The organism is Pseudomonas sp. NPDC089530, assembly GCF_050280705.1.
Lineage (GTDB): Bacteria > Pseudomonadota > Gammaproteobacteria > Pseudomonadales > Pseudomonadaceae > Aquipseudomonas.
In genome coordinates this window covers 1-49,349 of record NZ_JBNNVU010000040.1, presented here as the reverse complement: position 1 = coordinate 49,349, position 49,349 = coordinate 1, and the positions used below count along the sequence as shown (strand labels likewise).

At 64.8% G+C, this 49,349-nt stretch carries 47 protein-coding genes and 1 pseudogene; 22 read left to right on the top strand and 26 right to left on the bottom strand.

What is annotated here, in order from left to right; all coding sequences use genetic code 11:
• The 4 genes from tssD to ACQKQA_RS16765 all read right to left on the bottom strand — a co-directional run.
• Positions 1–149: type VI secretion system tube protein TssD (gene tssD / locus ACQKQA_RS16780; protein WP_427559664.1), on the bottom strand; the 149-nt coding region annotated here is incomplete at its 3' end.
• Positions 150–464: 315 nt separating this feature from the next.
• Positions 465–1,682: a CynX/NimT family MFS transporter gene (locus ACQKQA_RS16775; RefSeq protein WP_427559652.1), complete on the bottom strand. Its 1,218-nt coding sequence runs from the start codon at positions 1,680–1,682 to the stop codon at positions 465–467.
• Positions 1,669–2,130, bottom strand: coding sequence for a nucleoside deaminase (locus ACQKQA_RS16770; RefSeq protein ID WP_427559649.1), 462 nt, complete (start codon positions 2,128–2,130; stop codon positions 1,669–1,671). Before ACQKQA_RS16770 ends, ACQKQA_RS16775 begins: the two co-directional genes overlap by 14 nt.
• A gap of 20 nt (positions 2,131–2,150) precedes the next feature.
• On the bottom strand, positions 2,151–2,810 hold the full coding sequence (locus tag ACQKQA_RS16765; RefSeq protein ID WP_427559646.1) for an ankyrin repeat domain-containing protein: 660 nt from the start codon (positions 2,808–2,810) through the stop codon (positions 2,151–2,153).
• Positions 2,811–2,920: 110 nt separating this feature from the next.
• On the opposite strand from ACQKQA_RS16765, the gene ACQKQA_RS16760 reads away from it, so the two are divergent.
• The 12 genes from ACQKQA_RS16760 to ACQKQA_RS16705 all read left to right on the top strand — a co-directional run bounded on the left by ACQKQA_RS16760 (position 2,921) and on the right by ACQKQA_RS16705 (position 13,132).
• Complete coding sequence (locus ACQKQA_RS16760; protein ID WP_427559643.1) at positions 2,921–3,778, top strand: LysR family transcriptional regulator; 858 nt, start codon at positions 2,921–2,923, stop codon at positions 3,776–3,778.
• Positions 3,779–3,979: 201 nt separating this feature from the next.
• Entirely contained in the window at positions 3,980–4,303 is a 324-nt protein-coding gene (locus tag ACQKQA_RS16755) for a hypothetical protein (RefSeq protein ID WP_427559640.1), read from the top strand.
• A gap of 420 nt (positions 4,304–4,723) precedes the next feature.
• Entirely contained in the window at positions 4,724–5,536 is an 813-nt protein-coding gene (locus ACQKQA_RS16750; RefSeq protein WP_427559637.1) for an energy transducer TonB, read from the top strand.
• 54 nt (positions 5,537–5,590) lie between these two features.
• On the top strand, positions 5,591–6,313 hold the full coding sequence (locus ACQKQA_RS16745) for a MotA/TolQ/ExbB proton channel family protein (protein WP_427559634.1): 723 nt from the start codon (positions 5,591–5,593) through the stop codon (positions 6,311–6,313).
• Between the two features lies 1 nt (position 6,314).
• Positions 6,315–6,716, top strand: a complete 402-nt coding sequence (locus tag ACQKQA_RS16740) for an ExbD/TolR family protein (protein WP_427559631.1) — start codon at positions 6,315–6,317, stop codon at positions 6,714–6,716.
• 350 nt (positions 6,717–7,066) lie between these two features.
• Positions 7,067–7,648, top strand: a complete 582-nt coding sequence (locus ACQKQA_RS16735) for an alpha/beta hydrolase (RefSeq protein WP_427559628.1) — start codon at positions 7,067–7,069, stop codon at positions 7,646–7,648.
• A 56-nt stretch (positions 7,649–7,704) separates the two neighbouring features.
• Positions 7,705–8,637: a sigma 54-interacting transcriptional regulator gene (locus ACQKQA_RS16730; protein ID WP_427559625.1), complete on the top strand. Its 933-nt coding sequence runs from the start codon at positions 7,705–7,707 to the stop codon at positions 8,635–8,637.
• Positions 8,638–8,821: 184 nt separating this feature from the next.
• A complete protein-coding gene (locus ACQKQA_RS16725; protein ID WP_427559622.1) occupies positions 8,822–9,604 on the top strand; it encodes a MetQ/NlpA family ABC transporter substrate-binding protein in 783 nt (260 codons plus the stop codon).
• A 562-nt stretch (positions 9,605–10,166) separates the two neighbouring features.
• Positions 10,167–10,832 (top strand): amino acid ABC transporter permease, encoded by a 666-nt coding sequence (locus ACQKQA_RS16720; protein ID WP_427559619.1) that lies wholly within the window; start codon positions 10,167–10,169, stop codon positions 10,830–10,832.
• A complete protein-coding gene (locus tag ACQKQA_RS16715; RefSeq protein WP_427559616.1) occupies positions 10,813–11,472 on the top strand; it encodes an amino acid ABC transporter permease in 660 nt (219 codons plus the stop codon). Before ACQKQA_RS16720 ends, ACQKQA_RS16715 begins: the two co-directional genes overlap by 20 nt.
• Entirely contained in the window at positions 11,469–12,251 is a 783-nt protein-coding gene (locus ACQKQA_RS16710) for an amino acid ABC transporter ATP-binding protein (RefSeq protein ID WP_427559613.1), read from the top strand. Before ACQKQA_RS16715 ends, ACQKQA_RS16710 begins: the two co-directional genes overlap by 4 nt.
• The gene (locus tag ACQKQA_RS16705) at positions 12,248–13,132 is read left to right on the top strand and encodes a transporter substrate-binding domain-containing protein (RefSeq protein WP_427559610.1); all 885 of its coding nucleotides are present in this window, start codon (positions 12,248–12,250) and stop codon (positions 13,130–13,132) included. Before ACQKQA_RS16710 ends, ACQKQA_RS16705 begins: the two co-directional genes overlap by 4 nt.
• A gap of 215 nt (positions 13,133–13,347) precedes the next feature.
• On the opposite strand, the gene ACQKQA_RS16700 is transcribed toward ACQKQA_RS16705, so the two are convergent.
• Complete coding sequence (locus tag ACQKQA_RS16700) at positions 13,348–14,517, bottom strand: AAA family ATPase (protein ID WP_427559607.1); 1,170 nt, start codon at positions 14,515–14,517, stop codon at positions 13,348–13,350.
• A gap of 215 nt (positions 14,518–14,732) precedes the next feature.
• Here ACQKQA_RS16700 and ACQKQA_RS16695 point away from each other — a divergent pair, with 215 nt between their 5' ends.
• From ACQKQA_RS16695 to ACQKQA_RS16680, 4 genes are all read left to right on the top strand, one after another.
• A complete protein-coding gene (locus ACQKQA_RS16695; RefSeq protein WP_427559604.1) occupies positions 14,733–15,827 on the top strand; it encodes an efflux RND transporter periplasmic adaptor subunit in 1,095 nt (364 codons plus the stop codon).
• On the top strand, positions 15,824–16,894 hold the full coding sequence (locus tag ACQKQA_RS16690) for an efflux RND transporter periplasmic adaptor subunit (protein ID WP_427559601.1): 1,071 nt from the start codon (positions 15,824–15,826) through the stop codon (positions 16,892–16,894). The genes ACQKQA_RS16695 and ACQKQA_RS16690 overlap by 4 nt, the downstream gene beginning before the upstream one ends.
• On the top strand, positions 16,891–19,956 hold the full coding sequence (locus ACQKQA_RS16685) for an efflux RND transporter permease subunit (RefSeq protein ID WP_427559598.1): 3,066 nt from the start codon (positions 16,891–16,893) through the stop codon (positions 19,954–19,956). Before ACQKQA_RS16690 ends, ACQKQA_RS16685 begins: the two co-directional genes overlap by 4 nt.
• 121 nt (positions 19,957–20,077) lie before the next feature.
• Positions 20,078–22,249, top strand: a complete 2,172-nt coding sequence (locus ACQKQA_RS16680) for a glycoside hydrolase (RefSeq protein WP_427559595.1) — start codon at positions 20,078–20,080, stop codon at positions 22,247–22,249.
• Positions 22,250–22,253: 4 nt separating this feature from the next.
• Here ACQKQA_RS16680 and ACQKQA_RS16675 read toward each other — a convergent pair whose 3' ends face one another.
• The 11 genes from ACQKQA_RS16675 to ACQKQA_RS16625 form a co-directional block, all read right to left on the bottom strand.
• A complete protein-coding gene (locus ACQKQA_RS16675; RefSeq protein ID WP_427559593.1) occupies positions 22,254–22,880 on the bottom strand; it encodes a class I SAM-dependent methyltransferase in 627 nt (208 codons plus the stop codon).
• 215 nt (positions 22,881–23,095) lie between these two features.
• Positions 23,096–23,740 carry a methionine ABC transporter permease gene (locus tag ACQKQA_RS16670; protein ID WP_427559590.1) on the bottom strand — a complete coding sequence of 215 codons (645 nt, stop codon included), beginning with the start codon at positions 23,738–23,740 and terminating at the stop codon, positions 23,096–23,098.
• A complete protein-coding gene (locus tag ACQKQA_RS16665) occupies positions 23,730–24,866 on the bottom strand; it encodes a methionine ABC transporter ATP-binding protein (RefSeq protein WP_427559587.1) in 1,137 nt (378 codons plus the stop codon). The genes ACQKQA_RS16670 and ACQKQA_RS16665 overlap by 11 nt, the downstream gene beginning before the upstream one ends.
• Before the next feature lies 1 nt (position 24,867).
• On the bottom strand, positions 24,868–25,677 hold the full coding sequence (locus tag ACQKQA_RS16660; RefSeq protein WP_427559584.1) for a MetQ/NlpA family ABC transporter substrate-binding protein: 810 nt from the start codon (positions 25,675–25,677) through the stop codon (positions 24,868–24,870).
• 134 nt (positions 25,678–25,811) lie between these two features.
• Positions 25,812–27,179, bottom strand: coding sequence for an LLM class flavin-dependent oxidoreductase (locus tag ACQKQA_RS16655; protein WP_427559581.1), 1,368 nt, complete (start codon positions 27,177–27,179; stop codon positions 25,812–25,814).
• Entirely contained in the window at positions 27,179–28,384 is a 1,206-nt protein-coding gene (locus tag ACQKQA_RS16650) for an SfnB family sulfur acquisition oxidoreductase (protein WP_427559578.1), read from the bottom strand. The genes ACQKQA_RS16655 and ACQKQA_RS16650 overlap by 1 nt, the downstream gene beginning before the upstream one ends.
• A 39-nt stretch (positions 28,385–28,423) precedes the next feature.
• Entirely contained in the window at positions 28,424–29,665 is a 1,242-nt protein-coding gene (locus tag ACQKQA_RS16645) for an SfnB family sulfur acquisition oxidoreductase (RefSeq protein ID WP_427559576.1), read from the bottom strand.
• A gap of 449 nt (positions 29,666–30,114) precedes the next feature.
• Positions 30,115–30,876 carry an L-cystine ABC transporter ATP-binding protein TcyN gene (gene tcyN / locus ACQKQA_RS16640; RefSeq protein ID WP_427559573.1) on the bottom strand — a complete coding sequence of 254 codons (762 nt, stop codon included), beginning with the start codon at positions 30,874–30,876 and terminating at the stop codon, positions 30,115–30,117.
• A gap of 4 nt (positions 30,877–30,880) precedes the next feature.
• Positions 30,881–31,546: a cystine ABC transporter permease gene (gene tcyL, locus ACQKQA_RS16635; RefSeq protein WP_427559661.1), complete on the bottom strand. Its 666-nt coding sequence runs from the start codon at positions 31,544–31,546 to the stop codon at positions 30,881–30,883.
• 50 nt (positions 31,547–31,596) lie between these two features.
• Positions 31,597–32,394 (bottom strand): cystine ABC transporter substrate-binding protein, encoded by a 798-nt coding sequence (tcyJ, locus tag ACQKQA_RS16630; RefSeq protein ID WP_427559570.1) that lies wholly within the window; start codon positions 32,392–32,394, stop codon positions 31,597–31,599.
• 310 nt (positions 32,395–32,704) lie between these two features.
• The gene (locus tag ACQKQA_RS16625; RefSeq protein ID WP_427559567.1) at positions 32,705–33,700 is read right to left on the bottom strand and encodes a D-cysteine desulfhydrase; all 996 of its coding nucleotides are present in this window, start codon (positions 33,698–33,700) and stop codon (positions 32,705–32,707) included.
• A gap of 195 nt (positions 33,701–33,895) precedes the next feature.
• Here ACQKQA_RS16625 and epsC point away from each other — a divergent pair, with 195 nt between their 5' ends.
• Positions 33,896–34,822, top strand: a complete 927-nt coding sequence (gene epsC / locus ACQKQA_RS16620) for a serine O-acetyltransferase EpsC (protein WP_427559565.1) — start codon at positions 33,896–33,898, stop codon at positions 34,820–34,822.
• Between the two features lie 378 nt (positions 34,823–35,200).
• Positions 35,201–37,165 carry a choline transporter BetT gene (betT, locus tag ACQKQA_RS16615; protein ID WP_427559658.1) on the top strand — a complete coding sequence of 655 codons (1,965 nt, stop codon included), beginning with the start codon at positions 35,201–35,203 and terminating at the stop codon, positions 37,163–37,165.
• Positions 37,166–37,273: 108 nt separating this feature from the next.
• On the opposite strand, the gene ACQKQA_RS16610 is transcribed toward betT, so the two are convergent.
• Together ACQKQA_RS16610 and ACQKQA_RS16605 are read right to left on the bottom strand one after the other, a co-directional pair.
• The gene (locus ACQKQA_RS16610) at positions 37,274–37,531 is read right to left on the bottom strand and encodes a hypothetical protein (protein WP_427559563.1); all 258 of its coding nucleotides are present in this window, start codon (positions 37,529–37,531) and stop codon (positions 37,274–37,276) included.
• Positions 37,532–37,690: 159 nt separating this feature from the next.
• Entirely contained in the window at positions 37,691–38,431 is a 741-nt protein-coding gene (locus tag ACQKQA_RS16605) for an SDR family oxidoreductase (protein WP_427559560.1), read from the bottom strand.
• 140 nt (positions 38,432–38,571) lie between these two features.
• Between ACQKQA_RS16605 and ACQKQA_RS16600 the strand changes: the two genes are divergently transcribed.
• The 4 genes from ACQKQA_RS16600 to ACQKQA_RS16585 all read left to right on the top strand — a co-directional run bounded on the left by ACQKQA_RS16600 (position 38,572) and on the right by ACQKQA_RS16585 (position 41,132).
• Positions 38,572–39,462 carry a LysR family transcriptional regulator gene (locus ACQKQA_RS16600; protein WP_427559557.1) on the top strand — a complete coding sequence of 297 codons (891 nt, stop codon included), beginning with the start codon at positions 38,572–38,574 and terminating at the stop codon, positions 39,460–39,462.
• Positions 39,463–39,577: 115 nt separating this feature from the next.
• Positions 39,578–39,760, top strand: a complete 183-nt coding sequence (locus ACQKQA_RS16595) for a type II toxin-antitoxin system HicA family toxin (RefSeq protein ID WP_427559554.1) — start codon at positions 39,578–39,580, stop codon at positions 39,758–39,760.
• 29 nt (positions 39,761–39,789) lie between these two features.
• A complete protein-coding gene (locus ACQKQA_RS16590) occupies positions 39,790–40,191 on the top strand; it encodes a type II toxin-antitoxin system HicB family antitoxin (protein ID WP_427559655.1) in 402 nt (133 codons plus the stop codon).
• A gap of 578 nt (positions 40,192–40,769) precedes the next feature.
• A complete protein-coding gene (locus ACQKQA_RS16585) occupies positions 40,770–41,132 on the top strand; it encodes a hypothetical protein (RefSeq protein ID WP_427559550.1) in 363 nt (120 codons plus the stop codon).
• Here ACQKQA_RS16585 and ACQKQA_RS16580 read toward each other — a convergent pair.
• From ACQKQA_RS16580 to ACQKQA_RS16545, 8 genes and pseudogenes are all read right to left on the bottom strand, one after another.
• Positions 41,104–41,346 (bottom strand): annotated as a pseudogene (locus tag ACQKQA_RS16580) (VapC toxin family PIN domain ribonuclease); the annotation flags it as partial. The gene ACQKQA_RS16585 and the pseudogene ACQKQA_RS16580 sit on opposite strands and share 29 nt — an antisense overlap.
• A 42-nt stretch (positions 41,347–41,388) precedes the next feature.
• Complete coding sequence (gene tauD, locus ACQKQA_RS16575; protein ID WP_427559548.1) at positions 41,389–42,228, bottom strand: taurine dioxygenase; 840 nt, start codon at positions 42,226–42,228, stop codon at positions 41,389–41,391.
• Positions 42,229–42,441: 213 nt separating this feature from the next.
• Positions 42,442–43,281, bottom strand: a complete 840-nt coding sequence (gene tauC, locus ACQKQA_RS16570; RefSeq protein WP_427559545.1) for a taurine ABC transporter permease TauC — start codon at positions 43,279–43,281, stop codon at positions 42,442–42,444.
• Positions 43,278–44,072 (bottom strand): taurine ABC transporter ATP-binding subunit, encoded by a 795-nt coding sequence (gene tauB, locus ACQKQA_RS16565; RefSeq protein WP_427559542.1) that lies wholly within the window; start codon positions 44,070–44,072, stop codon positions 43,278–43,280. The genes tauC and tauB overlap by 4 nt, the downstream gene beginning before the upstream one ends.
• 98 nt (positions 44,073–44,170) lie before the next feature.
• A complete protein-coding gene (gene tauA / locus ACQKQA_RS16560) occupies positions 44,171–45,148 on the bottom strand; it encodes a taurine ABC transporter substrate-binding protein (RefSeq protein WP_427559539.1) in 978 nt (325 codons plus the stop codon).
• Between the two features lie 224 nt (positions 45,149–45,372).
• Positions 45,373–46,956 (bottom strand): glutamate--cysteine ligase, encoded by a 1,584-nt coding sequence (gene gshA, locus ACQKQA_RS16555; protein WP_427559536.1) that lies wholly within the window; start codon positions 46,954–46,956, stop codon positions 45,373–45,375.
• A 292-nt stretch (positions 46,957–47,248) separates the two neighbouring features.
• Positions 47,249–47,632, bottom strand: a complete 384-nt coding sequence (locus ACQKQA_RS16550) for a PaaI family thioesterase (RefSeq protein WP_427559534.1) — start codon at positions 47,630–47,632, stop codon at positions 47,249–47,251.
• The coding region (locus ACQKQA_RS16545; RefSeq protein WP_427559532.1) for a helix-hairpin-helix domain-containing protein at positions 47,632–49,349 on the bottom strand (1,718 nt) is incomplete at its 5' end. The genes ACQKQA_RS16550 and ACQKQA_RS16545, both read right to left, overlap by 1 nt.

The window sequence follows — 49,349 nt, the reverse complement described above, 5'->3', positions numbered from 1 at the left end:
ATGATCACGTCGTGGCTGAAAGCCTGAACCATGGCCTGGTCTTCGTGGCCTTCCTGGTAGGTGTTGCCAACGGAGTCGGCGGTGAAGGCGCCGGCAGTGATCAGACCTTGTTTCTCGCCAGTGATGGAAATGTACGCTGGTGTTGCCATGGATGCTCTCCTTGCTGGAAAAAATAGAGATGCCCGGTGGGACGAATCGCCCGGTTGGGTGCGCTGAGAGATATCAAGGAGCGTGCCAGGAGTCGGCAGGGCCTTGTGAATCAAGGGGGGGCAGGGGGTTTTCGGTAGCGCTGAAGGTGTTTCTCGGGCGTAAACCGCAAAAAGTGCGCAACTTCTTGCGCAGTGCTGTGCAAGAAGTTGCGCACTCAGCTGTGTGGCGCGGTTTATAAAGGCCTTGCGGATCTGTTCACAGAGTTATCCACAGGCAGGTGCGCAAGAAGTTGCGCATAGTGGCCATGGGCCTTTTCAGGCGGAGGCCGAGGCGGGCTCCAGGGGCTGCGCTGTCGCCGGTTGCGGCTCGCGGTAGCTGGACGGGCTGAAGACCCGGGTCAGCACCAGCATCGCCAGCACGGTCACGATCAGCACCCACCAGGCGCCGAGGAAGTTGCCGGTGAGCTGGCGCAGCCAGCCGGTCAGCCACGGCGACACGGCGTTGATCAGAAACCCCAGCCCTTGCACGAAGGCCGCCAACTGCCCGGCCTCCCGTGGGTCGCGGCGATGGTCGAGAGTGAGGATCAGGCTCAGGGCGAAGCACGCGCCGAGGCCGAAGCCGATCAGCGCCACCCACAGCTGCGGGGCCTGCAGCGGCGCCAGCACCAGGCCGGTGAACCCCAGGGCCTGGGCGCACAGGCTGATGGCGAGCAGGGGCCGGCGGTCACTCTGGCGCTGCGCCAGGGCCGGCATCAGCAGCGCGGCGAGCACCTGGAAAATGGTCATGAAGGCCAACAACGAACCGCTCTGGGTGGCATTCCAGCCCAGTTGCAGGTAATAGGCCGGCAGCCAGGCGACCATGCTCATGTAACCGCAGTTGACCAGGCCGAAATACAGCGCCAGCAGCCAGGCCCGCCGATTGCGCCACAGGCTGATGGAAGGCGCGTTGAGACGCTGGCCCGGCCCGGCGAAAGGCAGCAGCCACCACAGCAGCAGGGCCGCCAGCGCTGGCAGCAGCCACACGCCGAGCCCGGCCTGCCAGTGGGCGAAGTGTGTAGCCACCCGTGGGCTGAGCAGCGCCGCCAGACCACCGCCGCCCATCAGCGATGCCGAGTAGATACCCATGGCCAGGGCCACCCGCTGCTGGAACTGGCGCTTGATCAGTGCCGGCACCAGGGCCTGGATCAAGGCCACGCCGGCGCCGCCCAGCAGCGCCGTGGCGAGCAGGGCGCTGGCCTGGTCGCAGAGCAAGCGCGCCAGGCAGGCGCAGAGGATCATCAACAGGCCCAGGGCCACGCCCCGGCGTTCTCCCAGCCGGGCTTCCAGGCGCACCCCGAGCAGGGCCACCAGGCCCATGCAGATCACCGGCAGGCTGGTGAGCCAGGCGCTGCTCTGGAAACTCAGGCCGGTGGCGGCGCGAATGTCCATCAGCAGCGGGCTGATGGAGCTGAGGATCGGCCGCAGATTGAGCCCCAGGGCGATCAGCAGGGCCCAGCCGCCAAGACGCCGCATACGGGACTCAGCGAGCGCCATGACGGGCCTGCCAGTCGCGGTAGATCGGGGTCATCGCCGCTTGCGGCAGGTGCTGCACGGGCAAGCGCTGGTCCGCCAGGGGCTGGGCCAACTGTTCGTAGATCGCCGCCGTGGACAGGCCGAAAGGCGCGGCGCTGGCGTTGTCCGCGGCGAACACCGCGCGCGACACCCCGCACAGGTACATGGCGCTCAGGCACATCGGGCAGGGCTGGCCGCTGGCGTAGATCACGCTGCCGTCCAGGCGCGGGCCCAGGTGCTGGCTGGCGACCCGGATGGCCAGCAGTTCGGCGTGGGCGGTGGGGTCCTGGGTCAGGTGGATCTGGTTGACCGTTTCGGCCAGCACCTGGCCGTCATGCACCAGCACCGCGCCAAACGGCCGGCCGCCGGCCGCGACGTTCTGCCGGGCCAGCTCGACGGCGCGTTGCAGGTACTCCTGATCGTCTTTCATGGGGGCTCCGTAGGGATGAATCAGGACGCGCCGGCGTCCCGCAGCAGTTTGGCGATGGCGGTCTGGCCGCGGTTTTGCGCCTGCTGCAACGGGCTCAGGCCCTCGTTGTCCGGCAGGTTCAGGTCGGCGCCGGCGGCGATCAGCTGGGCCACGATCTGCTGGTGCGCCGGGCCGCCATCGGCCAGCACTATGGCTTCCATCAGGCAGGTCCAGCCCAGGCGGTTGACATGATCGAGGTCGACGCCGGCCGCGATCAGCAGGCGCACGGTGTCCACATGCCCGCGTTCGCAGGCCGGGATCAGCGCGGTGCCGCCGTAGCGGTTGGTGCTTTTCAGGTCGGCGCCGTGGGCCAGGGTCAGTTGCAGGATCGCATTACGCCCGCTGGCGCCGGCCAGCAGGTAGGGGCTGTCGTGGATCAGGTTCTTCTGGTTGACGTCGGCGCCGGCCTCGATCAGCGCGCGGGCGATGTCCACCTGGTTGGCGGCGGTGGCCAGCAGCAACGGGCTGCTGCCGTCCAGGCCGCGCACATTGACGTCCACGCCCTGTTCGAGCAACGCCTGAACCTTGGGCAATTGCCCGTCGCGGACGGCGTCGAGCAGTTCGTTGTCGTTGGCCATCACCACTCCCGCCACCAATAGACCGATCGCCAGGGCGGCGCGTTTGCAAGACAGGTAACGCATGGCTGCAGGCTCCCTGTGCAGTAAATGAACGGCGAGTATGGTCAGGCCCTGGGGTATTCTGAAATTAAATATAACCATGCCAATCAGTGGCATTTGCAATGGTGACGCTCATGTTCGATCCCCTGCTGCTGCGCAGTTTTGTCGCCGTCGTCGATTGCGCCAGCTTCACCCGCGCCGCCGAGCGGGTACACCTCACCCAGTCCACCGTCAGCCAGCAGGTGCGTAGGCTGGAAGAGAGCCTGGACTGCAAGTTGCTCGACCGCGACCAGCGCCGGGTGGTGGCCACCGCCGAGGGCGAGCGCTTGCTGGGGTATGCCCGGCGCATCCTGGCCCTGAACGAAGAGGCCAGCGATGTGTTGCGCGATCAGCAGAGCGAAGGCGTGCTGCGCCTCGGGGTGCCGGAAGACTTCGCCGCCGAGCGGCTGATGCCGTTGTTGTCGCGCTTCGGCCTGGACCACCCTGGCGTGCGCCTGGAAGTCACCAGTGGTCTGGGCCCGGAGTTGACCCGGCTCTATCGGCGCGGCGAGTTCGACCTGCTGCTGGTCAAGCAGATGGGCGCCAGCGACGACTGCCTGGGGTCGTGGCCGGAGCCTTTGTGCTGGGTCGACAGCCGCGGCACGCCGGCCTTCGGCCGCGATCCGCTGCCGCTGGTGGCCTTTCCGGTGGGCGGTCTGTATCGCAACGAAATGCTGCACCACCTCGAAGTCGGCGGCTGGCGCTGGCGCATCGGTTATTCCAGCGCCAGCCTGGCCAGCGTCTGCTCGGCAGTGGCGGCGGGGCTGGGGATCAGCCTGCTGCCGGTGCGGGTCGTGACCGCCGGGCACCGCGTGCTGGATGCCACCAGCGGCTTGCCGGACATCCAGGGCGCGCGCTTGGCGCTCTACGGCCGCAACGGACTGAGCCGTGCCGGCAAGACCCTGGAAAGCCAGTTGCTGGAACTGTGCGAAAGCCAGGCGCTGAAGTTGTGAACGATTGGAGTCGGTTATAACCACTGTTAGTTGTAGCGATAACTTATGTTGCAACTAATGGAGGATATAGCAATTTCGTCGAATAATAAGCGTTGTTTGCCGTGGACAGACTTCAAGTTGCCGACCATTCTCCTGTCGTGAGTTTCCAGGAGGAACTCGCGTTCATTGGACGATACTTCAACGGCATAAGGAAACTGCATCATGTCGAGCATTAACGGAACTTACGTAAACTCCAACGCTGACGCCAAACTGATCGTGACCGACGGTAACGATTCCAATGGCTCTTTCAGCGGCGAGCTCACCCAGGCGGGTGTGAAGTACAGCGTCAATGGCCACTACCACTTCCAGAACAGCACCGGCCAGCCCACGATCATCAACGTTTCCGGTTACAACGACGGCTATGGCTACCAGGCCTGGGCGCTGTTTTCGCCCGACCACAACTACGCGCGTCTGCGAGCCTCGGGGGCGCGGACCAACTTCAGCGGCGATGTGGTCGGGTTGAGCGGTGAATTCCTCAAACAGTAATCCGCCTGGCGCAAGTTGAAGTAAGGGCAGCGGCTCGATCTTGTCGATCGAGCCGCTTTTTTATGGATTCACTTTTTGCTTTTAAGTTTATTGCTTTCTTTTTAGTTGTGTTGTTTTTGTTCTTGCCGTTTCCGCTTCGATGGACTAACCGGCTTTTCTCCAAGCTGTTTTCAATGCCTTTGGTGAATATTTTCAATGCCTGCAAGGCATGGCTTTCGAAGCGTTTCTCTGCAGCCCTTGATTGGCGGGGCTTTGCGCAAAAACGCGACTCTTCATATTCGTTTTGGATCTATTCATAACTTTAAAGATTACTTTCGGAGATAAGTGTCTGGCGCCGATCATTCAGCCCTCGGCACTGCTCCAGGGGGAGTTCGCAGGAGTGGGTCGGGTTATTCGCAAAAGACCGTAGGGAGTTGATCAATGGGCAATGTCCAGACCGTCGCCAGTGCGCATGAGGTGCTGTGGCGTCAGGCACCGAGCGGCGATCTGGTGGATCTCGGCCGGCCGCATCGCTTGCCGTTGGGCCAGTTGCGCCTGCAGAAGGCACCCAAGGCCGGGCTGCGGCGGCGCGAGGCAATCGCGCTCGGGGTGTTCGCCCTGCTGCTGCACGGCGCGGCGATCTACTGGATCAATCAGCAGCCGACCCCGGTGTTGCCGATCGTGCCGCCGGAAATTCCGCCGATGACCATCGAGTTTTCCCGGCCGGCGCCGCCGGTGGTCGAACCGCCACCGCCGCAGCCCGTGCAACCGGTGGTCGAGCCTCCGCCGCCGGTGGAGGACGAACTGGCGGTCAAGCCGCCACCGCCCAAGCCGGTGCCCAAGCCGAAGCCGAAACCGGTCGCCAAGCCCGAGCCCAAGCCGGCGCCGAAGCCGGTTCAGCAGCCCGCGCCGCCACAGCCGGCCGCACCTGTCGCCGCCCCTGCGCCGCCTGCGCCACCCGCACCGGCCCCGGTGACCCCGGCTTCGGCGAACGCCGCCTATTTGAAGAACCCGGCGCCGGAATACCCGTCGCTGGCCCAGCGTCGCGGTTGGGAGGGCACGGTGTTGCTGCGGGTGCAGGTGCTGGCCAGCGGCAAGCCCGGGGAGATCCAGATCCAGAAAAGCAGTGGGCGCCAGCAACTCGACGACGCGGCGCTGGCGGCGGTGAAGCGCTGGAGCTTCGTGCCGGCCAAGCAGGGCGATGTCGCCCTGGACGGCTGGGTCAGCGTGCCCATCGATTTCAAGATTCGTTGAGCCGCGCCAGGCAGCAGGCTCGCTCCTAACCAGGGTTATACAGAGGGACACATCATGAGTTTATTGGCATCTCCACTCCAATCCATCGAAAGCGCGGTGATCTGGCTGCTGGTGGTCTTTTCCGTGGCCACCTGGGGCCTGGCCCTGCTCAAGGGCGTGCAGTTCGCCCGCCTCAAGGCCCAGGATCGCAAGTTCCACAAACAGTTCTGGGCCGCGTCCAGCCTCGATTCGGCGGCCGAGTTCAGCGAAACCCAGCCCGGCGCGGCGGCTCGCGTGGCCCAGGCCGGCTATGCGGCGATCCAGGTCGGCGACGCCGCCCATGCGGCGGACCTGAGCCAGGCGATCAATCACCAGGACCGCCTGGAGCGCGCCCTGCGCCAGCAGATCGTGCGCGAACGGCGCTCCCTGGAAACCGGCCTGGCGGTGGTCGCCAGTATCGGCAGTACCTCGCCCTTCATCGGCCTGTTCGGCACCGTCTGGGGGATCATGGAAGCCCTCAAGGGCATCAGCGCGGCGGGCTCGGCGAGCCTGGAAACCGTGGCCGGGCCGATCGGCGCGGCGCTGGTGGCCACCGGCGTGGGGATCGCCGTCGCGGTGCCGGCGGTGCTGGTTTACAACTACTTCCTGCGGCGCCTGAAGCTGACCGCCGCCGACCTGGACGACTTCGCCCATGACTTCTACAGCCTGGCGCAGAAGAGCGCGTTCCGCGTGCTGGTTCATCCGGCGGTGCACAAGGCGGCCCCGGGCGGCGCACAGAAAGTGAAGGAGGCGTCCTGACATGGCCTTCTCGACCCAGGACAGCGACGAGGTACTGAGCGAGATCAACGTCACCCCGCTGGTGGACGTGATGCTGGTCCTGCTGGTGGTGTTCATCGTCACCGCGCCGCTGCTGACCAACGCGATCCCGATCAACCTGCCCAAGACCGAAGCCGTGGCGCCGGTGGAGCAGAAGGACCCGCTGGTGGTGAGCATCGACGGCGCCGGCAAACTCTTTATCAACAAGGACCCGATCCAGCCGGAGCTGCTGGAAACCAATCTGCAGGCGGCCAAGGCCAAGGACCCGCAGGTGCGCGTGCAGTTGCAGGCGGACGACGGCGTCAACTACGGCGAAGTGGCCCGCGCCATGGCCTCCATCGAGCGTGCCGGTATCACCAAGCTGTCGGTGATCACCGCCCGCTGAAACAGTGTTGTAAGCCACGACTTTTCAGGCCGTCTCCTTGGCAGGGTGCGGCCTTTTTTTTGCCTGCGATTCAGGCGCTGCGGTTTATCTGCCGGGGCGCCATCGCGCGCAAGCTGCGCTCCTACAGGTCCGTTGTCACCCACCTCAGCGTGCCATCCCCCGATCCTGTAGGAGCGAGGCTTGCCCGCGAAGGCAGGCGCCGCGATTCATCTGTCAGAGCGCTCGTACAGCAGGGGTACAGGTGATGTTTGATATTCTTTATGGGTCTTAATAAATAGCTTCTTATTCCTTAACGAATATAAATCTCGTCCCTATACTCGATCGGGAACAGACACGCAGGAGAGCTCCCCATGCGCAACGAATCAATTCGCTACCTGATTGTGCCGGGCTGGCAAGGATCGCCAGAAGATCATTGGCAAAGCCACTGGCAGAACAGCCTGCCGAACAGTGCGCGGGTGGAGCAGGCCGATTGGCTGACCCCTCGGCGCGAAGACTGGGTCGCGGCGCTGGCCGAGGCGATTGCCGCCGACAGCACCCCGGTGATCCTGATCGCCCATAGCCTGGGCTGCATCACCGTCGCCCACTGGGCGGCCCATGCGCCGGCCAGCGCCTTGCGCCAGGTGCGCGGCGCCCTGCTGGTGGCGCCGGCGGACGTCGAGCGTCCGGCCTGTGCCCCGGCGCTGCGCAATTTCGCGCCGATTCCCGACGACCTGCTGCCCTTCCCCAGCCAGGTGGTCAGCTCCGACAACGACAGCGCCATCAGCGCGCCGCGGGCCCTGGAACTGGCCCGCCACTGGGGCGCCGAGGCGGGGATCCTGTCCGGCGCCGGGCATATCAACGTCAAGTCCGGTCACCGGCGCTGGGAGCAGGGGTTCGCCTATCTCTACCGCCTGCAAACCCGCATGGAACAGCATTCCCTGCGCCGCGCCTGATTTTTTCTTTTTGTTCAACGCCCCCGCCTCCAGGCAGATTGGGGCGGGAGTCTGCCATGAGTCTGCATGAGTCTTTCGGTCAGCCGCTGCTGACCTTTCCCGATGCCGAGAAAAGCCCGTTGAGCATCCGCGCCAAGGCGCTGGTGTTCGTCGATCCCCGTTCGCGGCAGTTGCGCCATGAGCTGGAACAGCTGGCGCCGCGTTCGATCCCGGTGCTGATCCGTGGGGAAACCGGCAGCGGCAAGGAGCTGCTGGCCCGGCATATCCACCGTGCCAGCGATCGCGGCGGGTTGTTCGTGTCGGTCAACTGCGGGGCCATCAGCAAGGCCTACGCCGACGCCGAGCTGTTCGGCTATGCCGCCGGCACCTTCAGCGGTTCGGCCAGCAGCCGCGCCGGCTGGTTCGGCTCGGCCAATGGCGGCACCCTGTACCTGGACGAGATCGGCGACCTGCCGCTGCCGATCCAGATCAAGCTGCTCGCGGCCCTGGAAAACCACGAGGTGACCCGGGTCGGCGCCCATCAGCCGAGCCCGGTGGACGTGCGCCTGGTCGCGGCTACCAGCATCGACCTGGCCCAGGCGGTGGCGGCGGGCAAGTTCCATGAGCGGCTGTATCACTACCTGGGCGAGGGCCACCTGGAGCTGCCGGCGCTGCGCGAGCGGGTCGGCGACATCCTGTCGTTGGCCGAGTACTTCCTCGGCATCTACAGCCAGCGCCTGGACCTGCCGGTGCCGCTGATCAGCGAAGCCGCCCAGCAGGTGCTGGAGCAGCACAGCTGGCCGGGCAACACCCGCGAGCTGGAGAACGTCATTCACTTCGCGCTGCTGGTCAGCAGCGGCGAGGAAATCCTGCCGGAGCACCTGAACCTGCCGCCCCAACTGTCACGGCTGGAAGTGCTGGACCGGCAACTCAAAGGCCTGGCCGCCGACGGCTCTGCCTCCGAGCTGCAGGCGCTGAAGCACCTGCTCAAGCAGCACGGTCTGTTCTGACTGAGCGCGCCAGGCACGGGCTAGAGCGGCTGGCTCGTGTATGAACAAAATGGAATATCAACGTGAATAAAAGATATTTTTAAGGAATAAAAAATCCCGGTATTGTCCGCTCCACAGCATAGATAGCACTTCGCTGGCACTTCTATTCAAAGCCGTCGTCACTGACGACTCATAAGGACACTGCATGAAAAAGGTTCTGTTGTTCACCGCACTGGCGGCTGCCCTGACTGCCGGCCTGGCCCAGGCTGGCGAGAAACTGGTGGTGGCGGCCACGCCGGTGCCGCACGCCGAGATCCTCGAGCTGATCAAGCCGACCCTGGCCAAAGAAGGCGTGGACCTGGAAATCAAAGTCTTCACCGACTACGTGCAGCCCAACGTCCAGGTCGATCAGAAGCGTCTGGACGCCAACTACTTCCAGACCCTGCCGTACCTGAAGAGCTTCAACGAAGGCAAAGGCACTAACCTGGTGACCGTGATCGGCGTGCACGTCGAACCCTTCGGCGGCTACTCGAAGAAAGTCAAAAGCCTGGCCGAGCTGAAAGACGGCGCGACCATCGCTATTCCGAACGAAGGCAGCAACAGCGGCCGCGCCCTGATCCTGCTGCAGAAGGCCGGCCTGATCGAGCTCAAGGACCCGAAAAACGCTGTGTCGACGCCTAAGGACATCGCCAAGAACCCGCACAACTTCAAGTTCAAGGAACTGGAATCGGCCCTGCTGCCGCGGGTGCTGGATCAGGTCGACCTGGACATGATCAACACCAACTATGCCCTGGAAGCGGGCCTGAACCCGGCCAAGGATGCGCTGGTGATCGAAGGTTCCGATTCGCCGTATGTGAACTTCCTGGTGGCTCGTCCGGACAACAAGGACAGCGCCGCGATCCAGAAACTGGCCAAGGCCCTGACCAGTCCGGAAGTCAAAGAATTCATCGCGAAGAAATACAGCGGTGCGGTACTGCCGGCGTTCTGATGAACTACGCTTGAGTCGTACAAACCCCTTCAAGGTTTAAGCGCCGATGGCTGTTACAGCATCGGCGTTTTTTATTGCCCGCAGCTCAGACCTGTAGGAGCGAGGCTTGCCCGCGATGGCGTTCTTGCTGATACACCGCGGCGCCTGGATCGCGAGCAAGCTTCGCTCCTACAGGGGATGTGTCGTTCAGGAAAGCTGCATGGCCCGGCGCAACGCCTTCAGCCATTTGACGATGTCCTGCGGATCGAGAGGTTGCGGGGTGTCGAGGTCGGTCATTGTTCTTGTCGTCCTTAATGCGTATCTGGCCCGTTGCGGTCGGATACCGGCTGTCCGTTCCCTGGAGGCGGGACGCTGTAGTAGATCCCCAGCGGCGTCAGGAAAAGTAGTCGGCCCGGGCGCGCATGGCAAACCCGCAGGATAGTTTTTTGGGTGATATCAATATGCTTTAACGGTATTTAAATTATTGTTTTTATATCTATAAAGTCGACGCCTGCCGGATGGTTACCCACCACCCAATGGACTGCACCACCGCCGCTGTACCCCAGCGGCGTCCAGGATTGCCATGACCCTCGACTACGCCTTTATCCTCACCACGCTGCCGGCCTTCCTCAAGGCCGTGGGCGTGACCTTGCAGGTCGGCCTGATCGCCATCGCCACCTCCCTGCTGGTGGCCTTGATCAACGCCACCCTCCTGGTGCTGCGCACCCCCTACCTGCGACGCCTGATCGGGCTGTACGTGGAGCTGGCGCGCAACACCCCGCTGCTGATCCAGCTGTTCTTCGTCTACTTCGCCCTGCCGGCGCTGGGGCTGCAGGTTTCCGGCTTTGCCGCGGCGATCATCACCATGACCTTTCTCGGCGGCGCCTACCTCACCGAGGTGCTGCGCGCCGGCATCGAAGCGGTGCCGGCGGCGCAACTGGAGTCGGGCCGTTCCATCGGCCTGTCGCACTGGCAACTGCTGCGCCATGTGATCCTGCCGCAGGCCGGGATCCTCAGCCTGCCGTCGCTGTTCGCCAATTTCATCTTCCTGCTCAAGGAAACCACCGTGGTCTCGGCGGTGGCGGTGCCGGAGATCCTCTACACCACCAAGAGCTACATCGCCCTCTACTACAAGACCTACGAAATGCTCGCCGTGCTGACGCTGATCTGCGTGCTGCTGTTCTTGCCGCTGTCGCTGTTGCTCAGCCATCTGGAAAGGAGGCTGCAACATGGCCAGTTCGGGTCTTGAGCTGCTCTGGGTGTCGTTGCCGCAACTGGGCAAGGGCGCCGCGCAGACCCTGTCGATCTCCCTGCTGAGCATTGGCTTCAGCACCGTCGGCGGCGTGTTCTATGGCGTGCTGCGGACCCTCGACCGCCACTGGCTGAACGTCGTGCTGCGCATCTACCTGGAGCTGTTCCGGGCGATCCCGGTGCTGGTCTGGCTGTACCTGCTGTTCTTCGGTTTCCCGATCTTCTTCGGCCTCAGCATCCCGAGCTTCACCTGTGCGGTGCTGGTGCTGTCGTTGTGGGGCGCCAGCGAAGTCGGCGAGGTGGTGCGCGGCGCCCTGCATTCGCTGCCCCGGGGCCAGCGCGAGGCGGGGCTGTCGATCGGCCTGTCCGCCGTGCAGCTCTACGGCCATGTGCTGCTGCCCCAGGCGCTGAAGCGCATGACGCCGCCGACCATCAACGTCTACACCCGGATCGTCAAGACCAGCTCGCTGGCGGTGCTGATCGGCGTGGTGGATGTGATCAAGGTCGGCCAGCAGATCATCGAGCGCACCTACGAGTCGGTGCTGATCTACGGTGTCCTGTTCCTGTTTTTCTTCTTTATCTGCTACCCGCTGTCGGCCGCCTCGCGCGTGCTGGAGCGGCGCTGGACGCAAGCATGAGCGCACTGATCGAGTTCCAGGGTTTCAACAAGTTTTTCGGCGAGCAGCAGGTGCTCAAGGACGTCGACCTCCAGGTCGCCCAGGGCGAGGTGGTGGTGATTCTCGGCCCCAGCGGCTGCGGCAAGTCCACCTTGCTGCGCTGCCTCAACGGCCTGGAACAGGCCCACGGCGGCCACCTGAGATTCGCCGGCCGCGAGCTGCTGGACAAGGCCACCGACTGGCGCCAGGTGCGCCAGCGGATCGGCATGGTGTTCCAGAACTACCACCTGTTCCCGCACATGAGCGTGCTCGACAACATCCTGCTCGGCCCGCTCAAGGTGCAGAAGCGCGAGCGCCGCGAAGCCCGCGCCCAGGCCGAGGCCCTGCTCGAGCGCGTGGGCCTTCTGGACAAGCGCGACGCCTTCCCGCGCCAGCTCTCCGGCGGCCAGCAGCAACGCATCGCCATCGTCCGTTCGTTGTGCATGAACCCCCAGGTGATGCTGTTCGACGAGGTCACCGCGGCGCTGGACCCGGAAATGGTCAAGGAAGTGCTGCAAGTGATCCAGGGCCTGGCCCGGGACGGCATGACCCTGCTGATCGTCACCCACGAAATGGCCTTCGCCCGCGCGGTGGCCGACCGCATCGTGTTCATGGATGCCGGACGCATCCTCGAACAGAACACTCCCGAGACCTTCTTTACGAACCCGCGGACCGCACGAGCGCAGCAGTTCCTGGAGAAATTCTCCTTCGTTGAAGCACTGCCCAAAAAGATCCCTGCAAAGGAACTGGAGCTCTTATGAAAACTGCCAAGTCTTCGCTACTGCTACTCCCGCTGTTCGGCCTCGCGCTGCTGGCCGGCTGCGACAAGAGCGCCGAGGCGCCCAAGCCTGCCGCCACCAGCGCCAGCGCTGCGCCGGCGGCCGGCTACCTGGACAAGATCAAGGCCCGCGACAAGCTGATCGTCGGCGTGTTCACCGACAAGCCGCCGTTCGGTTTCGTCGATGAAACCGGCCGTTATGTGGGCTTCGATACCGATATCGGGCGGCAATTCGCCAAGGACCTGCTGGGCGACGAGAACAAGGTGGAGTTCGTCGCGGTGGAGCCGGCCAGCCGCATTCCGTTCCTGCAAAGCGACAAGGTCGACCTGATCCTGGCCAACATGACCGTCACCCCCGAGCGCAAGGAAGCGGTGGAGTTCACCAACCCCAACCTCAAGGTCGCGGTGCAGGCCTTGGTGCCCAACGGCAGCCAGGTGAAGAGCCTGGATGACTTGGCGACCCGCACCACCATCGTCACCACCGGCACCACCGCCGATATCTGGCTGACCAAGAACCACCCGGACTGGAAGCTGCTGAAGTTCGAGAAAAACACCGAGTCCCTGCAGGCCCTGGCCAGCGGTCGTGGCGACGCCTATGCCCAGGACAACCTGATCCTGTTCAGCTGGTCCAAGCAGAACCCGGGCTACCGCGTGCTGCCGCAGACCCTGGGCGAACAAGCGCCGATCGCGCCGGCGGTGAAGAAGGGCAATGTCGAACTGCGGGACTGGGTCAACGCCGAACTGGCCAAGCTGGGCGAAGACAAGTACCTGCTCAAGCTCTACGACCAGTACGTGCGCAAGGAACTGAGCGACGACACCAAGCCGGAGAGCGTGATCGTCGAAGGCGGCAAGTGGCAGGGCTGACAGCCTGCGCCTGACCCTGTAGCCGCTGTCGAGCCCCGGCGAGGCTGCGATCGGGTGGGCGGCATTCCGACGCAGCCCCGTAGACCTGGCGGCGCGGTGTAACTGACTCTGCGCGGTGCCTGGTTTGGCGTCCGCTGCGCGGACGATCGCAGCCTCGCCGGGGCTCGGCAGCGGCTACAGGGATTGCCTACACACCGAGGGCAAGCCGTGACGGGTCAATCCGGCCAATGCCACGCCGGTTCGTCGAGCATGCCCTGGCCGACGATTTCGGTCTGGCCGAAATTCTTTTCCAGCACGATGGAGTTGCACTCCGGGTCCTGTTGCAGGGCGGCGATCAGGCGGCTGGCATGGGACACCACCCACACCTGGCACTGTTGCGACGCCCGAATGATCAGCCGCGCCAGCGCCGGTAGCAGGTCCGGGTGCAGGCTGGTTTCCGGTTCGTTGAGCACCATCAGCGTCGGTGGCCGTGGCGTCAGCAGGGCGGCGACCAGCAGCAGGTAACGCAAGGTGCCGTCCGACAACTCCGCCGCCGACAGCGGGCGCAGCAGGCCTTCCTGATGGAACTCGATGGCGAAGCGTCCGCCCTGCAGCGGGGCGATGTTCAGTCGCGCACCGGGGAAGGCATCGCTGACCGCCCTGTGCAGGGCCTCGGGGTCGCCGATTTCACGGATGGTCTGCAGGGCCGCCGCCAGGTCGCGGCCGTCGTGGTGCAGCACCGGGGTGCGGGTGCCCAGCTGCGGTTGCCGCGCCGGCGCCTCGGCGTCGCTGCGAAAATGATCGTAGAAGCGCCAGCCGCGGATGTTCTCGCGCAGTAACAACACCTCCGGCGACGAGCGCAGGTTGCCCACCTGGTCGAACAGGCTGTCGAAGGTCGGCGTGTGCTGGGCCAGGACGTCCCAGCTGCGGCCCTCGCGGGTGCGGATCATCGGCCCGGCACGATTGACCAGCAGGCTGGCCGGGCGATACAGCGGCCCGGCCCAGATGCATTCGCGCTTGATTTCCGGGTCCAGGGAAAAGTAGGACACATGCTCGGGCAGCGGCATGGGCAGGCCCAGGGCGATGGCATAGCTGAAGTCTTCGCCGGAAAAGCCCAGGCGCAGGCGCTTGCTGGTCTGGCGCACGCCGGGTTCGATGGGCACCTCGCCGTTGCGCATGCGGCGGCTGATCTGCTCCGGGCCGGCCCAGAAGGTCGAGTCCAGGCCACCTTCACGGGCCAGGGCATTGATGACGCCGCCCTGGGCGGTTTCCGCCAGCAGCCGCAGCGCGCGGTACAGGTTGGACTTGCCGCTGCCGTTGGGTCCGGTGATCAGGTTCAGCCGGTCCAGCGGAATCACCAGTTTGTTGATCGAGCGGTAATTGGCCACTGCCAGGGTCTTGAGCATCCCGGGGCTCCTTGTGCATGGAGGCGCAGTGTGCCTGATTTTCCCCCGGGCCATCGCTCCGAACTGACGGCCCAGCAGGAGCGGGCTGGCTAGCGATCAGGTTTGCGGAACCCGTATCACGCATTTGTCTCGCCGCCCCGTGCAGCGTTGAAAGGCTGTTCTAAGCTCTCAGTCGTATCGTCGTCCGTACGGCCGCATCACGCAAAGGAGCCTGCATGGCTGGTCTCGACTTGAAGTGGATAGTGGGTTTGACGCTGGTCGCGCTGCTCGGTGGGTGCGGGGCGGAAAAACCGACGGAAAAGGACCGGCCGCGGGTGCGCGTGCAGGAAGTGAAGCCCCGGGATTTCGCCGCGCAGGTGACCCTCACCGGGGACGTCCAGGCGCGGGTCCAGACCGAGCTGTCGTTCCGCGTCGGCGGCAAGATCATCCAGCGCCTGGTGGAGGTCGGCGACCGGGTCACGGCCCGGCAGGTGCTGGCCCGGCTCGACCCGAAGGACCTGCAGACCAATGTCGATTCCGCCGCCGCCTCGGTGTTCGCCGAGCAGGCCCGGGTCAAGCAGGCCAGCGCGGCCTTCGTCCGCCAGCAGAAACTGCTGCCCAAAGGCTATACCAGCCAGAGCGAATACGATTCCGCCCAGGCGGCGCTGCACAGCAGCCAGAGCGCCCTGAGCGCCGCCCAGGCCCAGCTGGCCAACGCCCGCGAGCAGTTGAGCTACACCGCGCTGGTCGCCGATGCGCCAGGGGTGATCACCGCGCGCCAGGCCGAGGTCGGCCAGGTGGTGCAGGCCACGATGCCGATCTTCAGCCTGGCCCGCGACGGCGAGCGCGATGCCGTGTTCAACGTCTACGAGTCGCTGCTGGTGGCGCCGCCGAAGGATGGCGTGATCAACGTCAGCCTGGTGGATAACCCGTATATCAAGACCACCGGCCGAGTGCGGGAAGTCACCCCGGTGGTGTCGGCCCAGAGCGGCACGGTGCAGGTCAAGGTGGCCCTCGACGGCCTGCCGGCGGGCATGGACCTGGGCTCGGCGGTCAGCGCCAGTGCCAATGCGGCCGGCCATAACAGCGTCGAACTGCCCTGGGCGGCGCTGACCAAGGACCTCAGCGAGCCGGCCGTGTGGCTGGTGGGCGCCGACGGCAAGACCGTGCTGCACCCGGTCACCGTGGGGCGTTACCAGACCGGCAAGGTGATCGTCAGCGAAGGCCTCGAGGGCGGTGAAAAAGTAGTGGTCGCCGGCGGCCAGCTGCTGCATCCGGGGGTGCTCGTCGAGATCGATACCACGCCCGCCGCCCAAGGAGCTACGCCATGAAGCGCCTGCCCCTGTTGCTATGCGCCGGCCTGACCCTGGGCGCCTGCTCCAAGCACGAGCCGCCGTCGGAGCCGGTGCGCCCGGTGCTGTCGTTCGAGGTGCGGGCCGAGTCCGAGGAAAGCCTCGGGCGGTTCGCCGGGAGCATCCAGGCCCGCTATGAAACCAACCTCGGCTTCCGCGTGCCGGGGCGCATCGCCAACCGCAACGTCGACGTCGGCGCCGAAGTGGGCAAGGGCGCCTTGCTCGCCACCCTCGATCCCACCGACCAGCAGAACCAGTTGCGTTCCGCCCAGGGCGACCTGGCGCGGGTCCAGGCGCAGTGGATCAATGCCCAGGCCGATGCGCAGCGCCAGCAACAACTGTTCGACCGCGGTGTCGGTGCCCAGGCGCAGCTGGATATCGCCCAGACCAACCTGAAAACCACCAGCGCCTCCCTGGAACAGGCCCGGGCGGCTGTGCGCCAGGCCCGCGACCAGCTCGCCTACAGCGAACTGCACACCGACCATGGCGGCGTGGTCACTGCCTGGAGCGCCGAGGCCGGCCAGGTGGTCAGCGCCGGCCAGCAGGTGGTGACCCTGGCCCGTCCGGATATCAAGGAAGCGGTAATCGACCTGCCGGCGGGGCTGGTGGACCAGTTGCCGGCCGACGTGGTGTTCAAGGTCGCCTTGCAGCTGGACCCGAGCGTCAACACCACCGCCGTGGTGCGCGAGATCGAACCCCAGGCGCAGAGCGCCACCCGCACCCGGCGCTCGCGCCTGACCCTGGCTGAAACCCCGCCCGCCTTCCGCCTCGGCACGGCCATCAGCGTGACCCTCAGCTCGGCCATAGTCCCGCGTACCGAAGTGCCGCTGTCGGCCTTGCAGGAAGTCGACGGCCAGGCCCGGGTCTGGGTCGTCGACACCCAGGCGCAGACCGTGGCCCCGCGTGAGGTCACGGTGCTCAGCCGCAATCAGGACTCGGCGCTGATCAGCAGCGGCATCAAGATCGGCGAGCGTGTGGTGAGCGCCGGCGTGAACAGCCTCAAGCCGGGGCAGAAAGTCAAAATCGACGAGGACAGTGCACGATGACGCCTGCCGAAAGAGGGAATTTCAACCTGTCCGAGTGGGCCATCAGGCATCAGTCGTTCATCTGGTACCTGATGTTCGTCGCGCTGTTGATGGGCGTGTTTTCCTACCTGAACCTGGGGCGCGAGGAAGACCCGTCCTTCACCATCAAGACCATGGTCATCCAGACCCGCTGGCCCGGCGCGACCCAGGAAGAAACCCTGAAGCAGATCACTGACCGCATCGAGAAGAAACTCGAAGAGCTGGACTCCCTCGACTACGTGAAAAGCTACACCCGCCCCGGCGAGTCGACGGTGTACGTCAACCTGCGCGACACCACCAGCGCCAAGGACATCCCCGAGATCTGGTACCAGGTGCGCAAGAAGATCAGCGACATTCGCGGCCAGTTTCCCCAGGGCATCCAGGGGCCCTCGTTCAATGACGAGTTCGGCGACGTCTACGGCTCGGTCTATGCCTTCACCGCCGACGGCCTGAACATGCGCCAGCTGCGCGACTACGTGGAGCAGGTGCGCGCCGAGATCCGCGAAGTGCCGAACCTGGGCAAGGTGGAAATGATCGGCGAGCAGGACGAAGCCATCTACCTGAACTTCTCCACCCGCAAGCTGGCGGCCCTGGACATCGACCAGCGCCAGGTGGTCCAGAGCCTGCAATCGCAGAACGCGGTGACCCCGGCGGGGGTGATCGAGGCCGGTCCGGAACGGATTTCCGTGCGCACCTCGGGGCAGTTCGCCTCCGAGAAAGACCTGGCCACGGTCAACCTGCGGCTCAACGACCGTTTCTATCGCCTGGCGGATATTGCCGACATCAGCCGTGGCTACGTCGATCCCTCGTCGCCGCAGTTCCGCTTCAACGGCCAGCCGGCCATCGGCCTGGGGATCGGCATGAAGAAGGGCGGCAACATCCAGGACTTCGGCAAGGCCCTGCACGCCAAGATGGACCAGCTCACCGCCGACCTGCCGGTGGGGGTCGGCGTGCACAACGTGTCGGACCAGGCCGACGTGGTGGAAGAGGCCGTCGGCGGATTTATCAGCGCGCTGTTCGAGGCGGTGGTGATCGTGCTGGTGGTGAGTTTCGTCAGCCTGGGTGTGCGCGCCGGGCTGGTGGTGGCGTGTTCGATTCCGCTGGTGCTGGCCATGGTCTTCGTGTTCATGGAGTACAGCGGCATCACCATGCAGCGGATTTCCCTCGGGGCGCTGATCATCGCCCTGGGCCTGCTGGTGGACGACGCGATGATCACCGTGGAGATGATGGTCACGCGCCTGGAGATGGGCGAGACCAAGGAGCAGGCGGCGACGTTCGCCTATACCTCGACCGCCTTCCCGATGCTCACCGGGACCCTGGTGACGGTCGCCGGTTTCGTGCCCATCGGCCTCAACGCCAGCTCCGCCGGCGAGTACACCTTCACCCTGTTCGCGGTGATCGCCGTGGCCATGCTGGTGTCGTGGATAGTCGCCGTGCTGTTCGCCCCGGTGATCGGCCTGCATATCCTCAGCACCGACGTGAAACCGCATTCCGAGGAGACGGGACGCATCGGCCGGGCCTTCAACGGCGGCCTGCTGTGGGCCATGCGCAACCGCTGGTGGGCCATCGGCATCACCCTCCTGGTGTTCGCGCTGGCGGTGTTCAGCATGCGCTTCGTGCAGAACCAGTTTTTCCCGTCTTCGGATCGCCCGGAGATCCTGGTCGACCTCAACCTGCCGCAGAACGCCTCGATCGACGAGACCCGCCGGGCGGTGGACCGCCTGGAAGCGACCCTCAAGGACGATCCGGACATCGTGCGCTGGAGCAGCTATATCGGCGAGGGCGCGATCCGCTTCTACCTGCCCCTGGACCAGCAGTTGCAGAACCCCTACTACGCGCAACTGGTGATCGTCAGCAAGGGCCTGGAGTCGCGGGAAGTGTTGATCAAGCGCCTGGAAAAACGCCTGCGCGACGACTTCGTCGGCATCGGCAGCAACGTGCAGGCCCTGGAAATGGGCCCGCCGGTGGGGCGGCCGATCCAGTACCGGATCAGCGGCAAGGACATCGACCAGGTGCGCAAGCACGCCATCGCCCTGGCCACCGTGCTGGACGAGAACTCGCACATCGGCGAGATCATTTACGACTGGAACGAGCCGGGCAAGGTCCTGCGCATCGATATCGCCCAGGACAAGGCGCGCCAGCTGGGGTTGTCCTCGGAGGACGTGGCGCAGCTGATGAACAGCATCGCCAGCGGCTACACCCTGACCCAGGTGCATGACGATATCTACCTGATCAACGTGGTCGGCCGCGCCGAGGACAGCGAGCGGGGCTCCCCGGAAACCCTGCAGAACCTGCAGATCATCAGCGCCAGCGGCACGGCGATTCCGCTGCTGGCCTTCGCCACCGTGCGTTACGAGCTGGAGCAGCCGCTGGTGTGGCGGCGTGACCGCAAGCCGACCATCACCATCAAGGCCTCGGTGCGCGACGCAATCCAGCCCACCGACCTGGTCCGGTTGCTCAAGCCTGATATCGACAAGTTTGCCGCCGGCCTTCCGGTTGGCTATTCGGTGGCCACCGGCGGTACGGTGGAGGAGAGCGGCAAGGCCCAGGGGCCGATCGCCAAGGTGGTGCCGCTGATGCTGTTCCTCATGGCGACCTTCCTGATGATCCAGCTGCACAGCGTGCAGAAGCTGTTCCTGGTGGCCAGCGTGGCGCCGCTGGGACTGATCGGGGTGGTCCTGGCCCTGGTGCCGACGGGCACGCCCATGGGCTTTGTGGCGATCCTCGGGATTCTCGCGCTGATCGGCATCATCATCCGCAACTCGGTGATCCTGGTGACCCAGATCGACGAGTTCGAGCGCAGCGGCCTGTCGCCCTGGGACGCGGTGGTGCAGGCCACCGAGCACCGGCGCCGGCCGATCCTGCTGACCGCCGCCGCGGCCAGCCTGGGCATGATCCCCATCGCTCGGGAAGTATTCTGGGGCCCGATGGCCTACGCCATGATCGGCGGCATTGTCGTCGCCACCCTGCTGACGCTGTTGTTCCTGCCGGCACTGTACGTGGCCTGGTACAAGATCAAGGAACCGAGGAAAGACCGGGCCTGACAGGCACCGCTAGGACATTCCCACAGGGATGTGGGAATGTTTCTGGAAACAATTCCAAGACCTTTCTGCGGATCAACTGTTTTAATCTCCGGGCCTGACTTCAACTGCCAAGGCCTGTGCCATGCTCCGCACCCTGCTGATCTGCACCCTTTTGTGGTCGCCCATGACCCTTGCCGGAACCGTGCTTGAAAACGCTCTCTGGCGCGTTGAACTCGACCCGGCCAACCTGGCGATAAAGATCGCACCCGCCGATAAAGATTGGGTGCAGGCCTCCAGTGGCGTCGCGGCTCATAAGGTCGACCAGCTCTCTCAAACCGCCAGCCAGGCCAGCTGGCAATGGGACGATGGCGCCTATCGTCTGAGCGCCACCCTCGATCAACGGGATCTCGCCCTGACCATCACCGCCCGTGAGGCCGGCGAGCTGTCCTTTGTTCGGCAACCTGCCAGCGCCATGGGCAAAGGCCTGATCTGGCCCCTCGCCGAGGGGCGCTACGTGCCGGCTGGCAACCTCGTGTGGCAGGACTTCCTGCGGGAGCAGGGCGACGTCAACACCACCCAGGACCTGAGCCTGCCGCTGTGGGGCGTCGATCACGGCGGGTTCAGCCTCAACTGGCTGATGACCAATCCCTACAACAATCGTCTGCACTGGCAGGCCGACAGCCAGGGGCTGGCGTTGCTCGCCACCCATGAGTTCACCAGCCTGGACCCCACGGCGCCGATGACCTTGCTGTTGCACCTGGGCACAAGCGATCCGCTGGCTGGTGCCAAGCGTTATCGCCAGTGGCTGGTGGATCAGGGCCGCTATGAACCACTGGCGGACAAGTTGCGCCAAACCCCGGAGGCCGAAAAACTGCTGGGCGCCAGCCATATTTACCTCTGGGGCAACGATTTGCTGGCTCCCGCCGACGTGCGTGACTGGCCGAAGCTGCTCGAGTTGCTGCGCAGCGGCAAAGGCCTGGCTGCGGAGCTGAACGGCCTGCTGGACAAAGAGGCGGCGCAGCTTCGGCAGGTCAGCCAACCGTATCAACAGGCTGTTCTGCTGCGGGGCCTGAACGCCGCGATCAACAAGAAAGTGCGGCAAAACTGGCAAGCCACCGATGAGCCGGATATGCCCCTGCTCGCTGAAGGTTATGGCGTGTTGCGCCGTGAGCTGGCGGTGGCCTTTTCCGGTGTACTGACCGCGACGCCCGAAAGGTGGGGCAACACATTGTCTGTCACCAACGCGCTGCAAGGCGCCGGTCTCAAGCGCCTGTTGCTGGCCCTGGGAGAGGGTTGGGAAGGTGGGTTATGGCATCCCGAGGCGGTGAAGGCCGGGGTTGACGCCGGTTACTTGATGGCGCCGTATGACTCTTATGAAACAGCGTTGTCCACCACGGAAAACCCGGACTGGACCACCGCGCACCTGGGCGGCAATGCCTACCGCGAGTGCGCGATTGTCTTGAAGGGTGGCCAGCTCAAGACCGGCTTCCAGCAGTCCGGCCATTACACCGACCCACGCTGCGTACGACCACTGCTGGAGGCGCGAATCAAGGCTGTGCAGGCCAAGTCGGGTTTCAATGCCTGGTTCCTCGATGCCTATGCCACCAGCATGCTGTTCGACAGCTACCGCGACGGCGCCAGCATGACCCAGGCGCAGAACGCCGGAGGCAATATCGACGCTGCCCGCTGGATCAATACCGCCCTCAAGCTGCCGGCGGGTTCCGAGGACGGTAACGCGGTCACTGCCCAAGGCATCCTGTTCGCCCACGGCATGCAGACGCCGGTGCTGGGCTGGGGTGATCGGGAGATGACCAGGGACAAACAATCGCCCTACTACGTGGGCGCCTGGTACCCACCGGAACAACCGGCGGTGTTCTTCAAATCCGTGCCCTTGAAAGAGCCGTTTCGCACTCTCTACTTTGATCCGGCGATGCGTCTGCCGCTGTACCAGGCGGTGTTCCACGGCTCGGTCATCACCACCCATCACTGGTTGTTCGACAGTCTGAAACTGAGCAACGTACGGGGTGAGAACGAGCTGGCGCAACTGCTCTACAACGTGCCGCCGCTGTATCACGTGAGCGCCGCTACCTTGAAACAGCGCTTGCCGATGATCGCGCGTCAGGACGGGTTTTTCCGCCCGCTACACCAGCGACTGGCGACCCAGGCGATGACTGATTTTCGTTGGCTGACGGCGGACCGGCAGGTGCAGCAGACTACCTTTGCCGATGGGACGCGGTTGGTGGCGAATTTTCCTGAACGCAGTATTACGGCTTTCGTACCCGGCGAGCAGGCTGTGGTGTATCGGCTGGATTAGCGCGTTACGCCTTACGCCACACGCTGGCCAGCCAGGGTTGTTGTTCGCGGGGCAATCCGGCCGGGCGGTAGTAATGCTCCAGCTCGACGAAACCTGCTGCCGTCAGCAGCTGCTGCCACGCCGTCAGGTCGTGATAGGCGCCGTAACGCGCGCCGTTCCAGCCTTCCTGGTTGTCGCCGCGGGGGTTGGAGCTGAACAGAACGCCGCCGGGTTTCAGCGCCGCGTGCAACTGGCGCAGCACCCGCGGCAGCTCCTGCCCGGGAATATGGAACAGCACGGCGTTGGCGAAGATGCCGTCGAAGCGCTCGGCCGGCAGCTCGAGCTTGAGAAAGTCCTGCTGCCAGACCTCGCAACCGCTGTCGTCCCGGGCCATCTGGGCGAAACGCTCGGAGCCGTCGAGGCCGATGGCGAGATGGCCGAGGCGGGTGAAGGCCTGCAGGTCGCGGCCGGGGCCGCAGCCGAAATCCAGCAGGGTGAAGGGCGCGCAGCCCTGGATATGCCGCAACAGCGCGTCGATGTTCTGGCTGACATCGTGGTCGCGGGTGCCTTCGCGGAAGTCTTCGGCGACCTGGTTGTAGTGACCCAGGGTGGTGGCGGTGATCTGGTCGAGGTCGGTGGGGGCGAGTTTCATGGTGGGCTGCGCAGGTGAGGGGCGTGGGGCGAATATACTCCATGCCCGTCACACTGGCCCGCTGTAGCCGCTGCCGCAGGCTGCGAACGGTCTGGGCGGCATTCCGACGAAGCGGACGCCTCTTGAGATCGCGGGAAGGTCCTTCGGACCTTATCGCAGCCTCGCCAAGGCTCGGCAGCGGCTACAGGATGTTCGTCAGTACCAGGCGGTGCTGCTCAGCGTTTGTTGAGCACCCGCGCCAGGCGGTCGCCGCCGAGCTGGATGGCCACCACCAGGAGCACCAGCAGGGCGATCACCGTGAGCATGATCTGGCTGTCGAAACGCTGGTAGCCGTAGCGATAGGCGATGTCCCCCAAACCTCCGGCGCCGATGGCCCCGGCCATGGCCGAGGAGTTGATCATGGTCACCAGGGTGATGGTGAACCCGCCGACTATCCCCGGCAGCGCCTCCGGCAGCAGCACGTGCCAGACGATGTGCCAGCGCCGGCAGCCCATGGCCTGGGCGGCTTCGATCAGGCCGTGGTCGACCTCGCGCAGGCTGACTTCGGCGATCCGGGCGAAGAACGGTGTGGCAGCGATGGTCAGCGGCACCACCGCCGCCCAGACGCCGTAGGTGGTGCCGACGATCAGCCGGGTGAAGGGGATCAGCGCCACCATCAGGATCAGGAACGGAATCGAGCGGAACAGGTTGACGAAGGCCCCCAGCACCGCGTTCAACCGGGGCGCCTCGTAGATCCCGCCCTTGCCGCTGGTGACCAGGATCACCGCCAGCGGAATGCCCGCGAGCAAGGCGATCAGCGACGACACGCCGACCATCAGCAAGGTATCGATAACGCCCTGGAGCAAGCGATCAAACCACATAACCGAGCACCTCCACCTGTTGGGTCCACTGTTTCTGCAAAAAGTGCTGCGCCCGCAGGCGTTGTTCCTCGGCACCCAGGGACGAGCCGCTCACCGCCAGCAGCAATTGCCCCAGGGCATGGCCCTGGATCCGTTCCACGCCGCCGTGCAGCAGGCGCACGCGCCCGCCCAGGGTGCCGAACAACGCCGCCAGGTCCGGCTCGTCATGGGTTTTGCCGGTGAAGCGCACCCGCAATACCAGCGCCGCGTCCGAGGACTGCGGCTGGGCCTGCAGACGGCTTTGCAGCTCCTGCGGCACGTCGTGCTGCAGGGGCGCCAGCAGGGTCTTGCTGACCTCGTGCCGCGGGTTGCCGAACACTTCCCAGACCGGCCCCTGCTCGACGATATGCCCGTGCTCCAGCACCACCACCCGGTCGCAGATATCGCGGATCACCGCCATCTCGTGGGTGATCAGGACGATGGTCAGGCCCAGGCGTCGGTTGATCTCCTTGAGCAGGCCGAGGATCGACTGGGTGGTCTCCGGGTCGAGGGCCGAGGTGGCCTCGTCGCACAGCAGGATCGCCGGGTCGTGCACCAGCGCGCGGGCGATGCCCACCCGCTGTTTCTGCCCGCCCGACAGCTGCGCCGGGTAGGCCTTGTGCTTGTCCTTCAGGCCCACCAGTTCCAGCAGCTCACGCACCTTGCACTCGCGCTGCTCCTTGGGCACCCCGGCCACCTTCAGCGGCAGCTCGACGTTCTGCCATACGGTCTTGGCCGACATCAGGTTGAAGTGCTGGAAGATCATGCCGATGCGCCGGCGCAGCTCCACCAGGCGCTCTTCGTCGAAGTCGCCGATGTCCACCTGGTCGATCAGCACCCGGCCGCCCGAGGGCTGCTCCAGGCGGTTGATGGTGCGGATCAGCGACGACTTGCCGGCGCCGCTGCGGCCGATGATGCCGAACACTTCGCCGCGCTGGATCGCCAGGTCGATGCCGTGCAGGGCCTGCACCGGCCCTTGCTGGCCCTGGTAGGTCTTGGTCAGGCCGATGAAGCGCACATGGGCCCGGTTCAGTTCCGGATGCAGCTCGGTGTGTTGCGCGTCCTGCGGCTGCTCGGGCGGCTGTTTATGCAGATAGGCGACGCTCATCTCAACCTTCCCAGCCGGCTTGGTAGAGCTTGCCATGGGCTTTGTCCAGGGCGGCGCGCACGGCCGGCGAATGCTGGTAGATGTCGACGAACTTGATCAGCCGCGGGTCGGTCTTGCTCTTGGGCTGGATCACGAACTGGATCACGTATTCCTTGTGGTCCAGGCCGTCGAACAGCAGCGCCGAGCCGGCGTCGAAGGTCTTGGCCAGGCGGATATAGGCCGGGTAGCCCTGTACCAGGTCGGCATCGTCGTAGGCGCGCACCAGTTGCACGGCTTCCACTTGGAGGATCTTCAGCTTTTTCGGGTTGGCGACGATGTCTTCTTCGGTGGCCTTGTAACCCACGCCCGGCTTGAGCGTGATCAGCCCGGCCTTGGCCAGCAGCTGCAAGCCGCGGCCGCTGTTGATCGGGTCGTTGGCGATGGCCACGCTGGCACCGATGGGCAGCTCGTCGAAGCTTTTGTACTGCTTCGAGTACAGGCCGACGTTGTTGATGATCCCCGGGGCGAACGGCACCAGGTCGAAACCGGCGGCGGCCTTGGCGTTTTCCAGGAACGGGATGTGCTGGAAGTAGTTCACGTCGATATCGCCGGCGGCCAGGCTGACGTTCGGCGCGATCCAGTCGGTGAACTCCACCAGCTCGACTTTCAGCCCCTGTTTGTCGGCCTCCGCGACGGCGGCCTCCAGGGGGATGGCGAAGGCGGCGGTGGTGCCGACCTTCAGCGGTGCGTCGGCGGCGAAGGCCGCGCCGCTGAACAGCCCGAGGGCGAGGGCCAGTGCTTTGACTGGGTGGCTGAGAAGCTTGGTTTTCATGGTTTTGGGTTCCAGTCAGTGCAGTGAGTTTTGGGGTGTTCGTTGCGGCCTTATCGCGGGCAAACCTCGCTCCTACAGAAAATGCGCAACCTGTAGGAGCGAGCGGACGGCGATCCGACTTGCCCGCGATGCCGTTAAGGGCGGTAGAGCGCTCCAGTGTGTTGCTCAGGCAATTGCGCGTCCTGCCGGAACAGCTTTTCGCGCAAGGTGCCGCTGTCGTAGGCGGTCTTGTACGAGCCGCGGCGTTGCAGCTCGGGGATCACCAGGTCGATGAAATCGACATAACTTTCCGGGGTGACGATGCGGGTCAGGTTGAAGCCGTCGAGGCCGGTTTCGGCGATCCAGGACTCCAGCTCGTCGGCCACCTGCTGCGGCGAACCGACCACAGTGATGTAGCGGCCGCCCAGGGCGTGCTGGTCGAGCAGCTTGCGCCGGGTCCAGTCGTTGTTCTGCAGGTTCTTGGTGGCCGACTGGATGGCGTTGCTCTTCACGTACTGGATCGGTTCGTCGATTGCATACTGGGAAAAGTCGATGGCGGTGGAGGCCGAGAAATGCGCCACCCCGGCCTCGGCGCTGGCGTGGCTGCGGTACTCGGCGTGTTTGTTCCAGGCCAGTTCCTCGGTCGCGGCGACTATCACGTTGAGCCCCATGAACACCTTGATGTCCTCGGGATTGCGCCCGGCCGCCACGGCGCTGGCGCGGACCTTGTCCACCTGGGCCCGGGTCGCGGCCTTGTTCTGGCCGCTGATGAACACGCATTCGGCGTGGCGCCCGGCGAACTCCAGGCCGCGCTCCGAACTGCCGGCCTGGAACAGCACCGGCGTACGCTGCGGCGAGGGTTCGCACAGGTGATAGCCCTCGACCTGATAGAACTCGCCCTGGTGCCGGACCTTGTGCACCTTCTCCGGTCGGGCGTAGATCCGCTGTTCGCGGTCGTCGATCACCGCGTCGTTTTCCCAACTGCCTTCCCAGAGCTTGTAGAGCACTTCCAGGTATTCGTCGGCCTGGTCGTAACGCCGGTCATGCTCGGGCTGTTCGTTCAGGCCCATGGCCTTGGCGGCGCTGTCGAGGTAGCCGGTGACGATGTTCCAGCCGACCCGGCCGCGGCTCAGGTGGTCCAGCGTCGACATGCGCCGGGCGAACAGGTACGGCGGCTCGTAGGTGAGGTTGGCGGTGAGGCCGAAGCCAAGGTTTTGCGTCACCGCGGCCATGGCCGATACCAGCAGCAGCGGGTCGTTGACCGGCAGCTGGATCGACTCCTTGAGCGTTACGTCCAGCGAGTTCTGGTAGACGTCGTAGACCCCGACGATGTCGGCGATGAACAGCCCGTCGAACAGCCCACGCTCCAGCAGCTGCGCCAGCTCGGTCCAGTATTCGAGGGTCTTGTACTGGGTCGAGTTGTCCCGCGGGTGAGTCCACAGGCCATGGTTGATATGCCCGATGCAGTTCATGTTGAAGGCATTGAGCAGGATCTTCTTCTTGGCGGTTTCCGGCGCGCTCATCAGATGGTCCCCCGCAGCGGCGGGTTCGTCTCGTTGAGGTAGTAGTTGCCCACCGCGTGGTACTTCCAGCGCACCGGGTCGTGCAGGGTGTGTACCCGGGCGTTGCGCCAGTGGCGGTCCAGGCCGTGTTCGGCCAGGGTCGCCTGGCTGCCGGCCAGCTCGAACAGGGTGCTGCCGGCGGCCAGGGAGATTTCGGTGCTGATGGCCCGGGCCTCGGCCACGGCGATGGAGGCGGCGGCCACGGTGTCGGCATTGGGCTCGGCCTGGGCGGCGTCGAGGAACTCCCCCGAGCGTTCCAGCAGCGCCTCGGTGGCGTGCAGGCGGATGCTCAGGTGGCCGAAGCTCTTGAGGGTCAGCGGGTCTTCGGTGGCTTTGTCGTTGCCCGCGTCGATCCACGGGCGGGTCTTGGTGCGCACGAAGTGCAGGGCATCCTCGAAGGCGGCGCGGGCGATGCCGGTGTCGATGGCGGCATGGAGAATCTGCGCCAGCGGGCCGACGGTGGTCGGGCGTTCGAAGGCGCTCTGGAAGGGAATCACGTCCTCGGCGGCGACGAACACCTCCTCGAACACCACCGAGCCGCTGCCGGTGGTGCGTTGGCCGAAACCGCTCCAGTCGTCGATCACCTTCAGGCCCTGGCTGTCCGCCGGGACGAAGGCCAGTTGCTGCACACCGTTTTCATCCACTACCAGGGTGGGGATGCGTTGGGCGTAGAGGGCGCCGGTGGAGTAGAACTTGCGGCCGTTGATGCGATAGCCGGCCTGGCCCTCGCCGGTGTCGCGGGTCAGTCGGGTGATGCGGTCGTGGGCGGTCTTGGTGCCCAGTTCGGCCAGGGCATTGCCGAAGCGCTGGCCGGCCAGGACCTCGGCGTACAGGCGTTTTTTCTGTTCCGCGCTGCCGTTCACCCGCAGCACTTCGAGGGCGTAGAAATGGTTCTGCGGGATCTGCCCGAGGGACGCGTCGGCCTGGGCGATCAGGGCGATGACCTTGGCCAGGGTGACGTTGGACACACCGGCGCCACCGTATTCTTTGGGCACGCTGATGCCCCACAGGCCGGAGCGGGAGAAGGCGTCGAGTTCGGGGTGGGGCAGGCGGCGTTCGCGGTCGCGCAGGGCGCTGTCGCGCTTGAAATCCTCGGCCAGGTCGCTGGCGACGATCAGGGCTTGCTCATCGCTGGTTATGACCGCGACGTGTTGAGAAAGGGGCATGTGTTTCTCCAGAGTTCTGGTCAAAAGTGTTCTGGTCGCTTAAATCCAGGAATGGCGGGCCGGCAGGGTGCCGTTCAGCTGGTAGGAGCCGACGGCGTGGTATTTCCAGCGCACCGGATCGTGCAGGGTGTGGACCCGGGCGTTGCGCCAGTGCCGGTCGAGGTTGAACTCGGCGAGGGTGGCGCGGCTGCCGGCCAGTTCGAAGAGCTTTTCGCTGGCCAGCAGCGAGATCTCGGTGGTCAGCACCTTGGCCTCGGCCACGGCGATCGAGGCGCGGGCGGCGGACTCGGCGCTGATCGGCGCCGCGTTGACCTGGTCCAGCACCTGGCCGGCCTTGCGCAGCAGGGCTTCGGCGGCGTGCAACTCGATTTTCAGCTTGCCGATGTCGGCGATCACATACAGGTCGTCGCTGGCCCGTTCGACGTTGGCGTCGATCCACGGCCGCGAGCGCTCGCGGACGAAGCTGATGGCGTCGTCGATGGCGGCGCGGGCGATGCCGGCGTCGATGGCCGCCTGGATCAGCTGTGACACCGCGCCCTGGATGTTCGGCGACTCGTTGATGCGCCAGTTGTCCAGCACCAGGTCGGCATCGACCCGCACGTCATTGAGCACGATGGTGCCGCTGGCGGTGGTGCGCTGGCCGAAGCCCGACCAGTCGTCGATGATGCGCAGCCCCGGGGTGCCGCGGCGGACGAAAGCCAGCACCTGCCTGCCGTCGTCGTTCAGCGCCTTGACCGCTACCCAGTGGGCGAACAGCGCGCCGGTGGAATAGAACTTCTGGCCGTTGAGCCGGTAGCCGTCGCCGTCGGCGGTAATCCGCGCCTTGAGTTCCAGGGTGTTCCTGGTGCCGCGTTCCGGGCCGGCGTTACCGATGCGCCAGCCTTCCAGCACGCTCTGGAACAGCTGCTTTTTCTGGCGCTCGGTGGCGCAGCCCAGGATCAGGTGGAGAATGCCGAACTGGTTCTGCGGGATCTGCCCCAGGGCCGGGTCGGCCGCGGACACGATGGCGAAGACTTCGGCCAGGGTCACGAAGGACACCTGCGGGCCGCCGTATTCGCGGGGGATGGCGATACTGCCCAGGCCGCTGCGGGTGAAGTGTTCGATTTCCGCCCAGGGCAGCTTGCGCTGCTGGTCGCGTCTGGCCGCCTGTTGGCGGGCCACGGCGGCCAGTTCATGGGCGGCTTGCAGGGCTTGCGCGTCGTTACGCAGGACCTGCGCGGGCAACAACAGGGGGGGAACGTCCAGCTCGTTCTGGACAGGTGCGTCGACCAGACTGGACATCAGCGCCACTCCTTGGCTGCACGCAATGCCCTGGCGATCTGCACTGGGGTGATTGTGTTCCGGACCATACCTACCTCACATCTTTGGATTGCCGCATAAGGGCGGCGAAATCGGGTTCAAGAATGTCCGGTGGTCCGGTGCATATACCCTATGCGTGTATAAAAATTAAATAAACTAACTTCTAGGAATATGCATAGAAGAGGTTTACGTATACGTCAGGCAGGGGCTGGCGAGGAGTAACGGGGGATAGGTCTGGAGTCGTTGGCGCGGGTTTTGGTGTGCCTGGGAAAGCGCTGGAAGGCCCAGCGGGCCTTATCGCGGCCTCGCGTTGCTCGGCAGCGGCTACAGGGTTTATGCGGTGCCTGTAGCCGCTGGCGCAGCCCGCGATCGGCGGCGCAGCCGTCGTAAAACCGCTGCATGCGGTGGCCGGGCGGAGGGCGGTGGTGGGATCAGGCTGGGGGATGGCCCGCGGTGAGGAATTTGCTGAGGAACTGCCGGGTGCGTTCTTCCCTGGGGTTGGCGAACAGCGCCTTGGCGTCGCCCTGTTCGACGATCACGCCTTTGTCGAAAAAGATCACCCGGTTGGCCACGTCGCGGGCGAAGCCCATTTCGTGGGTGACGATGACCATGGTGCGTTTCTCTTCGGCCAGGCCGCGGATGGTCGCCAGCACTTCGCCCACCAGTTCGGGGTCGAGGGCCGAGGTCGGTTCGTCGAACAGGATCACTTCCGGCTCCATCGCCAGCGCCCGGGCAATCGCCACCCGCTGTTGCTGGCCGCCAGACAGGCGCCGCGGGTAAGCGTCCTCCTTGCCCGCCAGGCCGACCTTGGCCAGCAGCCTGCGGCCCAGGGCCACGGCCTGCTCGCGGGGCGTCTTCTTCACCACCAGCGGGCCTTCGATGACGTTTTCCAGGGCGGTGCGATGGGGGAACAGGTTGAAGTTCTGGAATACGAAGCCCACCTGCTGGCGCAGTTGCCGCACCAGGCCCTGTTGCTGGGTCAGCGGGCGGCTGCCATCGATTTCGATGGCGCCGACCTTGATCCGGCCGCTGGTAGGCTCTTCGAGAAAATTCAGGCAGCGCAGAAAGGTGGTCTTGCCCGAGCCGCTGGGGCCGATGATGGCGACCACTTCGCCTTCCGCCACCGTCAGGTCGATGCCATTGAGGACGGTCTGACCCTTGAACTGCTTTGTCAGTTTCTCAACCACAATCATGGGTTCAGGACTCCTGGTCGTGCCGATTGACCCGCTCTTCCAGTCGGTTCTGCAGGTGCGCGAGCACGCTGGCCAGAACCCAGTAGATCAGCGCGGCGGCAAGATACATGGTGAAGACTTCGAAGGTCCGGGCGGTGATCAGCTGCGCCTGGCGGAACAGTTCCGGGACCTGGATGGTGGCGGCCAGGGCCGTGTCCTTGACCAGCGAGATAAAGCTGTTGCCCAGGGGCGGCAACGCAGTGCGCATGGCTTGCGGCAGGATCGCCCGGCGCAGGGTCTGCCCCCGGGTCATGCCGATGCTGGCCGCCGCTTCCCACTGCCCGCGCTCGATGGAGCCGATGGCCGCGCGCAGGATCTCGCAGGCATAGGCCGCCATGTTCAACGAGAAGCCGATCAGCGCCGCCGGCAGCGGGTCCAGCTCGAGTCCCAGCTGCGGCAGGCCGTAGTAGATCACGAACAGTTGCACCAGGAGCGGCGTGCCGCGAAAGAACGACACGTAGACGCGAGCGATCCAGCTCAGCAGCTTGAAGCGCGACAGGCGCATCAGCGCCAGGCCGAAGCCCAGCGCCAATCCGAAGAACATCCCGCCGAGGCTGAGAATGACCGTGAAATACGCGCCCTTGAGCAGGAAGGGCGCGGAGTTCAGCAACAGCTGTGTCGTTTCGGCGATTTGCTGGCTCAACTGCGGGAAATACAGTTCGAATTGAAAACCCGCTTCCATTATTGGGTGACGTCAGCGTTGAAGTACTTTTCCGAGAGCTTTTTCAGCGTGCCGTCGGCGCGCAGTTCCTCGATCGCCTTGTTCACCGCGGCCAGCAGTTCGGGTTCGCCTTTGCGCAGGGCCACACCGGCTTCCTGACGGGAGAAGGGCTCGCCGGAAACCACCAGGGTGTCGTTGGTTTTCTTGATCAACTCGAAGGCGGCCAGGCGGTCCACCAGGATTGCGTCGATACGGCCTACGCGCAGGTCCTGGTACTTGGTCGGATCGTCGTCGTAGGTCTTGATGATGGCCTTGGGCACGTTGTCCTTGAGCCATTGTTCGTAGTTGGTGCCCAGGCCCACACCGACCTTGTGCCCGGCCAGGTCGGCGGCGTTCTTGAACTTGCCTTCGTCCTTCTTCTGGGTCAGGGCCTGGATGCCGGAAACGGTGTAGGGGGTGGAGAAGTCATATTTTTTCTTGCGCTCGTCCGAGATGGTCACCTGGTTGATCACCGCGTCCAGGCGCTTGGACTCCAGGGCGGCGAGGATGCCGTCCCACTTGGTCGGCTGCAGTTTGACCTTCACGCCCAGCTTCTGCGCCAGGGCTTCGGAGAACTCCACTTCGAAGCCGGCCAGCTTGCCGTTTTCGTCGACGTAGCTGAACGGTGGATAAGTGCCTTCCAGGCCGACGTTGAGGGTGCCGGCGTCCTTGATCTTCTGCAGTTGCTCACCGGCAACCGCTTGCCCCAGCAACCCGGCACCGAGCGCCAGACCCAGCGAGCCAATGAGGATATTTCGACGTAGTGCGGAAAAAATCATGACAAGCCCCTGTGTTTTCTTATGAAGATGCGAGTGGGAGATGCAGGTCAATCGGTGAGCTGGAACAGCGCCCTATCCTGCCCTAAATGCAGCGTATGCGTCTTCCGGCAAATTCGCCTGCGGCGCGACTATAAGTGGCTGCTTATAGATTCAAAAATAATATAAATTCACATTGATATTCTATTTGTAAATATGCGAATTGTGCTTTTTGTAGCCGCTGCCGAGCCCGCAGGACCTCCAGCGCTTCCAGGATCTAGCGCCTCTTCGGGTCGATCGCAGGCTGCGCCAGCGGCTACAGGTCAGGTGTCGTTCAGGCGAACGCCCCGGCATAGGCGAACAACGCCGGTGCGCCGCCGGTGTGCAGGAACAGGATCGGGCCGTCGTCGAAGCGCTGGCGGCCGATACCGTCGAGCAGGCCGGCCATGGCCTTGCCGGTGTAGACCGGGTCCAGCAGCAAGCCTTCCTGGCTCGCCAGTAGCTTCACCGCGGCCAGGGTGCCGGCATTCGGCTCGCCATAACGGGGGGCGAAATACTCGTCCCACAGTTCCACCTTGAAGCTGTCCGGCAGCGCCACCCCGAGCAGTTCGGCGGTACGCTCGGCCAGGCCCTGGACTTTCGGCCGCTGGGCTTCGTCGGTGCGCGAGACGGTGACACCGATCACCGGCAATTGCGGCAGCACTTCGCTCAAGGCCAGGGCCAGGCCGCTGTGGGTGCCGGCGCTGCCCGAGGCCAGCACCACCGCGGCGAAGTCGAGCCCGGTGTCTTCGATCTGCTGCGCCAGTTCCAGGCCGGCCCGCACGTAACCCAGCGCGCCCAAGGCATTGGAGCCGCCAATCGGCACCAGGTACGGTTGCTTGCCGTTGCTGCGCAAGCGTTCGGCCAGGGCCTGGAGTTGCTCGTCGGCGTTGTCCAGGTTGTCCACCAACTCGACCTTGGCGTCGAACAGGTCGAGCAGCAGGCGGTTGCCGTTGCCCAGGTAATTGCTGTCGTCGGTGCCGATGGGGTTTTCCAGCAGGGCGACGCAACCCAGGCCCAGCTTGGCGGCGAGGGCCGCGGTCTGGCGCACGTGGTTGGACTGGATGGCGCCGGCGGTAATCAGAGTGTCCGCGCCCTGGGCCAGGGCATCGGCGGCCAGGTATTCGAGTTTGCGCAGCTTGTTGCCGCCCATGGCCAGCGGCGTGGTGTCGTCGCGTTTGACGTAGACATCGCGGCCCAGCCAGGCGGACAGGCGTTCGAGTTTTTCCAGGGCGGTGGCGCCGCCCAGCAGGTCGAGACGGTTAAAACGGTCGAGCTGTTGTTTGATCATGAGGCCGCACGGGTTGTCAGAGGTGTCAGGGACTATAGGCAGCGATATTTACCGGGGCAACCGCCAATCGCTTATGCAAAATGGTGCTTAACTCAGCACAATTAGTTCTTAATTTGGCCTGGGGCGCATACCGTAAAGTTGCGTCGGTTACGCGGCCAAACCATCCGGCCGTCAGCCAGAATAAGGAGTTCTATCGTGAGCGAGCGTTCCAGCCATTGGCAATTGCAGACCATCGTCAGTCAACTGCGTGGGGCCCGCGACCAGTGGCGCAGCCGCAACGGTCGGGTCAGCGGTGAGCAGGGCGGTCGGGAACTGCCGTCGCGGGCGGCCATGGCCGAGATTCTCGAGGCGCTGTGCGGCGCGCTGTTTCCGATGCGCCTGGGGCCGGTGGACCTGCGCGAGGAAAGCGAGGACTTCTACGTCGGCCATACCCTGGACGCGGCCCTCAATGCGCTGCTCGCCCAGACCCGCCTGGAGCTGCGTTACGCCGCGCGCCAGAGCGGCGAGGCGAACGAAGACGTCAACGCCCGGGCCATCCGCATCATCCAGGATTTCGCCCTGGCCCTGCCGGGCCTGCGGGTACTGCTCGACACCGACGTGCTGGCCGCCTACCACGGCGACCCGGCGGCGCGCAGTGTCGATGAAGTGCTGCTGTGCTACCCGGGCATCCTGGCGGTGATTCACCATCGCCTGGCCCACCACCTGTATCGCGCCGGCCTGCCGCTGCTGGCGCGGATCAGCGCGGAAATCGCCCACTCGGCCACCGGCATCGACATTCACCCGGGGGCGCAGATCGGCCGCAGCTTCTTCATCGACCACGGCACCGGCGTGGTGATCGGCGAGACCGCGATCATCGGCGAGCGCGTGCGCATCTACCAGGCGGTGACCCTGGGCGCCAAGCGTTTCCCGGCGGACGAGGACGGCCAGTTGCAGAAGGGCCAGCCGCGCCACCCGATCGTCGAGGACGATGTGGTGATCTACGCCGGCGCGACCATCCTCGGGCGCATCACCATCGGCAAGGGTTCGACCATCGGCGGTAACGTTTGGCTGACCCGTAGTGTGCCGGAGGGGAGCAACCTGACCCAGGCCAACCTGCAGCATGACGATGGGTCGCAAAAGTAGGAATTCTCTGCACCTGTTCAATTTTTCGCGGGCAAGCCTCGCTCCTACGGGTACGTGCGACCTGTAGGTGCGGGGCTTGCCCGCGATGCTTTTCGCTTGATGGCACTGCGCTTTTTTTCTGCTGAACGATTCCCTCCGCCACATATCAGACCTTTCCTAAAACGTGCGAAATCAGGCAACCGTCGGGCCCGGCGATTGGTCCTCGCGCATCCATTCATGTTTAACTTGAACGCTCGTTCAAGTTAAACCGGCAGTTCGCTGCCCGCTCACAACAGGAGGCTTGCCTTTGCTGAGTCCGATCTTTTCAGCCGCGTTTTACCCCCTCGAGGTGCGCCTTTCATGAGTGCATCGCCTGTCCCAATCAGCGGCCCGATCCGCATGAATCCGCCGGTGTTCTACTTCGCCGCGAGCTTTATCCTGACCTTCGGCCTGGTGGTGATCGCCCTGCCGGAACAAGCCGGCGCCTGGTTGCTGGCCGCACAGAACTGGGCGGCCAACACGGTCGGCTGGTACTACATGCTGGCCATGACCCTGTACCTGGTGTTCGTGGTGGTCACAGCCTTGTCCGGCTACGGCAAGATCAAGCTCGGCGCCGACCATGACGAGCCCGAATTCAGTTACCTGTCCTGGGCCGGCATGCTGTTCGCCGCCGGGATCAGCATCACGCTGTTCTTCTTCTGCGTGTCCGAACCCCTGACCCACATGCTGCAACCGCCCCAGGGCGACGCCGGCACCGCGGACGCGGCGCGCCAGGCCATGCAGATCCTCTTCCTGCACTGGGGCCTGCACGGCTGGGGCGTATTCGCCTTCGTCGGCATGGCCCTGGCGTACTTCGCCTACCGCCACAACCTGCCGCTGGCCCTGCGCTCGGCGCTGTACCCGCTGATCGGCAAGCGCATCAATGGCCCCATCGGCTATGCGGTGGACGGCTTCGGCATCATCGCCACGGTGTTCGGCCTCGGCGCCGACATGGGCTTTGGCGTGCTGCACCTCAACTCCGGCCTCGACTACCTGTTCGGCATCGCCCACACCCAGTGGGTCCAGGTGGGCCTGATCAGCCTGATGATGGGCGCGGCGATCGTCGTCGCGGTGTCCGGCGTCGACAAGGGCGTTCGGGTGATGTCCGACATCAACATGCTGCTGGCCTGCGCGCTGCTGCTGTTCGTGCTGTTCGCCGGGCCCACCCAGCACCTGCTCAACACCCTGATCCAGAACCTCGGCGACTATCTCGGCGCCTTGCCGACCAAGAGTTTCGATCTCTACGCCTATGACGAACCCAGCGACTGGATGGGCGGCTGGACCGTCTTCTATTGGGCCTGGTGGATTGCATGGTCGCCGTTCGTGGGCCTGTTCATCGCACGGATTTCCCGTGGCCGGACCATCCGCGAATTCGTCTTCGGCGTGCTGCTGATTCCCCTGGGCTTCACCCTGGCCTGGATGTCGATCTTCGGTAACAGCGCCATCGAGCAGGTGCTCAACCACGGCATGAGCGCGCTGGGCCTGTCGGCGCTGGAAGACCCATCGATGACCCTCTACCTGCTGCTGGAAACCTATCCCTGGAGCAAGACCGTCATCGCCGTGACGGTGTTCATCAGCTTCGTGTTCTTCGTCACCTCGGCGGACTCCGGCACTGTGGTGCTCTCGACCCTGTCGGCCCGTGGCGCCAATGCCGACGAAGACGGCCCGAAATGGCTGCGGGTGTTCTGGGGCGCGATGACCGCGCTGGTCACCAGCGCGCTGCTGTTCGCCGGCAACATCGATTCGTTGAAGTCGGCGGTGGTGCTGACCTCGCTGCCGTTCTCACTGATCCTGCTGCTGATGATGTGGGGGCTGCACAAGGCCTTCTACCTCGAGTCGCAGAAGCAGATCGCCCAACTGCACTCGCTGGCGCCGGTGGCCTCGTCCTCGCGGCGCGGCAAGGGCGGCTGGCGCCAGCGCCTGAGCCAGGCGGTGCATTTCCCGTCGCGTGACGAGGTGTACCGCTTCCTCGACCAGACCGTGCGCCCGGCCATCGAGGAGGTGACCGCGGGGTTCGTCGAGAAGGGCCTGAACGTGATCGCCCAGCCGGACCCGGCCAACGACAGCGTCAGCCTGGAAATCGTCCATGGCGATCAGCATCCGTTTGTCTATCAGGTGCAGATGCGCGGCTACTTCACCCCGTCCTTCGCCCGCGGCGGCATGGGGCCCAAGGAGATGCGCAACCGGCGTTACTATCGGGCCGAGGTGCACCTGGCCGAGGGTAGCCAGGATTACGACCTGATGGGCTACACCAAGGAGCAGATCAGCAACGACATCCTCGACCAGTACGAACGGCATATGCAGTTCTTGCACCTGGTGCGTTGATCGACGGAAAGGGCGGTGGTGTCAGTGCCACCGTCATCGCGGGCAAGCCTCGCTCCTACAGGGGTATGCAATTCTCTGTAGGAGCGAGGTTTGCCCGCGATCAGGGCCTCAGGCCTGGCTCATCACTGTGAACAGCACCAGCGCCGCTACCGGCACGCCGAACACCACGCTGCCCACCGCCAGCTCCGTGCTCAGGGACTGGCCGGCGTGGACCATTCCCACCGCACCGTTGATGACCGTCAGCGCCAGCCAGAGTGCGACGAAGCTGTAGACCACGGTCTGGCGGCCCAGGCCGATCTTTTCGCCGATGAACAGCATCAGCCCCAGGAGGACCAGGCCGAAGCTGGTGATGATCGCGGTATGCATGATGACGTCCTCGCGGGCCGGATTCGGGGTTGGCGTCGATGGAGCTGTCGCGGGCCAGCCCGCGATGTTCTTTCCAGCCTGCTGAGCAGAAGTGTGGTCGAGGGCGCCATGTCCTGCCGGTAAATCGATCTTCGGAGTTCGGCGCCCGTCATGGGGAACTCAGGCCAGGCCGCCATTGGCGCGCAGGATCTGGCCGTTGACCCAGGCCGCTGCCGGGCTGACCAGGAAGGCGACGACGCCGGCGATGTCCTCCGGCTGGCCGAGGCGTTCCAGGGGCGGCATTTTGGCGAAGTTCTGGATCTGCTCTTCGCTCTTGCCGTGCAGGAACAGCTCGGTGGCCACCGGGCCCGGGGCCACGGCGTTGACCGTGATGTCACGCCCGCGCAGCTCCTTGGCGAACACCTGGGTCAGGGACTCCACCGCCGCCTTGCTGGCGATGTACACCGCGTAGCCCGGCAGGTTCAGGGCCACGGTGGTGCTGGAGAAGTTGACGATGCGGCCACCGGCGTTCAGGCGGGTGGCGGCTTCGCGCAAGGTGTTGAAGGTGCCGCGGGTATTGATGGCAAAGGTCTGCTCGAACAGCTCGTCGCTGTGTTGCGCCAGTGGCAGGACCTTGAGGATCCCGGCGTTATTGATCAGCACATCGACCTGGCCCAGTTGGGTTTCGGTCTCGTCGAACAGTCGGCGCACGTCATCGGCGTTGGCCACGTCGGCCTTGACCGCTATGGCCCGGTGCCCGGCTTGGCGCAGCTCCACCACCAGCGCCGAAGCTTCGGTGGCGCTGCTGGCGTAGTTGATGGCGACAGCGAAACCGTCGCGGGCCAGTTGCCTGGCGATGACGGCGCCGATGCCGCGGGAGGCGCCGGTCACTATGGCTACTTTCGATGTCTGTTCGGTCATGGCGAATTACCTGCTGGGAAATGGGTGGCTGGCGGTGGTGTGGGCGCAGATTCACAGGTTTATCCAGGCCGATAAATGCGCCAGAGTTGGCTTGACTGTTCAATAATCGCCAACAATCCCAAGCCTCATAGGAGCTCGTCGTGGATCAAGTCAAAGCGATGAAGGCGTTCGTGCGGATCTACGAACGCAGTAGCTTCACCCTGGCCGCCGCCGACCTGAACCTGCCGCGCGCCACCCTGACTCATACCCTCAACCAGTTCGAAGCCTGGCTCGGGACCCGCCTGCTGGAGCGCAGCACCCGCCGCGTGCGTCCGACCCTCGACGGCGAGGCCTATTACCAGCGCTGTGTGCAATTGCTGGCGGAGTTGGAGGAAGCCGAGCTGGCCTTTCGCACGGTGGCGCCGAAAGGGCGATTGCGGGTCGATCTGCATGGCGCCCTGGCCAGGCACTTCGTGATTCCGGCCTTGCCCGAGTTCATGGCGCGCTACCCGGAGATCGAGCTGTCGCTGAGTGAGGCGGACCGCTTTGTCGACCTGATCGCCGAAGGGGTGGACTGTGTGCTGCGCGCCGGCACCCTGGGGGACTCGACGCTGATCGGCCGGCGCGTGGCCAGCCTGCCGCAGATCACTTGCGCCAGCCCGGCGTACCTGCGCCGATACGGCGAGCCGAAGAGCCTCGACGACCTGTCGCGGCACCGGGCGGTGAACTACGTCTCGCGTACCACGGCCAGGTTGTTTCCGTTCGAGTTCATGGTCGATGGAGAACTGCGGGAAGTGGCCATCGAGGGCGCGTTATCGGTGTTCGGCGCACAAATCTACTGTGCTTCGGCCGAGGCCGGCCTGGGTATCATCCAGTGCCCGCGTTATCACTTGGCCAGGCAGATTTCCCAAGGGTTGATCCAGGAAATCCTCACCGAGACGCCGCCACCGCCCATGCCGGTTTCGGTGCTGTACCCGCAAAACCGCCACATGTCGCCACGGGTGCGAGTGTTCGTCGACTGGCTGGCCGAGGTTTTTGCCAGGGCGGCCTGAGGGCGGCGCCGGTCATCGCCGTTCTCTGAATTGATTAGCAAGATGTGTATAGTGTGTATTGTTCGCCTCCGGCTGGGTATCGTGGCTTTTCGGGACGTATCGAAAGGACAGGGCAATGCGCAGTCGGGAACTGATCAGGATGATCGAGGAGGACGGGTGGTATCTGATCGCGGTCAAGGGCAGTCACCACCAATACAAACATCAGTACAAGCCGGGGCGGGTCACTGTTCCTCACCCGGAGGCGGATCTGCCCCGGGGCACGATCCACTGCATCTTGAAACAGGCGGGCCTGAAATGAGGCCGGTCGTGAACGAAGAGGTCAACGAGATGAAATTCCCGGTTGTGCTGCACAAGGATGCCGACTCCGGATATGGCGTGGTCGTCCCCGATGTGCCGGGCTGTTTTTCCGCCGGCCAGACTGCGGCGCAAGCCTTCGAGAATGTGAAGGAGGCCCTGTCGCTGCATTACGAAGGCCTGGTGGCCGATGGCGAGCCGCTGCCCCAGGTGCAGGAGATCGACGCGCATATCGATAACCCCGATTACGCCGGTGGCGTGTGGGGCGTGGTCGATTTCGATATCACGCCGTACTTCGGCAAGGCGGTGCGTTTCAACGCGACGTTGCCGGAACAATTGCTGGAGCGGATCGACCAGACCGTGAAGCGCGACCAGCGCTACCGCTCGCGCTCGGGCTTTCTCGCCGCTGCGGCGCTGCGCGAGTTGTCGGCGTAGGGGATCCGGTTCGAAGAGCTGCGATGGCGCGTTTTACGCGCTCTCGCGTTCACCCTTGGTTCAGTCGCTGCCCTTGATCCTTCACTGGCAATACCCCCCTCCCTCCAGGTTTTCCAAAACCTGCACCGCCTCACCCTGTCACTCGAACTCGTTACCTTTTTGAGGCTACCGGTCATTCCGTTGTCGCCTGACGGTATCCGTACGTACTGCGGATACTGAACTAGACTTTTTTTGCGTACCGATAACGGGCCTGGCTCGCTGAGATGACGAAGCTCAATGCCTGTTACTGACTGGCAGCCTGGCATCTGCGACGGTTTCGGAGACTAGCAAAATGGCGGGTTTTGGCCGGTTTTACCCTTTGGCTCCACGGCCGGCCCTGGAGCGTCGCAAGCGCGCATTTTTGGCAAATTGCCATCGCATCTAGAGACGATTACGTACTGTGCTATGTGGTACGTAATTGTATTTTACCGAATGACCTCTCGAATCGGCTGGAAATCTGATGATTTCCGAGCATGTGGCCAACGCACAGATTTCGAGCGTGACGAACCTATGGGCCACGTCGGGCGTATCACGTATGCGTGAGTCAAGCGTCCGGGGGGCTGCTGGCCTCGCACCTGTCCGATGCGAATATCGCCCTCGGCCGGGCCCTGATCGGTGCCGGCCGGCTGGAGCAGGTCGTCGAGAGCGTCGCCGCCTTGCAGAACCTGGCGTTCGGTGTGGAAGAGGTGGCGGAGATCGATCGTTTCGCCCGGGAGGGTGCGATCAAGCTGTGGGAGAAGCCTTCAATCGCTGAATGGAGCCTGCTCGCGGCTTCTGTAGGAGCCAGGCTTGCCGGCGATCGCGGCGGTGCGGGGTGTCAGGCATACCGCTATCGCAAGCATGCTCCGGCAGGCAATCTGCGTCGGGCCGGGCTCACTGCTCGAGTGGCAACCAGGGGTTGATGACGATCAGCCCGGTATTGGTGAAGTCCTTGGTATTGCGCGTCGCAATCGCGGCGTCGTGGACCCGGCAGATCGCCGCGATTTGCGCGTCCACCAGGCCGATCGGCTGGCCCGAGCTTTCGCGGTTCGCGATCAGGTGGGCGTAGTACAGCGCCGCCTGGGTGCCGAAGGGCAGGATCCGGTCGATGAAGTCTTCCTCGAACATGGCCAGCGCCAGCCGGTCCCCGGCTGTCCTGAACTCGCTGGCGTTCCTCGCTTAGCGGAAGAACGGCACGTCCCCGAGAATGGTCGCGCGGTGCATCACCCGGCGCTGCGGGCGGTAGTCGTCGACGGCGTAATGCTGGGTCACGCGGTTGTCCCAGAAGGCCACGTCGTTGGCCTGCCAGCGCCAGCGGATGGTGAACTCCGGGCGGGTGGCGTGGGCGAACAGCAGTTTGAGGATCACCTCGCTTTCGCTGTCCGACAGCTCGTTGATCCTGGTGGTGAAGCCTTCGTTGACGAACAGCGCCTTGCGCCCGCTGACTGGGTGGGTGCGAATCACCGGGTGCGACAGCGGCGGGTTTTTCCGCTTGGTCTCTTCCCAGCGCGCCAGGTCCTCGGGGGTGCTGCCGAAGCGCTCCAGCGGGAAGGACTTGATGAAGTCGTGGGTCGCGGTCAGGCCTTGCAGCAGGTTCTGCATTGGCTCCGAGAGCGCATCGAAGGCCGCGATGCCGCTGGCCCACAGGGTGTCGCCGCCGTAGGCCGGCAACCGCTTGGCGCTGAGCACCGCGCCCAGGGCCGGGGTCGGCAGGAAGGTCACGTCGGTGTGCCAGATGGCGTTGTCGCGCACGTCGGTTTGCGCGGTGTCGAGGATCAGTACTTCCGGTTGTTCCGGCACATTGGGGTAAATCGGGTGGATATGCAGGTCGCCAAAGTTCGCTGCGAAGCGCGCCTGCTGCTGCGGGTCGATCGGCTGGTCGCGGAAGAACAGCACCTGATGTTGCAGCAGCGCCTGCTCGATGGCATCGCGTTGTTCGATGTTCAGTGGCTGGCTGAGGTCGACGCCGCTGATCTGGGCGCCGAGGGCGGAGCTTAAAGGGGTGATGGTCAGGCTCATGGTCGTTCTCGAATGCTCTGCCGAAATGTCGGTGGTCTGTAACCGCTGTGTAGCCGCTGCCGAGCTCCAGCGAGGCTGCGATCGCCTGCGAAGCAGGCGCAACGCGGTGCATCTGAAATACCGAGTTGCGTGGTTTTGCGAGCGCTTTGCGCTCGATCGCAGCCTTGCCGGGGCTCGGCAGCGGCTACAGGGCTACAGGGTTGCGGGGTGGGTTTAATGGACCTGGCCATGCCAGGGCACCAGCTTGCGCTGCAGGGCGCGCAGGCCCATTTCCAGGGCGAAGGCGATCAGGGCGATGACCAGGATCCCCAGCACCACCACATCGGTGACCAGGAACTGCGCGGCGGACTGCACCATGAACCCCAGGCCGCTGGTGGCGGCGATCAGTTCGGCGGCGACGAGGGTCGACCAGCCCACCCCGAGGCCGATGCGCACGCCGGTGAGGATGTCCGGCAGGGCGCTGGGCAAGATCACATGGCGAATCAGCTGGGCCCGGGTCGCGCCCAGAGACTGTGCGGCGCGCAGCTTGGTCGGGTCCACGGTGCGCACGCCGGTGGCGGTGGCGATGGCGATCGGGGCGAAGATCGCCAGGTAGATCAGCAGCACCTTGGACAGCTCGCCGATGCCGCACCAGATGACGATCAGCGGCAGGTAGGCCAGGGGCGGAATCGGCCGGTAGAACTCGATCAGCGGGTCCAGCACGCCACGGGCGATGCGGTTGTGGCCGATGGCGATGCCCACCGGGATTGCCGTCAGCACGGCAAAGCCCAGGGCCAGGCCGATACGACCCAGGCTCGCGCCCAGGTGCTGCCACAGGGTGGAATCCATATAGCCGCTGGTGACCAGCAGCCAACCCTTTTGCAGCACCGCGGCGGGCGACGGCAGGAACAGCGGTTCGATCAGGCCGCTGGCCGTCACTGCCCACCACAGGGCGAGCAGGGCGACCAGGGTCAGGACGCTGATCCAGCGGGTGCTCAGGTTGCGGCGCGCCAGTACCGCTGTAGGCCGAGGGACGGGTTTGGCCGTGGTGGCCGGAAGGTCGTAGCTGCTCATGCGTGCTCCTGCCGCACAGCGGCACTGCGTTGGGAGAACACCCGGGCCAGCACGTGTTCGCGGGTTTCGATGAAGCGTGGGTCGGACTTGATCGCCCGGGCCGATTCGCCGGCGGCATAACGCTGGCCGAAGTCCAGGTTCAGGCGCTCGACAATCTGCCCCGGATTGGGCGCCAGCAGGATCAGGTCGGTGGCCAGGAACACCGCTTCCTCGATGTCGTGGGTAATCAGGAACACTGGTTTGGCGGTGCGTTGCCAGACTTGCAGCAACAGCTCCTGCATCTGTTCCCGGGTGAAGGCATCGAGGGCGCCGAAGGGTTCGTCCATCAACAGCAGGCGCGGGTCGGCGGCCAGGGCGCGGGCCAGGCCTACACGCTGGCGTTGGCCGCCGGAAAGCTGCCAGATGCGCCGCTGGTCGAAGCCGGCCAGGTCCACCAGGGCCAGCATTTCCCGGGCGCGGGCCTCACGCTGGTCGCGGGGGATGCCGGCCAGTTCGAGGCCGAAGCCGACATTGGCCAGGACGTCCTGCCAGGGCAGCAGGGCATCGTCCTGGAACACCACGCCGCGTTCGGCGCTCGGCCCGGCGACCGGTACCCCGTCCAGGGTGATGCGCCCGGCGCTGGGCTCGACGAAACCGGCGATCAGGTTCAGCAGCGAGGTCTTGCCGCTGCCGGACGGGCCGAGGGCGACCAGCAGTTGCCGGGGCCCGAGAGTCAGGGAAATTTCCGCCAGCACCGGTTCGGCGGCGCCGGGGTACTGTGCGCTGATGCGCTCCAGTTGTAGCAAGGCCATGACGGCGCTCTCCTTTGCGTTTCAGATGCAACCTTCAGCGAGACAAGGCGCTGTACGAAGAAGGCCGGGCCCGTGCCCGGCGATCTCTGCGACAGGCCTTAGCGGGCGATGTACTTGGCGCTGACATACGGTGCGTAATCCGGCAGCACCGCCTCGACCTTGCCCTGTTCCTTGAGGAACACCGCGGTGTCGGTAATGGCCTTGGTGGTCGGCGCGCCGAGGCTGATGACCTGGTCGGCGGCCAGCGGGTAGACGTTGCCCTGCAACAGCAGCGGGATATCGCTGGCCTTGGCGCCGGAGAGTTTCACCAGCTTGTCGACGTTGCTCTGGTCGGCCAGCCAGGCTTGTGGGTCCTTGCGGTAAGCGGCGTAGGCATCCAGGGTCACCTTGGCGAAGGCGCTGACGATCTGTGGATGCTTCTCGGCGAAGTCCTTGCGCACGATCCAGGCGTCGAAGGTCGGTGCGCCGAACTGGGCCAGTTCGCCGGAGGTGATCAGCACCTTGCCGTTTTCCTTGGCCACGCCCAGCGCCGGGTCCCAGACGTAGGTGGCGTCGATGTCGCCGCGCTTCCAGGCGGCGATGATCGCCGGCGGCGCGAGGTTGAGCACCTGGACTTTCGCCGGGTCGATGTTCCAGTGCTTGAGCGCGGCCAGCAGGCTGTAGTGGCCGGTGGAAACGAACGGCACGGCGACTTTCTTGCCCACCAGATCCTGGGGCGTCTTGATCCCGGAGCCGTCGCGGGCCACCAGGGCCTCGGCGGCGCCGATCTGGGTGGCGATGAGGAAGGTTTCCACCGGCACCTTGCGGGTGATCGCGGCCGTCAGCGGGCTGGACCCCAGGTAGCCGATCTGCACGTCGCCCGAAGCGATGGCGGCGATGATGTCGGCGCCGTTATCGAACTTGCGCCAGTCGATCGTGGCCTGGGTGGCTTTTTCGTAGGTGCCGTCGGCCTGGGCGACTTTCGCCGGATCGACGGTGGTCTGGTAGGCGACGGTGACGTCGGCCGCCTGGGCGAAGAGGCTCGCGGTGGCCAGGGACGCGGCCGCCAGGAGGCGCAGGGGGAAGTGCAGTTTCATGGGTGAGGCTCCTAGACAGGCGGCCAAAAGTGGGCGTGGGAGGAGACTAAATGATCTAAGAATTCTAAAATAAATAACTTTTTAGAATTAGCTTAAAAGGGGAATGTTCTAAAGCGGGGAGGGGAGCGCTTTGCGCTCCATCGCGGGCAAGCCTCGCTCCTACAGGGACCGCATGATTCTGTAGGAGCGAGGCTTGCCCGCGATAGGCGCCGCAGGCGCCTGGCTTAATTGCTGATCGCCAGGATGCTTGCCTGATACGAACCGACGAACACGTCGAAATCGCCGACTTCGTTCTGTTCCAGCTCGGCTTGCTGCTGCAGGGAGCTGCGCGCCGCCTCTTCGAAGCGCGCCTGCTCTTCCTTGTCCAGGGGCTCGCTGCGGAAGAACTCGGCGTGCGCCAGGCTCTGGCGCAGGGAGAACTGGCTGAAGCTTTCCTTGCGTTCCTGCATGGCGGCCAGGACCTGGGCCGAAGGGGTCAGGGACGGGTCCTTGACCTTGGCCAGCTGGGCCTCCAGCGCCTTGCCGTGGGCGTCGCCGCCGTGGCTGCGGTCGAGCAGGGCTGCCAGCGGCGCGATCTTTTCCAGCAGTTCGCCAGCCCATTCCTTGAGTTCCACCGGCTGCCCCTGGCGTTGCAGATGCAGGCCCGGGCGCCGGCCTTCCTTGACCACCTTGAGGAAGTTCGCGGTGGCGTTGCCGCACTCGTTGTTCTCCAACAGTGGGCTCTCGTTGAGCGCGCAATACAGCAGGAAGGCGTCGAGGAAGCGGGCTTCCTGCACGTCGATGCCCATCGGCAGGAACGGGTTGATGTCCAGGCAGCGGACTTCGACGTACTGGATGCCGCGGGCCATCAGCGCCTGGATCGGCCGCTCGCCGGTGTAGGTCACGCGTTTCGGGCGGATGTTGGAGTAGTACTCGTTTTCGATCTGCAGGATGTTGGTGTTGAGCTGGACCCACTCGCCGTCCTGGTGGGTGCCGATCTCCACATAAGGCGCGTACGGCGTGGCGACGGCCTTGCGCAGGCTGTCGGTGTAGCTGTTCAGGTCGTTGTAGCACGGGGTCAGGCCGGCCTGGGCGTTGCTCTGGTAGCCCAGGTCGCTCATGCGCAGGCTGGTGGCGTACGGCAGGTACAGGGTCTCGGCGTCGAACTGTTCCAGCTGGTGCGGGCGGCCGCGCAAAAAGCCCGCGTCCAGCGCCGGCGAGGCGCCGAACAGGTACATCAGCAGCCAGCTGTAGCGGCGGAAGTTACGGATCAGCGCGATGTACGCCGACGATTGATAGTCGCGGTCGCTGGCGGTGGCGCCTTCGGCCTGCTTGAGCAGCGGCCAGAGCTGTTCCGGCAGGGAGAAGTTGTAGTGGATCCCGGCGATGCACTGCATGGTCTTGCCGTAACGCAGGGCCAGGCCCTTGCGGTACACATACTTGAGCTGGCCGATGTTGGAGGTGCCGTAATAGGCGATCGGGATGTCTTCCTCGGCCGGCAACGGGCACGGCATCGATGGACTCCACAGGTACTCGTTGCCGAGCTTGCTGTAGGCGAAACGGTGAATCCTGTCGAGGCTGGCCAGGGTATCCGCCGGATCGGACAGGGCCGGCGTGATGAACTCCAGCAGCGACTCGGAGTAATCGGTGGTGATCTGTTCGTTGGTCAGCGCGGAACCCAGTGCTTCCGGGTGCGGGGTCTGAGCCAGGCGCGCTTCGCCGGTCACGCGCAGGCATTCGCGCTCGATACCGTGCAGGCACTGCTCGAGCAGGGAGAGGTTGGCGCGCTCGCCGAGCAGAGCCAGGCGGCGGTTGAGAAGTTCGCTCAAGTTGGATTCCTTCACGCGTCAGTCGCCCCAATATGGGGGTGGGCAGGACGGTCTACAAGGGTGAAGTTGAAACTGGCGTTTTCGCCTGGTCGTTGGGCCGGCCCGGCCCGTTTTGCAAGCACCACGCTTCATCCCTGAATCTGGTTCCGGCGCAGGCGGAAAACCCCGGCGCCGCTTTCGCAGCGCCGAAATTAACTCAAATCGATGACGGGGAGCTAGGTTTGTCGCTGTTCCAAGGCGGGCCGCGTCGCTGGCGGACGAGCTGGCGTCGCGGCTGTCACCGGACGGCCCCTCAGAGGACCGCGAACGTGCCTTGTGCCTTGGCGACCAGTTTGTCGCCTTGCATCACATCGGCCTCGACCACCAGGGTGCGGCGGCCCGGGTGGATCACCCGGGCGTGGCAGACCACGTCGCCTTCGGCGACGGCGCGGATGTAGTTGATCTTGCACTCGATGGTCGCGCTCTGCTGGTCGAAGCCGTGGGAGCTGGAACAGGCCAGCCCCATGGCAATGTCGACCAGGCTGAAGATCGCCCCGCCGTGCAGCTTCTGGCCGCGATTGCGCAGCGGCGGCGTCAGCGTCAGGGCGACGTCGGCTTCACCGACTTCCAGGCGCTGCAGGCGGCAGCCGAGCAATTGGCTGAACGCGCTTTCGGTCAAGCCGGCCGGGATCTCCATCAGCGCTTCTTCAACTGCTTGGCGTTGGCGAACAGCGAGGCCATGGCGTTGTTGGTCGGGGCCGCGGTAGTGGTTTCCTTGCGTGGCGCGTTGCCCTGGGACTGGCGCGGGGCCGAACCCGGACGGGAGCCACGGGCGCCGTCGATCTTCTCGCCCGGGGTGTCGCTCATGCGCATCGACAGGCCCACGCGTTTGCGCGGAATGTCGACTTCCATGACCTTGACCTTGACCACGTCGCCGGCCTTCACCGCTTCACGCGGGTCCTTGATGAACTTCTCCGACAGCGCCGAGATGTGCACCAGACCGTCCTGATGCACGCCGATGTCGACGAAGGCGCCGAAGTTGGTGACGTTGGTCACCACGCCTTCGAGGATCATCCCCAGTTGCAGGTCCTTGAGGTCCTCGACGCCTTCCTGGAACTCGGCGGTCTTGAACTCGGGACGCGGGTCGCGGCCGGGTTTGTCCAGTTCCTGGAGGATGTCGGTGACGGTCGGCAGGCCGAAGGTTTCGTCGGTGAACTTCTTCGGGTCCAGGCGTTTGAGGAAGCCGCTGTCGCCGATCAGCGAGCGGATGTCGCGGTCGGTGTCGGCGGCGATGCGCTGCACCAGCGGGTAGGCTTCCGGGTGCACCGCCGAAGCGTCCAGCGGGTTGTCGCCGTTCATCACCCGCAGGAAGCCGGCGGCCTGTTCGAAGGTTTTTTCACCCAGACGGGCGACCTTCTTCAGCGCGGCGCGGGTCTTGAACGCGCCGTGTTCGTCGCGGTGGCTGACGATGTTCTGCGCCAGGGTCGCGTTGAGGCCGGAGATCCGCGCCAGTAGGGCCACCGAGGCGGTGTTCACATCCACGCCGACGGCGTTCACGCAGTCCTCGACCACCGCGTCCAGGCCACGGGCCAGCTTCAGTTGCGAGACATCGTGCTGGTACTGGCCGACGCCGATGGATTTCGGATCGATCTTCACCAGCTCGGCCAGTGGGTCCTGCAGGCGGCGGGCGATGGACACCGCGCCACGGATCGACACGTCGAGGTCGGGGAATTCCTTGGCCGCCAGTTCCGACGCCGAGTACACCGAAGCACCTGCTTCGGAGACCATGACCTTGGTCATGCGCATGGCTGGGTATTTCTTGATCAGTTCGGCGGCCAGCTTGTCGGTTTCACGGCTGGCGGTGCCGTTGCCGATGGCGATCAGGTCCACCGAGTGCTTGGCGCACAGGGCGGCCAGGGTGGCGATGGTCTGGTCCCACTTGTTGTGCGGCACGTGGGGGTAGACGGTGGCGTGGTCCAGCAGCTTGCCGGTGGCATCCACCACCGCCACCTTGCAGCCGGTGCGCAGGCCCGGGTCGAGGCCCAGGGTCGCGCGGGGGCCGGCCGGCGCGGCCAGCAGCAGGTCGTGGAGGTTGTGGGCGAAGACGTTGATCGCCTCGGTTTCCGCGTTGTCGCGCAGCTCGCCCAACAGGTCGGTTTCCAGGTGGGTGTAGAGCTTGACCTTCCAGGTCCAGCGCACCACTTCGCCGAGCCATTTGTCCGCCGCGCGGTTCTGGTTCTGGATGCCGACGTGCTGGCCGATCATGCCTTCGCACGGGTGCAGGGTGCCCGGCAGCTCCTCGCCGACTTTCAGCGCGGAGCTGAGGATGCCTTCGTTGCGACGGGCACCGATGTTCTCGGTCTTCTCGTTGACCTGCCAGGCGATCTCCGCCAGGCGCTTGATACCGTCCGCCT

Bases quoted from the DNA above. Each gene is read 5' to 3' on its own strand.
- ACQKQA_RS16775 (WP_427559652.1), bottom strand. From the start codon at position 1,682: ATGGCGCTCGCTGAGTCCCGTATGCGGCGTCTTGGCGGCTGGGCCCTG.
- ACQKQA_RS16770 (WP_427559649.1), bottom strand. From the start codon at position 2,130: ATGAAAGACGATCAGGAGTACCTGCAACGCGCCGTCGAGCTGGCCCGG.
- ACQKQA_RS16765 (WP_427559646.1), bottom strand. From the start codon at position 2,810: ATGCGTTACCTGTCTTGCAAACGCGCCGCCCTGGCGATCGGTCTATTG.
- ACQKQA_RS16760 (WP_427559643.1), top strand. From the start codon at position 2,921: ATGTTCGATCCCCTGCTGCTGCGCAGTTTTGTCGCCGTCGTCGATTGC.
- ACQKQA_RS16755 (WP_427559640.1), top strand. From the start codon at position 3,980: ATGTCGAGCATTAACGGAACTTACGTAAACTCCAACGCTGACGCCAAA.
- ACQKQA_RS16750 (WP_427559637.1), top strand. From the start codon at position 4,724: ATGGGCAATGTCCAGACCGTCGCCAGTGCGCATGAGGTGCTGTGGCGT.
- ACQKQA_RS16745 (WP_427559634.1), top strand. From the start codon at position 5,591: ATGAGTTTATTGGCATCTCCACTCCAATCCATCGAAAGCGCGGTGATC.
- ACQKQA_RS16740 (WP_427559631.1), top strand. From the start codon at position 6,315: ATGGCCTTCTCGACCCAGGACAGCGACGAGGTACTGAGCGAGATCAAC.
- ACQKQA_RS16735 (WP_427559628.1), top strand. From the start codon at position 7,067: ATGCGCAACGAATCAATTCGCTACCTGATTGTGCCGGGCTGGCAAGGA.
- ACQKQA_RS16730 (WP_427559625.1), top strand. From the start codon at position 7,705: ATGAGTCTGCATGAGTCTTTCGGTCAGCCGCTGCTGACCTTTCCCGAT.
- ACQKQA_RS16725 (WP_427559622.1), top strand. From the start codon at position 8,822: ATGAAAAAGGTTCTGTTGTTCACCGCACTGGCGGCTGCCCTGACTGCC.
- ACQKQA_RS16720 (WP_427559619.1), top strand. From the start codon at position 10,167: ATGACCCTCGACTACGCCTTTATCCTCACCACGCTGCCGGCCTTCCTC.
- ACQKQA_RS16715 (WP_427559616.1), top strand. From the start codon at position 10,813: ATGGCCAGTTCGGGTCTTGAGCTGCTCTGGGTGTCGTTGCCGCAACTG.
- ACQKQA_RS16710 (WP_427559613.1), top strand. From the start codon at position 11,469: ATGAGCGCACTGATCGAGTTCCAGGGTTTCAACAAGTTTTTCGGCGAG.
- ACQKQA_RS16705 (WP_427559610.1), top strand. From the start codon at position 12,248: ATGAAAACTGCCAAGTCTTCGCTACTGCTACTCCCGCTGTTCGGCCTC.
- ACQKQA_RS16700 (WP_427559607.1), bottom strand. From the start codon at position 14,517: ATGCTCAAGACCCTGGCAGTGGCCAATTACCGCTCGATCAACAAACTG.
- ACQKQA_RS16695 (WP_427559604.1), top strand. From the start codon at position 14,733: ATGGCTGGTCTCGACTTGAAGTGGATAGTGGGTTTGACGCTGGTCGCG.
- ACQKQA_RS16690 (WP_427559601.1), top strand. From the start codon at position 15,824: ATGAAGCGCCTGCCCCTGTTGCTATGCGCCGGCCTGACCCTGGGCGCC.
- ACQKQA_RS16685 (WP_427559598.1), top strand. From the start codon at position 16,891: ATGACGCCTGCCGAAAGAGGGAATTTCAACCTGTCCGAGTGGGCCATC.
- ACQKQA_RS16680 (WP_427559595.1), top strand. From the start codon at position 20,078: ATGCTCCGCACCCTGCTGATCTGCACCCTTTTGTGGTCGCCCATGACC.
- ACQKQA_RS16675 (WP_427559593.1), bottom strand. From the start codon at position 22,880: ATGAAACTCGCCCCCACCGACCTCGACCAGATCACCGCCACCACCCTG.
- ACQKQA_RS16670 (WP_427559590.1), bottom strand. From the start codon at position 23,740: ATGTGGTTTGATCGCTTGCTCCAGGGCGTTATCGATACCTTGCTGATG.
- ACQKQA_RS16665 (WP_427559587.1), bottom strand. From the start codon at position 24,866: ATGAGCGTCGCCTATCTGCATAAACAGCCGCCCGAGCAGCCGCAGGAC.
- ACQKQA_RS16660 (WP_427559584.1), bottom strand. From the start codon at position 25,677: ATGAAAACCAAGCTTCTCAGCCACCCAGTCAAAGCACTGGCCCTCGCC.
- ACQKQA_RS16655 (WP_427559581.1), bottom strand. From the start codon at position 27,179: ATGAGCGCGCCGGAAACCGCCAAGAAGAAGATCCTGCTCAATGCCTTC.
- ACQKQA_RS16650 (WP_427559578.1), bottom strand. From the start codon at position 28,384: ATGCCCCTTTCTCAACACGTCGCGGTCATAACCAGCGATGAGCAAGCC.
- ACQKQA_RS16645 (WP_427559576.1), bottom strand. From the start codon at position 29,665: ATGTCCAGTCTGGTCGACGCACCTGTCCAGAACGAGCTGGACGTTCCC.
- tcyN (WP_427559573.1), bottom strand. From the start codon at position 30,876: ATGATTGTGGTTGAGAAACTGACAAAGCAGTTCAAGGGTCAGACCGTC.
- tcyJ (WP_427559570.1), bottom strand. From the start codon at position 32,394: ATGATTTTTTCCGCACTACGTCGAAATATCCTCATTGGCTCGCTGGGT.
- ACQKQA_RS16625 (WP_427559567.1), bottom strand. From the start codon at position 33,700: ATGATCAAACAACAGCTCGACCGTTTTAACCGTCTCGACCTGCTGGGC.
- betT (WP_427559658.1), top strand. From the start codon at position 35,201: ATGAATCCGCCGGTGTTCTACTTCGCCGCGAGCTTTATCCTGACCTTC.
- ACQKQA_RS16610 (WP_427559563.1), bottom strand. From the start codon at position 37,531: ATGCATACCGCGATCATCACCAGCTTCGGCCTGGTCCTCCTGGGGCTG.
- ACQKQA_RS16605 (WP_427559560.1), bottom strand. From the start codon at position 38,431: ATGACCGAACAGACATCGAAAGTAGCCATAGTGACCGGCGCCTCCCGC.
- ACQKQA_RS16595 (WP_427559554.1), top strand. From the start codon at position 39,578: ATGCGCAGTCGGGAACTGATCAGGATGATCGAGGAGGACGGGTGGTAT.
- ACQKQA_RS16590 (WP_427559655.1), top strand. From the start codon at position 39,790: ATGAAATTCCCGGTTGTGCTGCACAAGGATGCCGACTCCGGATATGGC.
- tauD (WP_427559548.1), bottom strand. From the start codon at position 42,228: ATGAGCCTGACCATCACCCCTTTAAGCTCCGCCCTCGGCGCCCAGATC.
- tauC (WP_427559545.1), bottom strand. From the start codon at position 43,281: ATGAGCAGCTACGACCTTCCGGCCACCACGGCCAAACCCGTCCCTCGG.
- tauB (WP_427559542.1), bottom strand. From the start codon at position 44,072: ATGGCCTTGCTACAACTGGAGCGCATCAGCGCACAGTACCCCGGCGCC.
- tauA (WP_427559539.1), bottom strand. From the start codon at position 45,148: ATGAAACTGCACTTCCCCCTGCGCCTCCTGGCGGCCGCGTCCCTGGCC.
- ACQKQA_RS16550 (WP_427559534.1), bottom strand. From the start codon at position 47,632: ATGGAGATCCCGGCCGGCTTGACCGAAAGCGCGTTCAGCCAATTGCTC.